This window comes from Pseudomonas silensiensis (genome assembly GCF_050434865.1).
Lineage (GTDB): Bacteria > Pseudomonadota > Gammaproteobacteria > Pseudomonadales > Pseudomonadaceae > Aquipseudomonas > Aquipseudomonas fluorescens_W.
The window spans coordinates 1-49,187 of sequence record NZ_JBNDJH010000002.1 but is presented as its reverse complement, the minus strand read 5'-3'; the positions used below and the strand labels follow the sequence as shown (position 1 = coordinate 49,187).

80 protein-coding genes (1 of these 80 running past the window's edge) are annotated in these 49,187 nt (G+C 55.6%); 25 read left to right on the top strand and 55 right to left on the bottom strand.

The window, feature by feature from the left end; translation table 11 throughout:
* The 18 genes from QF010_RS02425 to QF010_RS02340 form a co-directional block, all read right to left on the bottom strand.
* A protein-coding gene (locus QF010_RS02425) for a hypothetical protein (protein ID WP_429380743.1) crosses the window boundary here: on the bottom strand, positions 1–238 show its 5' portion. The gene continues 218 nt to the left of window position 1, outside the view; the window shows 238 of its 456 coding nt (coding positions 1–238); it begins with the start codon at positions 236–238; its stop codon lies beyond the left edge, outside the window.
* Between the two features lie 129 nt (positions 239–367).
* Entirely contained in the window at positions 368–721 is a 354-nt protein-coding gene (locus tag QF010_RS02420; protein ID WP_429380745.1) for a hypothetical protein, read from the bottom strand.
* 311 nt (positions 722–1,032) lie between these two features.
* Positions 1,033–1,353: a TM2 domain-containing protein gene (locus QF010_RS02415; protein WP_429380747.1), complete on the bottom strand. Its 321-nt coding sequence runs from the start codon at positions 1,351–1,353 to the stop codon at positions 1,033–1,035.
* 417 nt (positions 1,354–1,770) lie between these two features.
* Complete coding sequence (locus QF010_RS02410) at positions 1,771–2,079, bottom strand: hypothetical protein (protein ID WP_429532472.1); 309 nt, start codon at positions 2,077–2,079, stop codon at positions 1,771–1,773.
* Between the two features lie 137 nt (positions 2,080–2,216).
* Complete coding sequence (locus tag QF010_RS02405) at positions 2,217–2,528, bottom strand: hypothetical protein (protein ID WP_429380751.1); 312 nt, start codon at positions 2,526–2,528, stop codon at positions 2,217–2,219.
* Positions 2,529–2,610: 82 nt separating this feature from the next.
* Positions 2,611–3,381 (bottom strand): hypothetical protein, encoded by a 771-nt coding sequence (locus QF010_RS02400; protein WP_429380753.1) that lies wholly within the window; start codon positions 3,379–3,381, stop codon positions 2,611–2,613.
* 67 nt (positions 3,382–3,448) lie between these two features.
* Positions 3,449–4,225, bottom strand: a complete 777-nt coding sequence (locus QF010_RS02395; protein WP_429380755.1) for a hypothetical protein — start codon at positions 4,223–4,225, stop codon at positions 3,449–3,451.
* Between the two features lie 97 nt (positions 4,226–4,322).
* Positions 4,323–4,709, bottom strand: a complete 387-nt coding sequence (locus QF010_RS02390) for a hypothetical protein (protein ID WP_429380757.1) — start codon at positions 4,707–4,709, stop codon at positions 4,323–4,325.
* A 108-nt stretch (positions 4,710–4,817) separates the two neighbouring features.
* Positions 4,818–5,246: a hypothetical protein gene (locus QF010_RS02385; protein WP_429380759.1), complete on the bottom strand. Its 429-nt coding sequence runs from the start codon at positions 5,244–5,246 to the stop codon at positions 4,818–4,820.
* A gap of 331 nt (positions 5,247–5,577) precedes the next feature.
* Positions 5,578–5,859 carry a hypothetical protein gene (locus tag QF010_RS02380; protein ID WP_429380761.1) on the bottom strand — a complete coding sequence of 94 codons (282 nt, stop codon included), beginning with the start codon at positions 5,857–5,859 and terminating at the stop codon, positions 5,578–5,580.
* Positions 5,860–6,110: 251 nt separating this feature from the next.
* The gene (locus tag QF010_RS02375; protein ID WP_429380763.1) at positions 6,111–6,425 is read right to left on the bottom strand and encodes a hypothetical protein; all 315 of its coding nucleotides are present in this window, start codon (positions 6,423–6,425) and stop codon (positions 6,111–6,113) included.
* Between the two features lie 139 nt (positions 6,426–6,564).
* A complete protein-coding gene (locus QF010_RS02370; protein WP_429380765.1) occupies positions 6,565–7,038 on the bottom strand; it encodes a hypothetical protein in 474 nt (157 codons plus the stop codon).
* A 68-nt stretch (positions 7,039–7,106) separates the two neighbouring features.
* Positions 7,107–7,757: a hypothetical protein gene (locus QF010_RS02365; RefSeq protein WP_429380767.1), complete on the bottom strand. Its 651-nt coding sequence runs from the start codon at positions 7,755–7,757 to the stop codon at positions 7,107–7,109.
* 160 nt (positions 7,758–7,917) lie between these two features.
* Positions 7,918–8,397, bottom strand: a complete 480-nt coding sequence (locus tag QF010_RS02360) for a hypothetical protein (protein ID WP_429380769.1) — start codon at positions 8,395–8,397, stop codon at positions 7,918–7,920.
* 429 nt (positions 8,398–8,826) lie between these two features.
* Positions 8,827–9,141 carry a hypothetical protein gene (locus tag QF010_RS02355; protein ID WP_429380771.1) on the bottom strand — a complete coding sequence of 105 codons (315 nt, stop codon included), beginning with the start codon at positions 9,139–9,141 and terminating at the stop codon, positions 8,827–8,829.
* Positions 9,142–9,311: 170 nt separating this feature from the next.
* Positions 9,312–9,941, bottom strand: coding sequence for a hypothetical protein (locus tag QF010_RS02350; protein WP_429380773.1), 630 nt, complete (start codon positions 9,939–9,941; stop codon positions 9,312–9,314).
* Positions 9,942–10,010: 69 nt separating this feature from the next.
* Positions 10,011–10,313 (bottom strand): hypothetical protein, encoded by a 303-nt coding sequence (locus tag QF010_RS02345; RefSeq protein WP_429380775.1) that lies wholly within the window; start codon positions 10,311–10,313, stop codon positions 10,011–10,013.
* A 119-nt stretch (positions 10,314–10,432) separates the two neighbouring features.
* The gene (locus QF010_RS02340) at positions 10,433–10,702 is read right to left on the bottom strand and encodes a hypothetical protein (protein WP_429380777.1); all 270 of its coding nucleotides are present in this window, start codon (positions 10,700–10,702) and stop codon (positions 10,433–10,435) included.
* A 239-nt stretch (positions 10,703–10,941) separates the two neighbouring features.
* Between QF010_RS02340 and QF010_RS02335 the strand changes: the two genes are divergently transcribed.
* On the top strand, positions 10,942–11,223 hold the full coding sequence (locus tag QF010_RS02335) for a hypothetical protein (protein ID WP_429380779.1): 282 nt from the start codon (positions 10,942–10,944) through the stop codon (positions 11,221–11,223).
* A gap of 346 nt (positions 11,224–11,569) precedes the next feature.
* Entirely contained in the window at positions 11,570–12,067 is a 498-nt protein-coding gene (locus QF010_RS02330) for a hypothetical protein (protein ID WP_429380781.1), read from the top strand.
* 82 nt (positions 12,068–12,149) lie between these two features.
* On the opposite strand, the gene QF010_RS02325 is transcribed toward QF010_RS02330, so the two are convergent.
* The 3 genes from QF010_RS02325 to QF010_RS02315 form a co-directional block, all read right to left on the bottom strand.
* A complete protein-coding gene (locus QF010_RS02325; RefSeq protein ID WP_429380783.1) occupies positions 12,150–12,863 on the bottom strand; it encodes a hypothetical protein in 714 nt (237 codons plus the stop codon).
* Between the two features lie 89 nt (positions 12,864–12,952).
* On the bottom strand, positions 12,953–13,345 hold the full coding sequence (locus QF010_RS02320; RefSeq protein WP_429380785.1) for a hypothetical protein: 393 nt from the start codon (positions 13,343–13,345) through the stop codon (positions 12,953–12,955).
* A gap of 209 nt (positions 13,346–13,554) precedes the next feature.
* On the bottom strand, positions 13,555–13,851 hold the full coding sequence (locus QF010_RS02315) for a hypothetical protein (protein WP_429380787.1): 297 nt from the start codon (positions 13,849–13,851) through the stop codon (positions 13,555–13,557).
* Positions 13,852–14,080: 229 nt separating this feature from the next.
* On the opposite strand from QF010_RS02315, the gene QF010_RS02310 reads away from it, so the two are divergent.
* On the top strand, positions 14,081–16,066 hold the full coding sequence (locus QF010_RS02310) for an AAA family ATPase (protein ID WP_429380789.1): 1,986 nt from the start codon (positions 14,081–14,083) through the stop codon (positions 16,064–16,066).
* Between the two features lie 13 nt (positions 16,067–16,079).
* Positions 16,080–16,955 carry a hypothetical protein gene (locus tag QF010_RS02305; RefSeq protein WP_429380791.1) on the top strand — a complete coding sequence of 292 codons (876 nt, stop codon included), beginning with the start codon at positions 16,080–16,082 and terminating at the stop codon, positions 16,953–16,955.
* 278 nt (positions 16,956–17,233) lie between these two features.
* Here the strand turns inward: QF010_RS02305 and QF010_RS02300 are convergent, their stop codons facing one another.
* Complete coding sequence (locus QF010_RS02300; RefSeq protein WP_429380793.1) at positions 17,234–17,668, bottom strand: hypothetical protein; 435 nt, start codon at positions 17,666–17,668, stop codon at positions 17,234–17,236.
* A gap of 229 nt (positions 17,669–17,897) precedes the next feature.
* On the opposite strand from QF010_RS02300, the gene QF010_RS02295 reads away from it, so the two are divergent.
* Positions 17,898–18,386, top strand: a complete 489-nt coding sequence (locus QF010_RS02295) for a hypothetical protein (protein ID WP_429380795.1) — start codon at positions 17,898–17,900, stop codon at positions 18,384–18,386.
* A 104-nt stretch (positions 18,387–18,490) separates the two neighbouring features.
* On the opposite strand, the gene QF010_RS02290 is transcribed toward QF010_RS02295, so the two are convergent.
* From QF010_RS02290 to QF010_RS02255, 8 genes are all read right to left on the bottom strand, one after another.
* Positions 18,491–19,141 (bottom strand): hypothetical protein, encoded by a 651-nt coding sequence (locus QF010_RS02290; RefSeq protein ID WP_429380797.1) that lies wholly within the window; start codon positions 19,139–19,141, stop codon positions 18,491–18,493.
* A gap of 56 nt (positions 19,142–19,197) precedes the next feature.
* Positions 19,198–19,749, bottom strand: a complete 552-nt coding sequence (locus QF010_RS02285; RefSeq protein ID WP_429380799.1) for a hypothetical protein — start codon at positions 19,747–19,749, stop codon at positions 19,198–19,200.
* A complete protein-coding gene (locus QF010_RS02280) occupies positions 19,749–20,135 on the bottom strand; it encodes a hypothetical protein (protein ID WP_429380801.1) in 387 nt (128 codons plus the stop codon). Before QF010_RS02280 ends, QF010_RS02285 begins: the two co-directional genes overlap by 1 nt.
* Before the next feature lie 88 nt (positions 20,136–20,223).
* Entirely contained in the window at positions 20,224–20,676 is a 453-nt protein-coding gene (locus QF010_RS02275) for a hypothetical protein (protein WP_429380803.1), read from the bottom strand.
* On the bottom strand, positions 20,669–20,857 hold the full coding sequence (locus tag QF010_RS02270) for a hypothetical protein (protein WP_429380805.1): 189 nt from the start codon (positions 20,855–20,857) through the stop codon (positions 20,669–20,671). The genes QF010_RS02275 and QF010_RS02270 overlap by 8 nt, the downstream gene beginning before the upstream one ends.
* Positions 20,858–20,881: 24 nt before the next feature.
* Positions 20,882–21,385, bottom strand: a complete 504-nt coding sequence (locus QF010_RS02265) for a hypothetical protein (protein ID WP_429380807.1) — start codon at positions 21,383–21,385, stop codon at positions 20,882–20,884.
* A 61-nt stretch (positions 21,386–21,446) separates the two neighbouring features.
* Positions 21,447–21,809: a hypothetical protein gene (locus QF010_RS02260; protein ID WP_429380809.1), complete on the bottom strand. Its 363-nt coding sequence runs from the start codon at positions 21,807–21,809 to the stop codon at positions 21,447–21,449.
* A gap of 161 nt (positions 21,810–21,970) precedes the next feature.
* Complete coding sequence (locus QF010_RS02255; RefSeq protein ID WP_429380811.1) at positions 21,971–22,651, bottom strand: hypothetical protein; 681 nt, start codon at positions 22,649–22,651, stop codon at positions 21,971–21,973.
* A 340-nt stretch (positions 22,652–22,991) separates the two neighbouring features.
* Between QF010_RS02255 and QF010_RS02250 the strand changes: the two genes are divergently transcribed.
* Positions 22,992–23,195: a hypothetical protein gene (locus QF010_RS02250; protein ID WP_429380813.1), complete on the top strand. Its 204-nt coding sequence runs from the start codon at positions 22,992–22,994 to the stop codon at positions 23,193–23,195.
* A gap of 226 nt (positions 23,196–23,421) precedes the next feature.
* Positions 23,422–23,940 carry a hypothetical protein gene (locus tag QF010_RS02245; protein ID WP_429380815.1) on the top strand — a complete coding sequence of 173 codons (519 nt, stop codon included), beginning with the start codon at positions 23,422–23,424 and terminating at the stop codon, positions 23,938–23,940.
* On the opposite strand, the gene QF010_RS02240 is transcribed toward QF010_RS02245, so the two are convergent.
* The 5 genes from QF010_RS02240 to QF010_RS02220 all read right to left on the bottom strand — a co-directional run bounded on the left by QF010_RS02240 (position 23,930) and on the right by QF010_RS02220 (position 27,062).
* Entirely contained in the window at positions 23,930–24,496 is a 567-nt protein-coding gene (locus tag QF010_RS02240; RefSeq protein ID WP_429380817.1) for a hypothetical protein, read from the bottom strand. The two genes, QF010_RS02245 and QF010_RS02240, sit on opposite strands and share 11 nt — an antisense overlap.
* Positions 24,474–24,830, bottom strand: coding sequence for a hypothetical protein (locus tag QF010_RS02235; RefSeq protein ID WP_429380819.1), 357 nt, complete (start codon positions 24,828–24,830; stop codon positions 24,474–24,476). Before QF010_RS02235 ends, QF010_RS02240 begins: the two co-directional genes overlap by 23 nt.
* 558 nt (positions 24,831–25,388) lie before the next feature.
* The gene (locus tag QF010_RS02230) at positions 25,389–25,832 is read right to left on the bottom strand and encodes a hypothetical protein (protein ID WP_429380821.1); all 444 of its coding nucleotides are present in this window, start codon (positions 25,830–25,832) and stop codon (positions 25,389–25,391) included.
* A 109-nt stretch (positions 25,833–25,941) separates the two neighbouring features.
* The gene (locus tag QF010_RS02225; RefSeq protein WP_429380823.1) at positions 25,942–26,442 is read right to left on the bottom strand and encodes a hypothetical protein; all 501 of its coding nucleotides are present in this window, start codon (positions 26,440–26,442) and stop codon (positions 25,942–25,944) included.
* Between the two features lie 461 nt (positions 26,443–26,903).
* A complete protein-coding gene (locus QF010_RS02220) occupies positions 26,904–27,062 on the bottom strand; it encodes a hypothetical protein (protein ID WP_429380825.1) in 159 nt (52 codons plus the stop codon).
* A 272-nt stretch (positions 27,063–27,334) separates the two neighbouring features.
* Between QF010_RS02220 and QF010_RS02215 the strand changes: the two genes are divergently transcribed.
* Positions 27,335–27,949 carry an Arc family DNA-binding protein gene (locus QF010_RS02215; RefSeq protein WP_429380827.1) on the top strand — a complete coding sequence of 205 codons (615 nt, stop codon included), beginning with the start codon at positions 27,335–27,337 and terminating at the stop codon, positions 27,947–27,949.
* A 71-nt stretch (positions 27,950–28,020) separates the two neighbouring features.
* On the opposite strand, the gene QF010_RS02210 is transcribed toward QF010_RS02215, so the two are convergent.
* The 10 genes from QF010_RS02210 to QF010_RS02165 form a co-directional block, all read right to left on the bottom strand.
* Positions 28,021–28,404 carry a hypothetical protein gene (locus QF010_RS02210; RefSeq protein WP_429380829.1) on the bottom strand — a complete coding sequence of 128 codons (384 nt, stop codon included), beginning with the start codon at positions 28,402–28,404 and terminating at the stop codon, positions 28,021–28,023.
* Positions 28,405–28,434: 30 nt separating this feature from the next.
* Positions 28,435–28,698 (bottom strand): hypothetical protein, encoded by a 264-nt coding sequence (locus QF010_RS02205; RefSeq protein ID WP_429380831.1) that lies wholly within the window; start codon positions 28,696–28,698, stop codon positions 28,435–28,437.
* A 170-nt stretch (positions 28,699–28,868) separates the two neighbouring features.
* Positions 28,869–29,249 carry a hypothetical protein gene (locus QF010_RS02200; RefSeq protein ID WP_429380833.1) on the bottom strand — a complete coding sequence of 127 codons (381 nt, stop codon included), beginning with the start codon at positions 29,247–29,249 and terminating at the stop codon, positions 28,869–28,871.
* 49 nt (positions 29,250–29,298) lie between these two features.
* Positions 29,299–29,466: a hypothetical protein gene (locus QF010_RS02195; protein WP_429380835.1), complete on the bottom strand. Its 168-nt coding sequence runs from the start codon at positions 29,464–29,466 to the stop codon at positions 29,299–29,301.
* Positions 29,463–29,948, bottom strand: coding sequence for a hypothetical protein (locus QF010_RS02190; RefSeq protein WP_429380837.1), 486 nt, complete (start codon positions 29,946–29,948; stop codon positions 29,463–29,465). The genes QF010_RS02195 and QF010_RS02190 overlap by 4 nt, the downstream gene beginning before the upstream one ends.
* A 5-nt stretch (positions 29,949–29,953) precedes the next feature.
* On the bottom strand, positions 29,954–30,382 hold the full coding sequence (locus QF010_RS02185) for a hypothetical protein (protein WP_429380839.1): 429 nt from the start codon (positions 30,380–30,382) through the stop codon (positions 29,954–29,956).
* A gap of 671 nt (positions 30,383–31,053) precedes the next feature.
* Entirely contained in the window at positions 31,054–31,839 is a 786-nt protein-coding gene (locus tag QF010_RS02180) for an adenylosuccinate synthase (RefSeq protein ID WP_429380841.1), read from the bottom strand.
* Between the two features lie 82 nt (positions 31,840–31,921).
* The gene (locus tag QF010_RS02175; protein WP_429380843.1) at positions 31,922–32,503 is read right to left on the bottom strand and encodes a hypothetical protein; all 582 of its coding nucleotides are present in this window, start codon (positions 32,501–32,503) and stop codon (positions 31,922–31,924) included.
* Between the two features lie 171 nt (positions 32,504–32,674).
* Positions 32,675–32,890, bottom strand: coding sequence for a hypothetical protein (locus QF010_RS02170; RefSeq protein WP_429532471.1), 216 nt, complete (start codon positions 32,888–32,890; stop codon positions 32,675–32,677).
* Between the two features lie 20 nt (positions 32,891–32,910).
* A complete protein-coding gene (locus tag QF010_RS02165; protein WP_429380845.1) occupies positions 32,911–33,114 on the bottom strand; it encodes a hypothetical protein in 204 nt (67 codons plus the stop codon).
* A gap of 590 nt (positions 33,115–33,704) precedes the next feature.
* Between QF010_RS02165 and QF010_RS02160 the strand changes: the two genes are divergently transcribed.
* The 5 genes from QF010_RS02160 (at position 33,705) to QF010_RS02140 (ending at position 36,973) form a co-directional block, all read left to right on the top strand.
* Positions 33,705–33,998, top strand: coding sequence for a hypothetical protein (locus tag QF010_RS02160; RefSeq protein WP_429380847.1), 294 nt, complete (start codon positions 33,705–33,707; stop codon positions 33,996–33,998).
* A 158-nt stretch (positions 33,999–34,156) separates the two neighbouring features.
* A complete protein-coding gene (locus QF010_RS02155; protein ID WP_429380849.1) occupies positions 34,157–34,819 on the top strand; it encodes a Bax inhibitor-1 family protein in 663 nt (220 codons plus the stop codon).
* Between the two features lie 801 nt (positions 34,820–35,620).
* Complete coding sequence (locus QF010_RS02150; protein WP_429380851.1) at positions 35,621–36,142, top strand: hypothetical protein; 522 nt, start codon at positions 35,621–35,623, stop codon at positions 36,140–36,142.
* Positions 36,143–36,179: 37 nt separating this feature from the next.
* Complete coding sequence (locus QF010_RS02145) at positions 36,180–36,425, top strand: hypothetical protein (protein ID WP_429380853.1); 246 nt, start codon at positions 36,180–36,182, stop codon at positions 36,423–36,425.
* A gap of 62 nt (positions 36,426–36,487) precedes the next feature.
* Positions 36,488–36,973, top strand: a complete 486-nt coding sequence (locus tag QF010_RS02140) for a hypothetical protein (RefSeq protein WP_429380855.1) — start codon at positions 36,488–36,490, stop codon at positions 36,971–36,973.
* Between the two features lie 32 nt (positions 36,974–37,005).
* Here QF010_RS02140 and QF010_RS02135 read toward each other — a convergent pair whose 3' ends face one another.
* The 6 genes from QF010_RS02135 to QF010_RS02110 all read right to left on the bottom strand — a co-directional run bounded on the left by QF010_RS02135 (position 37,006) and on the right by QF010_RS02110 (position 41,043).
* A complete protein-coding gene (locus QF010_RS02135; protein WP_429380857.1) occupies positions 37,006–37,608 on the bottom strand; it encodes a hypothetical protein in 603 nt (200 codons plus the stop codon).
* Between the two features lie 264 nt (positions 37,609–37,872).
* Entirely contained in the window at positions 37,873–38,958 is a 1,086-nt protein-coding gene (locus QF010_RS02130) for a hypothetical protein (protein ID WP_429380859.1), read from the bottom strand.
* Positions 38,959–39,169: 211 nt separating this feature from the next.
* The gene (locus QF010_RS02125; RefSeq protein WP_429380861.1) at positions 39,170–39,352 is read right to left on the bottom strand and encodes a hypothetical protein; all 183 of its coding nucleotides are present in this window, start codon (positions 39,350–39,352) and stop codon (positions 39,170–39,172) included.
* A 97-nt stretch (positions 39,353–39,449) separates the two neighbouring features.
* Positions 39,450–39,818, bottom strand: coding sequence for a hypothetical protein (locus QF010_RS02120; RefSeq protein ID WP_429380863.1), 369 nt, complete (start codon positions 39,816–39,818; stop codon positions 39,450–39,452).
* A gap of 492 nt (positions 39,819–40,310) precedes the next feature.
* Positions 40,311–40,472, bottom strand: a complete 162-nt coding sequence (locus QF010_RS02115) for a hypothetical protein (RefSeq protein WP_429380865.1) — start codon at positions 40,470–40,472, stop codon at positions 40,311–40,313.
* A 37-nt stretch (positions 40,473–40,509) separates the two neighbouring features.
* Positions 40,510–41,043: an N-acetyltransferase gene (locus QF010_RS02110; RefSeq protein WP_429380867.1), complete on the bottom strand. Its 534-nt coding sequence runs from the start codon at positions 41,041–41,043 to the stop codon at positions 40,510–40,512.
* 252 nt (positions 41,044–41,295) lie between these two features.
* Between QF010_RS02110 and QF010_RS02105 the strand changes: the two genes are divergently transcribed.
* Both QF010_RS02105 and QF010_RS02100 read left to right on the top strand, forming a co-directional pair.
* Positions 41,296–41,844 (top strand): hypothetical protein, encoded by a 549-nt coding sequence (locus tag QF010_RS02105; RefSeq protein ID WP_429380869.1) that lies wholly within the window; start codon positions 41,296–41,298, stop codon positions 41,842–41,844.
* Between the two features lie 127 nt (positions 41,845–41,971).
* A complete protein-coding gene (locus tag QF010_RS02100) occupies positions 41,972–42,715 on the top strand; it encodes an ATP-grasp domain-containing protein (protein ID WP_429380871.1) in 744 nt (247 codons plus the stop codon).
* A 22-nt stretch (positions 42,716–42,737) separates the two neighbouring features.
* On the opposite strand, the gene QF010_RS02095 is transcribed toward QF010_RS02100, so the two are convergent.
* From QF010_RS02095 to QF010_RS02085, 3 genes are all read right to left on the bottom strand, one after another.
* The gene (locus QF010_RS02095) at positions 42,738–43,067 is read right to left on the bottom strand and encodes a hypothetical protein (protein WP_429380873.1); all 330 of its coding nucleotides are present in this window, start codon (positions 43,065–43,067) and stop codon (positions 42,738–42,740) included.
* Positions 43,068–43,273: 206 nt separating this feature from the next.
* The gene (locus QF010_RS02090; protein ID WP_429380875.1) at positions 43,274–43,531 is read right to left on the bottom strand and encodes a hypothetical protein; all 258 of its coding nucleotides are present in this window, start codon (positions 43,529–43,531) and stop codon (positions 43,274–43,276) included.
* Complete coding sequence (locus tag QF010_RS02085; RefSeq protein WP_429380877.1) at positions 43,528–44,004, bottom strand: hypothetical protein; 477 nt, start codon at positions 44,002–44,004, stop codon at positions 43,528–43,530. Before QF010_RS02085 ends, QF010_RS02090 begins: the two co-directional genes overlap by 4 nt.
* 278 nt (positions 44,005–44,282) lie before the next feature.
* Here QF010_RS02085 and QF010_RS02080 point away from each other — a divergent pair, with 278 nt between their 5' ends.
* The 6 genes from QF010_RS02080 to QF010_RS02055 all read left to right on the top strand — a co-directional run bounded on the left by QF010_RS02080 (position 44,283) and on the right by QF010_RS02055 (position 47,284).
* The gene (locus tag QF010_RS02080; protein WP_429380879.1) at positions 44,283–44,894 is read left to right on the top strand and encodes a hypothetical protein; all 612 of its coding nucleotides are present in this window, start codon (positions 44,283–44,285) and stop codon (positions 44,892–44,894) included.
* 259 nt (positions 44,895–45,153) lie between these two features.
* The gene (locus QF010_RS02075) at positions 45,154–45,321 is read left to right on the top strand and encodes a hypothetical protein (RefSeq protein WP_429532470.1); all 168 of its coding nucleotides are present in this window, start codon (positions 45,154–45,156) and stop codon (positions 45,319–45,321) included.
* Between the two features lie 13 nt (positions 45,322–45,334).
* A complete protein-coding gene (locus QF010_RS02070; RefSeq protein WP_277538616.1) occupies positions 45,335–45,529 on the top strand; it encodes a hypothetical protein in 195 nt (64 codons plus the stop codon).
* A gap of 202 nt (positions 45,530–45,731) precedes the next feature.
* Positions 45,732–46,259, top strand: a complete 528-nt coding sequence (locus QF010_RS02065) for a hypothetical protein (RefSeq protein WP_429380883.1) — start codon at positions 45,732–45,734, stop codon at positions 46,257–46,259.
* 381 nt (positions 46,260–46,640) lie between these two features.
* On the top strand, positions 46,641–47,048 hold the full coding sequence (locus QF010_RS02060; RefSeq protein WP_429380885.1) for a hypothetical protein: 408 nt from the start codon (positions 46,641–46,643) through the stop codon (positions 47,046–47,048).
* Between the two features lie 11 nt (positions 47,049–47,059).
* Positions 47,060–47,284, top strand: coding sequence for a hypothetical protein (locus QF010_RS02055; RefSeq protein WP_429380887.1), 225 nt, complete (start codon positions 47,060–47,062; stop codon positions 47,282–47,284).
* A 40-nt stretch (positions 47,285–47,324) separates the two neighbouring features.
* On the opposite strand, the gene QF010_RS02050 is transcribed toward QF010_RS02055, so the two are convergent.
* Entirely contained in the window at positions 47,325–47,492 is a 168-nt protein-coding gene (locus QF010_RS02050) for a hypothetical protein (protein ID WP_429380889.1), read from the bottom strand.
* 243 nt (positions 47,493–47,735) lie between these two features.
* Here QF010_RS02050 and QF010_RS02045 point away from each other — a divergent pair, with 243 nt between their 5' ends.
* The 4 genes from QF010_RS02045 to QF010_RS02030 form a co-directional block, all read left to right on the top strand.
* The gene (locus QF010_RS02045) at positions 47,736–48,179 is read left to right on the top strand and encodes a hypothetical protein (protein WP_429532469.1); all 444 of its coding nucleotides are present in this window, start codon (positions 47,736–47,738) and stop codon (positions 48,177–48,179) included.
* A gap of 24 nt (positions 48,180–48,203) precedes the next feature.
* Complete coding sequence (locus QF010_RS02040) at positions 48,204–48,512, top strand: hypothetical protein (RefSeq protein WP_429380893.1); 309 nt, start codon at positions 48,204–48,206, stop codon at positions 48,510–48,512.
* Between the two features lie 54 nt (positions 48,513–48,566).
* Positions 48,567–48,881, top strand: a complete 315-nt coding sequence (locus tag QF010_RS02035) for a hypothetical protein (protein ID WP_429380895.1) — start codon at positions 48,567–48,569, stop codon at positions 48,879–48,881.
* 37 nt (positions 48,882–48,918) lie between these two features.
* The coding region (locus QF010_RS02030; RefSeq protein WP_429532468.1) for a hypothetical protein at positions 48,919–49,187 on the top strand (269 nt) is incomplete at its 3' end.

The following is a 49,187-nucleotide window of genomic DNA, read 5'->3' as shown; positions in this document are numbered from 1 at the left end:
CCACACACGCCGGTTCGTTTCGCCAGGTGGGCCGGCCATCGCACATAGGGCAGCCGGCAAATGGCGATGCGTCGACCTGGGCGCGGAGTGTGCGTGCCAGCTTCCAATCATCGCTTCCTTCGGCTTTGACGCATGCCTCAAGCAAGACGCGGTATTCATCGGCGTCGGTGATAGGGTTGACTGTCGGTACAGAGCTGATCCCTGGATCAGGCTTGTCATTGATAGCGGGGGAAGACATGGGTATTGCTCCATCTTCAAAATTCGATGGAGCAATATTCACTCGAGGGGAAGCGTGCCAATAGCACGCAGAAGAAAAATTCTTCAGCAGCCATTGCAGCCGCTGAAAAAGAGAAAGCCAACTCTCAGGTCATTGCCCAGCGTAGTTGGAAGTTGCCGTCAATTCGTTCCCTACCCCATGTTTCGAGTACCACTCTTTCTGTTCATTGGCAGTTTTGGTACCGCAAGTCGAGCCGTATAAGCGCCATCCGGAACCGCTTTTATCACTGGGGTCCTGGACCATGTACAAGGTGCACTCTTGCCCCAAGACCATGGTTTTCACCATGGCCTGGTCTTCATTAATTTCGGGTTTGGCTACCGAGACAAACCGGTTGACCAGGTAAGGTACTGCGTACGCTTGAGCTGCTTCGGGACTGCCGGGGAGGGCGGCGGCCGTTACGTTCGCCGAGAAAAGAACGGCGAGAATTACGGGTGCGAATTTCATGTGTGTTCCTATCGCTTTGTCGGGGGCGGCTGAGCCCCCTGCTGTAAGGCAACCCCTGATAGGGGATGATTGAGTACTAACCACCTATTCGGTGGAATCTCGAGAAGCACTCCGCTTATTCAGCGGTTAGGAAAAGCTTCACCGGCTCTCTCATTACCTGGTAGCCCGGCTGGGTTGATTGGCGAACGCCTATGCCCGTAACGATCACTTAAGTGGTGGCCTCCGCTCCACCCCCGCTGTTCCGCATATTACCGATACCACACGACTCAGTTATAGGGGCCACCTCGTGACTCTATGCCTGATCGGCGTATTTATTTGTTATCGCCTTGGTCCAGCAGCGCAACTTCCCGGCGCGCCGCAAGGCGGAGGGTTTCGCTGTGCTCACGGATGAAGCCTGGGATCAGGAAGCCGTCGACCGTGCACCAGATGAGCGAAACGATCATCAGCTGCCAGAACATGCAACCGACCAATCCCAAGCCAAGCATCACAATCGCCGACTCTTTTTTGCCCAAGTAAAACCGGTGCGCGCCGAAGGCCCCCAGCACGAAGAACAACAGGTAGGTGAGACCGGTTGATTTTCGAGCATTGGCTACCTTCTGTTCTACGAGTAATTCGGACTGTACAGAGGCCACGTCGACATCCTGGGATAGGGGTTAAATTCAAGATGGATTGAAGCGTTGCCCCCTATTGGTTGCAAACCAAAAGGAGGGCTAAAAATTCCGACTCACTGGTTCGAGGCGTAAGACTGGATATTTAGTTCCGACCGCTTGAGTTGCACAGCGCTCGTCGAAATGCCGATTTGCTGGCTGACCTTGCTGTCAAAGTTGGTACCGAGCAGGGCAACGTGTTGAGCAGCCCAAGTGTGTCGAGGCTTGGGGTTCATTGCTTTGATGTTGCGCTGGTTGCGGCGAGCCGAAACGCAGCCAACACTGACGGCAAACTTACCGCCAGCGCCGCGTCGGTATCGGTGCCCAACAGCGCATCTTTCAGAGTTGCTGCACAAACTGCGGGTTGCAGGGCGGGACCAGCCCGCCTTGCGCATGCACCAATCAAAACAGACCATCATCCCCCTCAAAAATGATCGAGCTAAAGACCGCCGATTCGTCGTCGTCTTCGTTGACCTCGATCTCGCCATTGACGACGCGATAGGTACCGCTGAGGGCGCTGAAAGCATCCTCACTTTCCAGTTCCTGCAAGATGGACTCACGGCTTGGGAACTGCGCTTTGAAGGCTTCCCAAGTGGAAGCCACGCGATAGACCGATTCGGTGTCATTGTCGTTGGCGACGTAGCCGACCAGCACTTCATCGGAGCCACGGGTTTTGAATTCGGTAAAGGTGATGTACAGGGGGTTCGACATGGAAAGCGCCTCACTTCGTTGGTTGATGTGTCCATTGTTGTGGGGGCGAAGCTGTGCCAGAAGCACCAGAAAATAAAAATGCCCGTATTCAACGGGCATTGGTAAAACTCGTAATGACGCTGGTTTAACGAGCGCCCTCACTCGATTTCGATTGGCTCGTCCATCGTTACGAGTTCGAGTTCTTCTTCCAGATCTGGCTCGAATGCCTCTTGCAGATACTGCTCGAAATCGTCTGATCCGAAGTCTTTCTCGGCCGGTACCAGAAACAGATATTGGGATTGACCGTGCCTGTGGTGGTGCATGCCGAGCATGAGACGTTGCTTCATCGCTTTGAGGCGAGCCGCTTCCTCGCGCAGTTTGGTCAGCACCCCGGATTCCTTGTCCTGCTCAGACCCTTGAATGGCCTCGATCAGGGTGAGCAGTTGTGCGATTTGATTTTTGGAGTACATAGGGCATTCCTTCATGCTTGAGTTGATGGAGCCATGGTGGGCGGTACCGCCGTGTGGCAGAACCATCCCCGGGAGCTTTAACTCAAATGAACGTTGGGCCCTCGATATCGCCATCGAAAATCGCGATCATCAGCCAAGTACCAACCGGCGACATGCGCGCCGCATGAAGATCTGCAGTCGCGGTTTCCTGGTTGAGGATCTCAAACGAGGCACGGTTCGCCCAATGCTCGCCGTATTCGTTCTGGACCTGATACCCCACCAGCGCCGGCAGTGCATTAGGGGCTGCATGTGGCGAGGCCTGATGGATGCTAGCTGCGGCCACTTTGTCAAAGGCGGCAAGGACCCGAGCATAGAAGCCGCACTCTGGCGGGCTAAGTGCTTCCAGTTGATCCATTGCCATGATCGTCTGTGTACAGGCACCGGGCAGCTTGGCCTTCCAGGTGGCTTCTTGCGCCGCTGCCGGGCGAATACCCGTGGCGTCGAGGACCAACCCGGTTTCAGGGCAGTACAAGCCGCAATGGATTAGCCGGCCGGACTCATCGGCTATCACCGCCGCCGAACCGGTTTCGCCGATGATGTTCAGTGCCAGCGTAAGGAAACAGCATTTCTCATCGAGCAAGCCACTCGCCTGCGCGCTGGTAAACTCGATGGTGAGCGCCGCGCCGCCGGTGCGTAGCAGTTCAATGGCTTTCTCTAATGCAGACATGGGATTGCTCTCGTACAGGATTTGCGGAGAGTGTGTTGGCTGATGGGGCGTGCCGGAACCGGCGGAGAAGCGGATGTTCTTGATTGAAACCGTCACATCGGGAAGGAATGCGTCGGGGCTTTGCGGCGGGCGGCAGGTGCCACTCATGTTGAACGGCCACATCCCAATTGCGGACACAAATTCAGGCTTTGTGTCCGTATCGGGGGGCTATTGATTACTGATCCTGGGGCTCTTGCTCCGGCAGCAGTTGTTGCTTTTGCATTATTAATTCCATCTTTTTATTCGCCTCCTCCTGGGCCTCCTGGGCCTCCTGAGCAAACAGCTTTTCGTAATCCTGCTGAATGTCGTTTTTTATCACTTCGTCCGCCTGCATCTGCGCCAGCTTGAGCGAGCCCTGATACGCATCAAACTTCTGCTGTTGGAGTCTCTCAACATCAAGCATCTTCTTCATAGATGCCAGGCTGTCCGTGGGAATGATCCTGTGATAGGCCTCCTCAACGATCCGTGCCTGTTCCTGGTCACCTGACTGATGCGCGCCGGCCAGCGAGGTCGCCAGCGGGTCAGAGGTCTTCCATCCGAGATTGGCCGCGCCCGCGCCGAGGAAGCACACGAACACTGCTGTCACGCACGTGCCGACAAACGACTGGACCTTGGACTGGAAGGACTCTTGGTAGGGTGTAAGGGATACTTTTTGCTCTACCTTTTGCTCGGAACAGGCCACTTCGATGCGACGAATCAGGATGTCTGCCGCATCACGAGTCTTGAACCACAGCTGCTTACGGCAACTTTCAACGCTACCACTCTGCACGTAAGCCAAAGGGGCATCAAAACCCGGCCGTACACTGTCCTCTACACCGCTGGTTAGGCACAGCGCCCAGTCTTGCAACGCCCAATAGAACCCGGTGGCGGAAAGCACCGGCGTTGATTTCTCGATCTTGACCTGAATTTCGTCAGCCGATTCAAAGACGATCAGCCCGGAGGGTTTTGACATAGCGGAGGCTCAGTTGCTGGGGGTGGGGCCATTTTGAGCTTGAGAAAACCTCTCGCAACCCAAAATGCCCCTTGGAAATCCCAACCCCGATCCGGCCTCAGGCGTCGGCTGCCGACGGGGCTAATCCAGTCATGCCTTTGTCACGGCGCTTGGCGAAGTAACCGGCGATTCTCACCAGCAGGAAAAGGGCGTTAGTGATGAAAATTACTACAATGATCGATTCGACCAGGAACATAAGAGCCGGCGAAGACGAAAACATTAGCGTCGCCAACTCGCTCACCTTACTTGCATCGAGTTTGATGCCATTGCGTGCCGCGCTCACCAGTTCAACCTGAGCTACCCCAGTCGCTGCGACCTTTCCCGCGTACCACACTAGAGGCATGAACAGAACGGCGGGAAGGAAGCACACAATCGTGAAGATTGCATACATTGCACGGGGCATTGCCGCGTAGGCTTCGCCCAGTTCTCGCCAGTATTTTTTCATGGGACACACTCCATTGGGTTGGTTTCCTCGCAATGGAATCGAAGTTTCAAGGGGGCCGCAATCCAGAACTCCCCCTAGAAATTCCACTGCTTCGTCCTGAATGCGGGCCTATGCGACGGCGGTAGGTGGCTCGGTGACCAGTCCCAGGCGGATACCTGCTTCGCGTACCGCCAGCAGCGCCTCATCCTCATAGCCCCAGTAATTGTTTTTCGATTCACCAGGTTGTGTGGGGGTGAAATACTGTGCGCGCATCATGGAGCCGCTGACAATGAAGTCGCGGACCGATTGAATGAACGCCCGAAGTCCTCCGCCGTGATTGAATCCGGGCCAATCATTGTTTTTGTGCGTGTTAACGCGCTTGAGGGTGAATTCGTCGATGATCCAGACCTTACCTTCCGGGTCCGGGTCCAGGTCCAGACGGGCAATCACGCCGCTGTCTTCATGCAGGAAGTACTTGTGCCCGCAGCCGGCGATGACCTGGATGAATTCGTTCGCTGCTTTCAGCCGATCCTGTTTGCTTTGTTCTGTGGTGCTCATCGTAATCCTCACAATGGGGTGGCAAAGCGTCTGTCGTGGTGGTGGGTGTACGTGCGGTATGTAGGGCTTCGAGCAAGCAGACCGGTATTTCCTGAACTGCACCTTCCGATCCGCCGCGTGTGTCGCCGCCGCCGAGCATCGCGTACTCCTTGGCAACTTTGAGGTACAGCTCGCGGACGGCCGGCGGAAAGTCGGCCAGCTTGAGTAGTTCGTGCATTCGTTATTTCTTCAGACCGGTTTCGGCCCATTCTCTACCGGTACCGAACATTTGCAGAGCCAAAATGGGGCCTGAAATTTCGGCTCCAAGCCCCATTTGGATCGAGGTCAACGGTCAGGCCGCGGCCGCGTTTTCCGCATCGAAGTCGATTTTGTTCGTCGCTTTTTTGAAGCCCGGTGGGCAGCGCTCGTCGCGGTACTTCATGGCCAGTGTCGCCTGGTGGCTACGTGTCTCTGCCTTGCTAAGTGCTGCCAGTCGGGCCTTGGCGTCTGCATATGTGAGTTGAGCGGACTCTTCACGATAGAGGTCAGCGCTTTGGCCGTAGAAGACTGTGACCAGCCCTCGATTGAACTCGGCACGGCGCACGGTAAAGCGGAAATCGTATAGGGCAGCCATCGGTAACTCCTGGGTAGTGATGAAGTGGAGTTATTGTTGGCCGAGGCGGCGCGTGCCACGAGCCCCCGGTAATGGCTTTTGCAGGCGTCGGAGATCGAGCATGTTATGGGGCCGCTTGGTTTCTCGGGCTGGGAATCCAAGGCGGTTGGGCAGAGCGGGGGAGTGTGATGGTGAGCTGGCGTGGCTCACCACATGCGGGGTGGCGAGCCTGGCTGCGTGACTGCCGGTGTAGTGGGGCCGACGGTGAGGGCTTAGCGTTTCTTTGCGGGGGGCTTCTTCATGCCCTGGATGGCTTCACGCAGGCTGTCTACATGCAGCGGCGTGTCGTTGGCGTGCATGATTGTTGGCCGGCGAGCCAGATCTGCATCGGAGTCCACGTCAATCATCGGTTTAGGCTCGCGGAATCCGCGCGGGAGACGGTTGTTCGGCGAAATCCGGCGCAGGTGCTTCGTCCAGTACTCATGCCACAGGCCTTTTGGCCGGCTGAGCTCGTCTAGGACCAATTTGGTGCCGATGGTTTTACCGGAGGAGCCTTTGTGCAGCTTGAATGGGAGAGATGCGGTCATGGTGATTTAAAACGTTCCTTGCTAAGCGTGTGCGGCGTGAGTCGGCGCTCTATGAGTTGCGCCATGCTTTAGAGTCTACCGCGCTGCTGCTCGATTGTGGGAGCCAGGCCGCACCGACATGCGGCTGGCAGGGCCTGGGTTAGTGTGTGCCGCCGGAGCGTTTGTTGTTGGTCTCATACTCGGCAATCCACGCTTCAAGGTGTTTGGCGAGCTTTGGAAGGCGCTCAGGATCGGCGAGGGTGACGTAAACCGGGTTGGCGAGCCACGCGGTCAAGATTTCGGACATCTCGTCCAATTGCTCATCGCCCCCCCAGTCCGGATCTTGATAGATCTGCCGGGTAAAGCAGAACCAGTACACGTCGTCGATGGGGCTACTGTCCTGGTAGTCATGCAACAGGACTGTCTCAAGCTTGCCTCGATACTCGGTGACGCCGATGAGCTCGCCATTGCTCAGTTTGGCAACCGAACCCTGGGGTTGACTCATCATTACCTTGCCGACTTCAAAAGCCAGCTTCTGCATTTGATGCAGGTGTTTGTCGTACTCTGGGTAGTACTGGGGAGGTTCGCCGACACGATGGCTTACGGTGGTGGTCAGTGTCTGGTTCAGTTCCATGGGGCCACTCCATTGTTCGTGGTTTGGGGTTGTGGTAGCGCTGGTCCGGCCAGCGCCGCCGGCGTGCTTCATTTCAACGGTGGCAGGCCAATCGTGCTGTCGCCGTCGTACAGATATTTGCTGGTGCCGTCGTGGAAGATCGCCAGCACCCATGAATGGCCATCGCAGTTGAAGTCCTTGCACTCTTCGGCCCCCTTCATGCGATTCGCTTCCTGAAGGGCGTCTTGATAGGTGGTCGCGGGGGATGGCTCAAACTCGCAGGTGGATGCGGTTTTGGCGTTCTCCGGCGTTGGGACATTCGATTCGCCGTACGGCACGTTGAAAGGGGGCAGGAAGACGCGAGTCTTGAAATTGGGGCAGTCGTAGTGGTCTGGCACTTCCAGCCCATACACGCTCGCCACGATGGCCAATGCATATCCTTGCAAAAGGTCGCTGACGCGAAAGCCCTCTTGGCCCGGCAGCGAAACAAGCCATTTGTCCTCTTCCACGGCCACAGCCGAGATGCGCAAGCGTTTGACCTCCGGGTGCAAATGCTTCAGCACCCGCGAAACCTCGTGATCCTCATCGCCAAAAGGCGCAAAGCAATCGCCGTTGTAGTGAATTGAGCATTCCCAGCTATCCCAGGGAGCCCAAAAGCGGCCGTCGGCTTCTTTGTCAAAGCCCAGTGCAACGGCAACGTAGAAGCTGAGGAGATTGCCTTGGAGAGATTCGGTTTTCATGGCGACACCATCTGTTGAGATGACTACATATTCGGGGGAGTCAGTGCGTGCCAGAACCGGTGGATCAAGGAAAGTTGCAGGGGATTTGCTGATACGCAAAAACGAAAGAGCCGCCCGTAGGTCGGCGGCTCCTTGTTACTTCGCGGCTCGCGCCGTCAGGTCATCCGCGTGCAAAGGAAAACTGATGGATGAAGCCCTTTTTGCTCATGAAAGCGGATACACGCGGAGCGAGATAGAACGCGGCGACCACCATCAGGGCGTAGTGCGCAATGCCAACGCGCGAGAAGGCATAGTAGTAAGACGCCATGTCCGCAAACATGCTTGCGACGACAAGGACAAACACGACTGAGGCCGTTTGCAACAGCGTGGCTTTGCTAAACAGCTTGGCCTCTGGGAGCTTCAGGTCGGGAAAGAGAAAATATTGAAGGCCGGACATGACGGCGCTAATTACGATGAACACCGCCACGTACATTGCCTGATTCTGAGTACTGGTCAGCCAATACCCCGTCTTGGCCATCACGCCGTTGATGAGCGCGATTACCCCGTAGGAAATGGTGATGCTGCACAGGCTGTTGTAGATGCGGTTCGTGAAGATGCTGCTCAGGCTGCTGCAGATACGAGTAGCGAAACTCTTTTTCATGATTTTTTGCCTCTGTTGCGTTTAAGGAGTGTCCAGATTCGGTCTGGTGGATCTGTGCCAGAAGCCAATCCTCAAAATATTTCTCACTTTTATTGATCGCTGATTCGCCGCCAAAGCTGGTAAATCAAAGTTGCAATCAACACACACAGAGCGATGGCAAGTCGAAGACTGAACGGTTCGACGATCAGCGCGCAAAGAGCTGTCTCGATGGTGAATAGGGCACCGGTGAGCACGATCTTGAATGTCTGGGGTAACCGGGCGACCCGGCAAGTGAGGTCACACTTGTGAGAGCGGCGAGACTTGAAGCGGGACCAATGGCTTGGGTGGTTTGAGCAAAGCATTTGAGCTCCTGGGATGGGTGCTGATTGGTGAAAGCCCCCAGTGGGCCGAGAACAACGCCGGCAGGGTCAGCCCCGGCCGCCTGAACGGTCAGTAGGCCTCGTCGTCAATGGCGATCATGGTGAGCAGCCAATCCCAGTAGTCCGGTTTGGTGCCACTGACCGCAACCGCCGCTTCCCAATCCGCGCGGGAGTGGAAATCATGCTCGCCTGACTCGGTCTCGGCGTACTTGGCTTGGAGCTCAACAGCGTTCAGGCCGATGTCCTCCATGTCGTAGGGGAACCCCTTGAACGCATAGGCAGCGTCGCCGGTTGCGTCCTCACTTGTATGGTCGGTAATGGGCGATACGGCCACCACCGGGAGGGTGACGGTCGGCGCAGAATGCTGATGTGGGTGCGAGTTCATGAGCGTCTCGAAATCAGTGGGTGAGATAGAATTTTCTCCCCGCCATCGGTGTGCCACGAGCATCAGAAAACAAAAAAAAGGATGGGGCGGCGCTGCCTAGACAGCTCAGCGCCGAACGTCGGGGGGGAAGGCGAGCCCTTGGCGGTCTGGCGCGGGGCGGTCTAAGCCGATTACGATTCGTCGCCGGCCTGCTCAATCTGGGCCATCACCCAATCCCAGTAGCCGCGAATGGTCTCGTCATTGCCGACCTCGTCCTTCCATTCCTGCTTGGTGAAATGGGCATGCTCGCCAGCTTCGTAGTGCTTGGCTCGCAACTGATCGGTGGTGAGTTTGCTGTCAGGGACATCACGGAACATTCGTTGGTGCAGCCCGGAAATGAATTTCGACACCAGGCGATGAAAGGATGGATGCTTGGTGTAGTCGGAGATTACGACACGACCGTTTATGAGCAAGATCTCCACCAGAATGAGTTGAACGCCCTCTCGCTCGTGCTCGAAGTCGAGCCTGGTGATTTCTGACTTCAAAATGAATTTCACGGTGTCGGGCAGTTTTCTAGCCTCAAGCTCTGGTGGGAATGGTGCTACCCCAGACGCACCTATAAGGTTCCAGCCTTCGGCTTTCAGGTCGGCCAGTAGGTTATCAATCACGAAAGTTTGGTGGTCGGGCAGTATCGAATTCAGATCGTCGGTCATGCACGGGTCCAGTACCACGTTATTCAACGAAACCCAACCTGAGGCCTTAAGCGATTGTTGAGTGATATCTCGAAGATGCGTGTCGGTGTGGATGAGTTCTTCGGACATTTCAGGCTCCTATTAGGTAGTGGGTCCATGTTAGTGAATGCTGGCGCGTGCCAGAATCGCTCACCCCGCCTAAATGGTCGCCTGCCCAAGTGGCCTATCGTCAATGAGCAGGTCCAGGTTGTATGCGTCGACCGGGACGCTGACTCCCCACCATTCCAACGCTCGCTCGCGAAACAAGGCCCAGTCAGAGCGGGTGGGCTTGCCATGGGTGCACAGGCGGCACTGGGGGGCGCCTTGCAGCATTTCCGTCACAGTGTTGTGCAGATCGATCCCCATTCGGCCGAAGCGGCCCACGGTTGATCCGTCCTGACCGCTGTGAATCCATACGACATCGCGCAGTGCTGATGTCTGGATCTCGTACTCGTTCTCCACGGTGCAACCTCGAACCTGTTTCGTGAATGCTCACGGAATTAGGGCGAAAATGCCAGTCGGTTAATTCGATTCGCGGTGCTGGGCGGGGCGTTTATGCCATCGCCGCCCATCGCGGGTCCTCAAAGCGGAGCCGGCGCGCTACCGTTCTCAGAATCGATGAACGAGAAGAAGTTGAGCTTGTGATGATGGAGTTGATCCGCCAGCGGCTTGACCTGCGCCTTGATAGCGAGTTTCTCGGCCAGGGTCAGCGAGTCGCCTTTGGCTTGCGTGTTCAGCTTTTTGATCTTGCGCTCAAGCTGTTTGGTGATTTTGGTGTGCTCGACCTCGCGTTCATCGCGTTGAGGGTCACGAAGGGCGGTGAGGATGTTCAGGCTGATAGAGGTGGACATGGCTGGAATTTCCGGTAGTTGATGAGCCTATTGTCGATTGGCTCGGGCGTGACAGAAGCTCTGCAACGTAACTATTTCAATAGCGTATGCCGGACTGAGCCGGCTTTACATGAACTGTCCGCTGTTTGGGTATTCAACGCTTGAAGTCGGAATTTCTAGCCCCTGTTTTGGTTTGCAGGCCCAGGCTCGCCTCTCTATCGTCAGATTTTCAATGATTCAAATCTGATATGGAGTTTTCTATGACCTTGATCGAAAAGGCGGGGTACATCCTTCGATTCATGCTGCGTGTCCTGAACACCGCGTGTGTCATGTTTGCCACAACTTTCCTCAACGGGGCTGTAATTTTGGGCCTTCTCATGTTGTGTGTTGGTCTTCTGAGCATGAACCCCGAGACCGCAACGTTCAGCGACTTTCTCAGGTTCATTCACTCGCCTGCCATTCCAGTGGCGGCAGCTGCTGGTGGGGTTACTTCCATGTTGGTACGAATCGTCTTCTCCATCCGCCAGCGCCGCTATTGGTAGAGGATGACCACATGACGCCCGAGGAAGTTGAGTGGGCCCGGAACCAGTTTTGGTTTGGCGGTTCCGGTGAGGATACAGAAGGGGTGTTTGTTATTGGGTGGGATAGTTGGGGGAGCCGTAACGCGCTTGAGTTCCGAGACTTTGTCGAGCTTCAGAAGTGGGCCGCGTTGCAGCGTGACCTCTCGATTAGTTAAATAATTATTCGCTGGTGCGTTCCCGAAGATCTGGCCGCCTTTGATTAACCTAGCCATTGCAAATTTACCTTTGGCCGTTATCGTCTTCGGGGCAACGCGTGTACAGGTTCCTCAACGAGAACCCCAAATTAGACATTTGAGACTAAGGCAAAATGGCAGATATCTTTGAAGTGACAGGGCCGGCACCTTCGGTGGCACAAATTGAAGAGTTTAGAATCTCAAATACCTACAGCCAATCGGTTGACTGGGTCACTATCATTGCTGCTGGTCTGGGGTGTCTCTTAACCGCCTATTGCATTGTTAAGTCATTGTTTGATCCGAGTATGCTTTTTTTGATCGGGCTATTGCTGGGCCTAGCTACTTTTGCCGGCGCAAATGTTTTTATCATTTATTGGAAAAGTCCACGGGACCTAAGGATTGCGAAATTGCGTCCGCTTGATCCCTTAAAGTGCTCTGAATTGGCCGATATCATGACGCAGTGCGCGTCGCCTGAGGTTACTCGCTATCGGGATGAAGTCCTGGCTCAAGAGCGTGAATTTTGCTATGGCGATTTCGAGGCAATTAATGAGTATTTTTTAAGGTACATGGCACAGCAGTCAATCGAAAATATGCGCTCGAAGCTCTATAAATCCATTCCAGTCTCGAAATAAATCTTGATTCCAACCTTGGACTTAAGCCAAGCCGAGGTCATAAGATCGCTCAAGGTTGGAGATTCGATTTCGGGGTTCTACTTTAACGAATGGCTTCCTCGGCTAGAACCTCATCAATCAAGCGGTCTGCGAGTTGATTACGGTGGGCTTCGGCAGCTTTTGTACCGGTGACGCCGTCCAGATGGTCAAGGTATTGCGTCAACAGCCTATGAATGTGCAGAAGACGCTTGTCAGCCAATTCCGGGTTGAAGCGCCAAGACGACATACCCAGAGAAACTGAAATGCCATGCCGCGCGGCGGTGAGTACTTCCTCTGCGGCCAACGCCCAGTCTTTGTCCATGGAAAGATACGGGGCGTTGTGAAGCTGGTTCTCGCCAATGCGGAAGTCATCGACCAGATTGGCATTCATAGGGGCGTCTTCACCCTGGGTATGCTCGACAGCCAGGATGTCGATGTAGGTCGAGACCAATTCGCGGTCGGCATATTGACGCTTGAGCGCGACGGCGCGGCCGGCGGCGAGCAACGCCATCGAGTCACAACTTTCTCCGGCCATCGCTGCCTCAACATCTTGACATTGCTGGTCAAGGTCGCCGAAATCCATCTCGGAACGCAGCCCCCCAAAATAGTAGAGGTCTGGGCAACCAGCTGCGTCCCAACCAAAGCTGGCACCGTCCAGGAAGATCCGCTTCAGAACGGCCATGCGGGATTTGTAGCTGACCGGGTAGGTCAGCATGACGGCCTTGATGAGTTGGTCGACCTTGTTGAGCGAAGGTTTGGCGGTGATGGTCAGGGACACAGGGAGGGCTCCATTAGTTGATGGCCTCATTCTCCCAATAGGCCGGCGTGCCAGAACCGACCACGTTCAGAAAAACTCCGTGCTTCGCATTACGCGATTCCGCCGCTTTTGTCTGAATTTGGATGGCGCTCCTGTCGGATGTGATATTTGACATCTGAACTGCGGGTTCCTGCCAGTACCCCGAAAGCCTCACCAAATGTCAGTTTGAACTCCTTCACTATCCTGACGAATTCGGCGCCGATTTCGGCCGTAGCTTCCGGACACAGAAACGCCGACTTGTCCTGATCTGCCCAGGCGGCGCATGCGGCTTTGCGTGACAAACCTTGGCGTGCTGCATCAATCCAGAAACGATCGATTTGACTCCATATCACGTAGAGGTCCTCGTAGGAGTTAATCCCAAGGCGCGGCAAAATGGTCGACCACGCCACTCCGAAGCTACCTTCGGCCATTTGGACAGGCATAACGCGTGCGTGTAGCTTCATTTTTTCCCCTCAGTCTGTGGTAATCGTGACGACAAGTTTTTTCGCCGGCATTGCCCAGCGCGCTGCGATCTGAATTGCTTCACGCCTGGAGTGCGGCCCGGAACAATCCCCCCAACCGCCGCGGCCAGTTCCCACAAACCAGCCATCGCTAAGTTTACACACGCCTACCTGGCCACGGGCGGCACGCTGTTTAAGACGCTGCAATCTGCTCATTGCTCATTCTCCGCTACTTTCAAGTGGGCGCTACGCGTGCCGGCCAACACTTTGTAGTGGTCGATCAAATCCCCCAGCGCGGCGATCAATTCCGGCCCTGTAAGCGTAAGGTTCGGGTTCACTACGCCAGCACTCGTAAGCGAATCACCGATTGCGCTGGCCAGCGCGTCTCGTTCGTGCACGACCTTTTGAAGGTCATCCTCCAGAACCAGGCGGCGGCTTGGAGCGCATTCACCCCACTCAGCACCGCTCATGCACTGAATACCGTCCTTTCGATCCCGATCGCGATTCATGCTTTGTTCTCCTGATAGTCGTGTTCCAGCACGACCCTGATGTTTTATTGAACGAATCTTACCGGGGGTTGGTTTGTGCCAAGAGCCAGGGCGCCGTGATTTAATTCGCCGGCCCTGGCGCGGCCGTTATCATGTGCGTACCCAGTAGAGCCAAAGGAATACGGTGTAAACCGCCTGAGGGGTTAAACTCCCGGCTTGAACTGCCTTCACCTGTTGAGAAAGACTGCGAATGATTCGCCCCGGCACCTTTGCTCCCCCACCAACGCTTTTTCTGCCATTGGCAGAAGAGGTTGCGGGCGCTTTGAGCCAAAATCATGACGTCAGTGTGTTCTTTTCTGCCGCGTCCCACGCTGAATTGGCATGCGTACTACTGCTCCAGAACCTGCCTGCCTTAGTGCGCCAGAAGGTAAGCCTCTCGAAGATCGAAGTGATGTTCGAAGGCGCAGTACGGGCCGGGCTAGCGAAGGTTGCACCGGGCAATCCCACGTTCGCTTCCCAAGTTCAGGCACGATTCGATGCGAGAGCCCTTGCAGCCGGCCTGGCTGAACTTCAGATGCAGGGCATCAGCCTCCTTGACGCCGAGACCGTCGCCGCCCGTGAGTACCTGGTCGGTGATGGTGGCTGGGACTTCACGTTTTCTCAGCGCCACCGGCAGCGGCTTCAGCCGCCGGGGCGCGAAGTGGTGCTCCCCTCCGGCGCCGTGTTCAAAGTGCGGGCCCAGCAGGGGCGAATCCTGGATGAACTCCGATCCGGTCTGGATGAATCTCTCCACCTGCAGGGTTATGCCGGTGTGGGCAAGACCTTCCTGATTTCGAAGATCTTCGAGTTTTTGAACCCGGTCACTACGATGTTGATGGCCTACCTGCCCAGTCAGCTGGTGGCGCTTAGAGCGCGGGTGAAACTACCCACCAATGATGCTGAGTTGAATTCATACACCTTTGGTCACATGGCCAACCTGATCCTCAATAGCGACCGAACTGAGCATGCGTGGAAACTTACTGACACGCAGCGGGCGCTGACTAATTACATGGTGACCGATCAGCAGATGGCGAAGTGGCTGAAGATCCAGGCGGTGGGCCGCTTGAGCCCTAAGGACGTGGCCAACCTGTGTCGGCGGACGATGTATAGCTTTTGCTTGTCAGCCAGCCGGGATATCGAAGCGAAGCACTTGCCCGCCACCGGGTACCGGCTCAAAGAGGTCGATATCGCCGTGCTGTTGGAATACAGCCGGTTAATGTGGCAAGAGACTGTGTGGCCATCCTCGCCTGAAATCCGATTCCCGGTACGCAACGCCCATCGCATTAAGTACCTGGCCCTGGGAATCGGCACTTTTCCGGAGAAATTCACCCATATTATCGTGGACGAAAGCCATGAGCTTTCAGCCCCAATGCTCCAGATCCTCGATAGAAGTCCGCAGGCAGTGCTCACGCTGGGTGACGACTACCAGCACCTGCACGGAATGGCGTCGCAGCACAGCCAGCTCGTGCGCCAGCGCTACGTTACGCAATCGATCCGATCGGGCAGGCAAATGGGCGATGTCCTCAACCCTTTTATCCAGCTTCACCCTGGAGCGGTAAAAGAGGAGTTTGAGGGTAGGGCCGGGTACCCGACCGTCATCATCCCCTACGATGAAAATAGCCCGATTCCTGAAAAGCCGACCACGATCATCGTGGCTAACGAATGGGGTTTGTTCACCTGGTTCAAGAAGCTGCTCGATGCCGACGGGGACTTTCATATCCCACAGCGGGCTTTGGTTGAGCTCAAGGCGTTTGTTGCCGGCCTGGTGCAGCTCCATGGGCTCGGCGTACGCGCCAACCACCGCATGCTCTTCAAGTATGGGACCTGGGATGAACTGGCGGCCGCGATGGGGGGCAACCATGGTTTCCTCGCCGCTTACGAGATGCTCGAACGGGGACTCACGCTTGAGGCGTTTGAGCAATTCACCAATGACCACTGCACAGATCCTGGCTCGATGATCAAGCTGGCGCGGGTCGACGACGTGAAGAACCAGGAATTCAACACCGTCCTGATTTCCCGAGACCTGATGCGCCCGCCGAAGCAAGGTGCTGCTCACTCTATGGCAAGTGTCTGCTCGATGATCTACACGGCAGCGTCCAGGGCCAAGCACGAGCTTATTGTTCCGGGCAACCTGGTTGATTGGACTCAGGATCTTGCGCGACCAGGCCCCGCACGGGGCTCTGTGTCTGGTTACTGAATAGGGGGAAACCATGTTTTACGATTGCGTTAAAACTGCCTTGCAGGCAGGCCAAGTCCGAGTTGGCCTTCCACCCTTTGGTCACGAGGACATTGGTGATTCTCTGGCCCGCATCGAGGCTGGCGGTCTAGTCGGGTTGAAGGCCAAGTTTTTGAGTCGCCGTGAGCGCCGAAACTTGGTGAACCTGGTCATTTGCGAATCGGGTCAACGGGAACGAGAACTCCCGATCGCGATGATTCAACAGTGGATGGGGGATCGTAGGGCTGTGCTGGTCACCGGTCGCTGTGGTGTAGGTAAAACGTGGCTGCTCTCGGTTGCGTTACCAGACGCGGTTTTTGTAAGTGGTCGGACCTCGGATGTGACCAAACCACATTGGTTCTGGCATCAAATCACGCAGGACCCATCTCGCCCGTTGGTGATAGATGAGCCTTGGTCTTTCCCTCCACTCGTTTTTGAAGAATTGCTGAAAGTCATCAAGGCGCAAGGGCGCGGCTACGTGGTGATCGACCAGGCCGAGGAGGGCTCACGCTTTGAATCTCTGGTGCAGGAAATGACCCCCGCACCCTTTGACTCTGCCCCCGGCGCCGAAAACAAATTTACCTGGGTAAGGCTGAGATCGTTCAAGGGGGTGGTGGCGCTTGCCAAATGGACTGGAAAGTATGACGGCGCTCAATTGATCGCAATCCAGAACCCATACGACTCTGCTCAAGTAATAGCGCTGGACACCCTTCTGGACCTGATCGAAGAAAACCTGAAGGCGATAGAGTCGTGTGCCGAACCGGATATGTCTCGCACGGAGGTCTTGAATTTGTTACTGGACCGGATGACGGACGCGACGGAGAGAAAAATGCTGTTCAACGCGATCTGTAACCGATTCGTCGGGGAGTGAGCAATGATGAGTCGTCGCAGGTGCTGCGATGATCTTGTGGGTTTACTTCAAAGCGAATCGCCGTAAAAACCTGTCCACCTCTCGCCTCACTCGCTCACGGAGTTTGCACAATGAATTTTTACGACTGCCTGATGGAGTGTGCACGTACACCGGATCTGGTGGCCGAGTTCATGCCTGTGTTCTGGTAGAACATCAGACGTTCCACTGCATGGGCAAGCGTGGGGCGTTGTGCGGGCCCCACCGTGCGTGTCTCTACTGCTAACCATCTCAGTACACTTTTAGTCGCGAATCTCCGCCGTGCCCGGCAGTGCCTCCTTGATCGTCGCGATGAGTACTCCTAAGCGTCCCTGAACACCTGCCATGTCAATCGCCGGCGGTGACTGTCGTTTCGCCACCAAATCATCGATCTCAGCCAGCTCGGTTTCTGTCAGCGTGACACTTAGGCCGCGGGCCGAGTATTTCGACAATGCTGTAAACAATGCATCGGCATAGGCCGCCTGCTCCAGCGCGGCGCGCACTACAAGCGTTTCGGCTTGCTGGTATTCGTCGTCCGCTTCACCGGAAGTCTCCCTGCATAGCTCAGCGAGATTGTGGAACAGGCAGCCTTCGGGGAGGGTGGTTTGCTTGCGCCAGGCCAGCAGATCTGTAGAAAGGGTGGCTATGTTTGATTCGGCGAAGCGCCGGGCAGTGCTTAAAGGGGATTCTGTGCTCATCCGATATTCTGCTGTGTGTGGGTTGAGCGTGTATTTTCGTTACCGGAGGTTGTGCCAGAAGCATTCGGAATACGCTCCCCGCCTGGCCGGCGGGTATTCGTGATTACCACCAACAGTTGCGATAGTCCGCAGGGAACAAGGTTAGAAATCACAGGGCATTTTGGTTCGCATGAACGATCGCTCCTGATTAATATCGGGCCACGTTGATCTACTTACTTGAGGACCATCTATGAGCGCCCCCAGCGACGCGCCAAAAAGGCCAAAAACGAAATTCTATATCGCGCAAGGTATTGGAATTACATCTTGTATGGTGTCCGGATTCTTGAATTGGACTGAATGGGTTCATGCCCCGCTCATAGCACTTGCACTCGGCGCATTCATCTACGCGGGTTTACTTGCAGTAAAAAGCGACAAGGCGCAAAAGGAATGGTTGGAAAAGCAGGCTGACTACGTCGACCCATACAAGGGTAGCCCTGAGTATCCGCACCAGGCGGAGGGCGCGGCAATTATGATCGGGTTCTGCAGTTTCTTGGCGTTTGGGTATTTCGCGCTCCCTATGAAGGACAGGGCTTTGTCGAGCACTGACTGGTGGGTGCTGCTGCCACTCATCCTCATGATCGCCGGATTCGGCTATGCACGGCGAGTTCATAAGAAGCATGCCGTTGCCTTCACTGCATGGCGGGAAGCGCAGCAACTCACCGACAATCCCCTGAAATAGTTGCACCTGGACTTGCGGGCCTGGTCGACAAGAATCGTCTGTTGATCCGATCTACCGGCTACCACCTTACTTGCGGTGGTAGCCGGATGTGTTGGCTTCCCGGCTTAACCGTTTACTGTTGCTTTCGCTGTTTCCGTGCGCTCGCACACCATCGCCAGTTTTGACGCCAGGGCTTGCAGCAGCAATCGGTATTGAGTGCTCTTCCAGACCTCGCACTCTTCGTCGTACCAAAACAGTAGGAACGCATTCAGCCATTCGACGGCGTTTGCATGCTCTACCGAGTCCGCGGCTGAGAGCGTCGCCACCATGGATCGCAGATGGTTGAGATCGGACAACGCCCGAACGATGGCTTCAATTTGGATCTCGGAGTTGCCTTCGTGCATTTTCAAAGCCATTGCCGCGGCCACCAGGGCGTACCGCTGAACATCGATCCATAGCTGATGTTTGGAAATGGCTTCAAGTTTCGGGATGGCTGTTATCGAAACGCATTCGACGCCGGTGCTTTGCGTGATGTAGCGAACCGACATGCCTTGAAAGTCAAAGTCAGTAATTAGCCGGAGCCGGGCCAGGTCTATGTCCTGATCATGGCCTTGTGGAAGCGTCACTGCTTGTCGTGGGGTTTCAATTGTCACACTGAAGCCTGGAAGGGAAGGCGTGCCGGTATCCAGCCGCTCAACAATCAAGGCGCGAAGCTGGGCAGAGCTCAGCCCTGATTCGGCCAGTTCGGCGGCGGTCAGCGTTACGTAGATCTTCATCGTGGGCTAATCCTTTCTATCGGCAACCTGTAGTCCGGTTGTGTGAGGCGTGTGGGTCAAATGAACTGGATGTGCTTGAACTGCTGCATATAGGTGGCGAGCTTCTTCGCGGCCTTCGTAACCTGCTCCAGATTCGAGCCCACAATCTGCAGGCCCTCCCACTGGCAGCAGTAGCTGGTGTCGTCCACCACATCAAAGGTTTTGCAGAGCCGGGCCAATTCCGCCCTCGATCCGTCATTCACGGATATGCGGTAATCCGTGTCGTGCAGATGGCTCTCCTTCCACCACCACTGAATTTGGGCTTCGTGGATCGTCCGAAGGTCAATGTTCGGTTTGTTGGGTGTTTCAACCCCGGCAGGCACTGGCAGTTGAGGCATTGGACGCCAGCAAGTCGGTACGATGGCGCTGATCGCCATTCCTGATTCAGAACACGTCGGAATGTCCCCGGCTGTGCAGCACAGGTACCAGCCGCCTCTGACGGGGCTCCCCCAGTGCCGAGGATCAACAAAGCGGGACGTGCCTTTGTCGGTGAGTATCACCTTGTTCTTCGGGGCTGAGCTCATCGAGCGCCAGTCATCTTGGTCGTAGCGAATGTTTACGTTTTTCATTAGCGCCCGACCTGTTTGTTGAATTGGCCCAGCACGGCTTTGGCACCAGCGCCATTGTCATGCAGGAAACTGGTCAGGGCAGAGCTGGCCACCATGCCGCTAGCCACACTATCGATCGCCTCGAATGTCGACTGCGCGATCTGCAAGATGGCCGGTGGGTTGATGCGGTTGGCCGCATTGGTTCGCTGGATCAGCCAGTAGTTGGCGTTGCGCTGCTCGTCGTGCATTGCGATCAGGCAGACGGCCGAAAGCAGGTTGTCGCGGTGAGCTTCCAGTCGGGCAATTGTTTGCTCCAGGTAAGCCGCAACATTTGCCAGCGACGGATCAGTGCCGCTGGCGGTGGGTGCCGACCGGTGTTTGGTGTGAGCTGGGCTGGCCTGCTGCATGGGCTGCATCTCCTAAATAAGTGTTGCCATATTCAGGCGTGATGCGACGTGCCAGAACCCTCGGCTAAAAATTGTTTAAATGGTGACGCTACTGTTGCCGGTGCTGCATCAAAAGGTCCTTACCCTTGGACTGCGTGGGAATGCCCATGATTCGACGGTAAATCACATGATTTAGCGACTCCTTGGGGTCGCCGAGGTCCGGTCCCGGGCTTAGCTCCACGCTAGGCAAGTCATTGAGCATGGCGCTGTAGATCGGCGTGGTGTCGCGCACCGCCAGATAGCCTTTGTTCAAGTAGAAGTCGATTACCTGCTTGGTTTTTTCTGACAGGGCCGGATAGTCCTTGGCGATTACCGCGTACCCTTCGGCGGTGAGTTCACTCCCACTGAACCACTCATCAAGATAAGAATTCCCGACTTGCCAGGTCCCGTACAGAATGATCCCCATGAACAAAATGCTGCCGAATGAAAGTCCCTTGGCCGGTTTCTTCGGGACGCTACCTAGTGAGGCTTGATGCGGGATTTCATTTCCAGCGTTAGGCATTCGTGGATTCCTTGGGTTTGCGTGGCCTTGATGCCCGGGATTGTGCCATGAAGGCGTCGAATTCCTCTGTAGCGACCTCGCGAAAGCCATCTTTAATCGCCTGGTCGTAGTATTCCTGTCCGGTCACCGCCCTGGTCACCTGTTTCTTGTCGTGCACAAAGAACTTCGTCTGGATTGGCATATTTGTCCTTCTCGTCGTCGGTGTTCAGTGTGAATTATGGGGATCGAAACGGGCGATCTGAAAATGTTCCATGAAGGCTGTCATCTGTTGGCGATGCGCCGCATAGTCTTCGCTCAGTGCCGGGTCTTCCTCGACCTCGATCAAGTAGTCGTTTCCGAACTCAGCTGTTAAAGCCCGATCCAGCATCCAGTCCATGAACAATGGGCGGATTACCAGGCGCGCGAGACCCAAGGTATGGTTCGGCCAGTAGAAGCGCTCAGTCGGCGTGGTCACGAACACGTTGCCGTCCTCCCAGACCACGTAGTTCACCGGCCAGCTGACCTGATCTGCATCCAAGCGGATGCTGAACCACTTTGGCCCGCTTGGGGCTGTGCTCGCGCGCGCAAGGCTGCGATTCGTGAAGGAGTTGCCAACCAGGCCTTCGAAGGAGTTTCCCGGATAAAACCTCATCCGGTCCTGGCCAACCTGCAGAATGGGTACTGCCTGGTCAATGTAGTGGCGCAGGATGCTGAACAGTCGGTAGCCCATGCGCTCCAGCTTGAATGGAGTGGCGTATACCTTCCCAGTTGGCTCCATCGATAAACCTCGGTTAAAGAGTGACTTCTAAGGGGGTGCCCGCGGGGATCTTCCGTGGGCATTGCTGAGTAGGGTCGCAGGAAAGGTCGACCGGCAGCTCGCCAATCCGGGTACTGGCATCGATCGTTTTACTCACGATCTCGCGGCCGCCGGCGGAACAGTTCTTCACTTCGTACAAGACCACATAGCTCTTCCGATCATCTTTGTCATGGATCAGCTCGCCAACGTACGTGCATTTGCCCTGGGCGGAGATTCCTTGCACCAGCGTCGTGGCCGGCGTGATGTCGCCCATCGTGGTTACCTGAACTGTCTCAGCGGACGAAAAGCCGCTGGCGGAGAAAAGCATGGCGCAGAGCGCGGTCGAACGGAGTTTCACCTGGATTCCTCGGGGGGGAGCTTGTTGTGCCTGGGCGAGTATATCGACCGGGCACTACACGCTCACTCCAAAACCAAGGTCGGAAATTCAGGGGGTAGTGAACGTGCGGACGATTCTTGCAGTACGGAAAGCAGGGGAAGGCAGGCTCCCCCTGACCGCGATCAGAGCGACAAGCTGTGTTGGCCGCCGGGGATCTTTGCCGGCGATTGGAAGGCCAGGCCGCTCGACACCATGTCATCGGTTGACGTGTCCTCGCGCAGGACCTCGGTGCGGGCATTAACGATCGTCGAAAGGGCGTTGTGGCTTGCTGGGATGGTGATGGTGTACCGCTGTTTGTCGCCCCGGCGAGATGCGCTCAGTTTCACAACGCCATATTCACTGTTGATCTCTTGCACGACGCCATTCCACTTACTTGTCTTCCCGTTGGCGTGGATCTCGGCCTGTTTGATCTCATCGCCGACCCTGAGCTTTGAAACGGCGGCCATTTGCACGGCATGCTCGCGCTTGGCCTTTACAGCCAAACGCGCGTAATAGACTTCCATGCCCAGCACGCCACCTTCGACACTGGTGCCACGACTCTTGTAGTCAGGTGGCAGCTGGTTGGTAAGTCGCCGCTCGATGAACTCGAGCATGCAGCTGGTGTAAAAGATTCCGCTGTCGAGGCCATCCGCAACCATGTCCATCATCCACTGATGGTCAGCGTCAGGTTTAAAGCAGACGGGGTTCTTACACATGATCCACCGCGTGTGGGCTTCATTCAGGGTCGCCATGAGTGGGTAGAGGCGTGAGGTGTTTGCTGATGCGCTGGTGATGTTGTTGACGGGCGAAGTGGTGTGCTGCATGGGTTAGACCCTCCTGATATGTTGAACACAGGATCAGGGGGCAGGGAGTGTGGCAGAAGCACCAGCGGATACCTTCTAGCTCAGCAGGCGGGTGTGCTTCGGCGATATGATGCTCGCGTAGTGCGTTGATTTTTTAGCCCCGGTTTTGGCTCGCGGGCCTCAGATCCTCTCTCTAAGATCTTTTTAAGTCCAAGATTGCATTAGCTGCGGGACCACTCAACATGGCAGCTTGCCGGGCATCAAAACAATCGAATGTCAGTGATGCGTTGGCGCGCATATTTCAAATGGTTTCACCATTCCAACGGGCTGCCAGCAGGGCAGCGACCGCCGAGGACGCGAAATGAATTCAGTTGATCTGCTTAAATTCACCGATGAATTCCCGGGTGACCTGGATACAGCGGTCTTGTTAGCTGCAGACCTAACCGATGAACAATTGCAGGCTGCATTTCAAGCTGCGCAGCGCTTCGTTTCTGCAGTGTTGTGCGAGCAGGAGCATCGAGCTGAATACGGTAAACCTTCGAACCAATCTTGGTCATGTCCCTGAACAGCAACCAGGAGCAGCATGCCCTATTAAGATGAGCTGAACGCATTGCCGGGGCATTACGACACCGTCAACGATCGTGTTGTTGCTGCGACCTATGGAAACGCTCGGAGCGATTCCACAGTTGCCGAATTTCGCGTGTTGTTGAGTCAGTACTCCGACCTTACTCGAAAGGTCCACCGGTAAGGTGTAGTGGCTGGGCGCACTTAAGAACAAAGGAGATAGGTTGATGAAAAACCCCATACCCGCTTGTATTGTTGCACCATTTTTTTTCATGGCCTGGTGCGGTCTCGCCTACTGGAGATTAGGAACCGTCGACAACAGCACGCTCTACAAAGTGGCAGGTATCACCGTAGTCCTATGGAGTCTTGCCGCATATGCCATCTTTTGGAAACGAAAGACCATCAGTGAGCGTGTGCACATCGATGTGAAGCCAAATGTCATTGAAGTGGCTGACGGTGAACGCTTCACAGCGCAGTTCTCCACTGGGGGCCGTTTCTTGTCTAGTCCAGAGCAATTCAGCTCTGCGCTCCGTGACGCTGCTAACCGCAAGTCACATATGGCTAATCGTTCTGTGGCGCACCGCGAATCGGCTCACGTTCGCTTGTGGCCAGGAGAATTGGGTATTTCAGAATTAGAGCTCGATGCTTTTACCCAGCTCCTGGAAATCGAGTTCGTTGATCCGACAATCGAGGTTATTGATCCGGCGATTGCGGAATGCGATCGCCAAACCGCGATTAGGGTTTGAATCGAAACACGGCAATCTCAGATTCACATCCCGCCTCTCCTACTTGGTAACGCTCCAGAAAGGCCGCGTAGTTTTCGACGTACTCGCCATACTCATTGAGCAAGATCGGGTCCCCAGCGATGCCATGGAGTGTGTCGGGGCCAAATTCAGTAGTAAGCGCCAGCTCCAACAACCAATTGACATACAGCGGCCTGAGCACCAAGTTTGCCAGGCCGGAAGTCTCGTGTGGCCAGTAGAATCGATTCGGGCCTGCGGTCACGAAAGCACAATTCTGCGCCCAGGCCACGTAGTCCACCGTCCACCAGATGCCGATCGCGTCTAGAAAAATGCTGAACCATTCCGAGCCGCTTTCCCCCTTGAGGAAATGAGCGCGCCAGATCTGCCGCCGAGCATTCATCGCCAACCCATCAAATGCAGAACCTGGATACCATTCGGCGCGGTCGCGCCTGATTTTAAGTACTGGTACCGACTGATCAATGTAGTTCGCCAGCAGGTTTTGCAGGTGCCCCCCCGGCAGCGGCATGGTGAGCGGGTTAGGGGGTCGCTTGGGTTTCATCTGGACTCCGATTGGCAAGGCGAACAAGCGCATCAATCACGAACTGTCCGCGCTCCTGGGCTACTGCGATACGGTGGCCCCCGTCGATCAATTCTACGGTACCGGCGCTATCAACAAAGAGGATTGGTAGCCAAAGTTCGGAGGCCGGCACGGCTCTGATGACGGAAAGCCGTATTTTACGGTCCTCAGGTGTTTCTCGGCAGACAGGTACCGGGATATCGGCAATGGGCACCGCTGCGATAACCCACGTCGGCGCGCCAGCAAGATCTTCATCTTCAAGCACGTAGTGGGCATCACCGCTGGCGGCTTCCAGCGCCAGCATGTTGTTCGCCACGGGCGATCCCTCTCTGGCCCATGCTGGGAGACCGGTTGAGGCTCCGCAAGGTGCCAGCGGCGGTATCACTGCAAGACACCGCTCGAATTTACGGGGTATGCCGTTGGGTCCGTCAGTTCGCTCGGGGCAGGCAGACCGAGCTTCCTACAGAGCTTCAGCAGTTGATTCGCACCGCCATCCTCGAAGTCAGAAAAGACGTAAACGGACCCTGTACGGCTCTCGCAAATAGTGTGGTCTGCCACGCGGTAGACCTTTGTGATTGGGCTCGTACGGATCTGGCCGGCGTCAGTGAGGGGGCTGTGACCGAAGATCGTACCAATCGCATGATTGCAGTCCCGGGAGAATTTGACCTGGGACAAAACTCCCGTAATCGGCAAAATCTCGCGCAAGCCGAGGGCGGCGGCGATATGGGGCGATTGGTGGTTGTATGCGGAAGACATCGACGGACACCTCATGATTAATTGAGGAGTTCATGGTCTTCGTGGTGAGGTTGTGCCAGAAGCAGGGGGGATCGCAGAGCCACTTATGAGCCCTGCGATCACGGTTACGCCGGATGCATCATTTCAAACCGGCTGGCCCATCAAAAAAGGAGGGACCAGGTGATTCTTTGACCCATTCGAAATGGTAGCCAAAGTCGTCGTCGTGCTCATAGCCTTTTGTAACGCCGGCGGCCAATCGTTTAGACACAATTCCCAAAAGGGCGACAATGCTTTCAGGGCTGGAGTGTCGAGTGCCCTGCAGCTTGATGGTCAGCTGATTAAGAGGGTAGGCATGGTTGATCCAAGACTGGCTCGGTGCGTACGGTGTTGCGCTGGCGGGTTGAGCTTCGTTGCTGGGTTTTTCGTCGAGCTGGCTAGCCTCTGGATCTTCAACTACCGCCGGGCGCTCGCGGAGACAGCAGTTGCAGGTGCCATGATAGGCGCTGAGTTGGCCTACCTTTCGAATCAAATACAAGCACAGCAGTGATACCAGAACGAATGCGATACCCAAAAGCGTCTGCATGGTGAACTTCCCTGGAAAATCCTTACTTTCAGGCGGTCGGTCCACCTGGATCAGCCAGTATTGTTTGTCGCTCTCGTGGCACTCACAACCCAAAATGGGAGCCGAAAATTCAGCACGGATCGTCGCTCGATGCTGTGTCAGTCGATAGGGCACTGCCGTCGTTGGAGATGACATCAAACCGACTCAGCCTGATCAGCCGTGAGTAACGCTCGGGGCTGATCGGTTTCCCGTCGGCGATATCGCGCAGTGCCTCAGTTCGGAGGCGCGCCGGCATGCCGCTCCGATCTTTGGTGAGGGAATGCTGCACCTCACTCAACAATCTCGCCAGTGCACTCAACCTGGTGGCCTCGCCACGCACAAAGTCCACTGAGGCGACGAATGAAGGTGGGTTACGCAACGTGTGATGGGCGGCCTGGAACAACTGGCTTTGCGTATGGATCGCCTCGACGTTGACCCCAAACCCCGAAAAGGCGATCGCCATCGTCTGCTTCAACGCAGGTGTCACTTCTAGGCGCTTACCGCACAGGTCGGGAAACACCGTTGCGGCGATTTCCTTTGAACTGCCCCTTTGTGCTGGGAAAGGCACGACTACACACGTTGAATTTTTCATAAGCCTTGGCCTTTGCGGTCTTCATGGAGATGTAACGGCCGATGCAGCCCTGACTAGAGGACTGACCGGCGATTTATCTGAAGACTTTGCGTGGTCGCGCCGCGACAGTTGAGTAGTGGCATGGATGCAAAATGGCGAACTAAGCGACGGTTTCCGTGTGGCGATAGGGGGCGGTTGACGATGGCAGGGTGAGACCTTTCGTCACCAGACGGCGGCGAACTGCCTGTGCCTTTTTCTTGGCATCTGCCTCGCCGTTGCAGGGAACAACATAAACCTCGCATTGCTCATAGTCGGGGTCAGAAGGCCGCCCCCCTGTAGACCACGAGCCATTTGGGAACCGAACTACCGTCATTGACTTCATCTACCACGCTTCCTTTTGCAACTGTTGGACGGGATATCAGCAAGCCGCGTAATCCCAACTGATCAATCAATTGTCCTACACCCACTGAGGATCGGCGGGATTAAGTTTCCGTTAGCGCTTCTTCCAAAGCATCGACAACGTCGTTGATGCTGTCGGGGGAGTTCTGAAAGTCGTTGAGCACGTCCAGAGATCCGTTTTCGTTCGCCACACGAAAGGCCGCTTGAAGCGTTTCAAGCGCTTGTCGTTGGGATTGAGTCATGTCTCTACCTTACTGAAGTGAAAGTAGGTATATCGTCCGAGCAAAATGCCGGTGCCACCACCGGGTAGCAAAAGAATTAGGATGCATCTTCAACCCTCATTCGAGAGGACCAAGCAATGCAACGGCATGGAATTGCAAAATTGCCGATGGGTAACTTCGACCTGGAGACCTGGTCATGGAATAATGCGAGCACTTCGCCAGCCTGATCGGACTAGCGCCGCATCAACCATCCAGACCGAACTGCACTGCTTTGACCTTTGAAGGCTCCCTGAATGAAACCCATTGAAAACCCCATTGCTCTTCGTGCTTATGAGCGGGCGTATAACGCGTCTCGGGTACCGCCGACACCGCGTAAGAAAACCGATAGCCGTACTGCAGATAAATTCGTGGTCAGGGGTTATAACGAGCTATTCGAGGAGATGGCGGGCATCGGCCTCCATCAAGGGCGAAGCATTAACTCTGAGGTGGTCGCAGCGATCCTTGAGGCGCTTTCAGGCTTTGAGCGCTCAAGCGCAATGCAGCGCATCCTGACCGCCAGCCTCGGAGACTCGCTTTCGGCGCGGGTTCTTGCTTCCGTGCCTAATTTTGACCTCGATGTATGCACAGAGCCGCGGGATTTTGTCGTTCGGTTCCCCGAATCGGTGCGCGATTCGGTGCGCCAGGATGTGAAACGAATCATCGACATGCCCCAGAACCAGAAAACCCTTACCACTCAGTTCGCCGGGCCCGATGGCGTGAAGCGTAAAGAGCGGTCGATGAATACCTGGGTGCTAAAAGCGCTGGTGGCCTGGATCAAGATCCAACGTCAACAGTTCGCCCTGTTAAGTGCGGCGATTGAGCTGGAGAAGGAACCCGCCGGCACGGAGGCGGAAGCAGCCGCTGTCTGAGCCACCGCTGGCCTGGGCTGCGCGGGTATCAATCCTTCAGGTTGAATTTGAAAGCCCGCGCTGCCGGGCTTTCATCCTCGATGTAGGGCGTCTCCAACCACGTTTTCGAGGTTGATGTTCGACAAGGGCCGCGATTTATCGACGGCTTGCTGGCAAGCCTTCATTACGGCGCTGGCTATACGCATATGCGCCTCACCGATCATAGTCCGGCCCGAATCGTCGTGGGGGGCGCCCTGATTTGTGTTTCCCAGAGCCATCGCCAGGGAGCCAGCGCAGATGGCTTTTGCAGCCCACTCATTGGCCTTAAAGCTCTCCTCGATCTGTGTCAGGCTCAATTCCGCCGAGACGCCAAGCATCAGGACGAATAACTCGTCCTCACTCTCAACGCGCTCCTTGAAGACATAACCCCATTCGACTGTTGAGCCCTTGGGGATGATCTCTCTGTCATAAATCATGAGTTTCAGGTCCTGATGATGAAGGCGGCTTCAAGCAGCTTTGAGGTCTGGCAACCATTCCAGGTTGTAAGGGCAGCAGTTGTGGATGACGCGCTTTTTGTCCCGGGTCGGTCGTGTGCAGGTCCACATGTAACGGGACGCCGGCTTGGTGCAGGCCTTGTCCTCGTAAAGGACCAGATCCTTTTTGCCCTTCACGCCGATCGCCTGAACAAATGCGTCGGTGGTCGGCTCACGTCGTGCGTAGAGGGTGTGCAGGGTGACTGGTGATGCTTTGGCGGCGGCAGCGATACGCATGGGATTCCCCTCAAAGTTGATGAGTCCATGATCGAACTTGCCCTTCGGTGCCAGAAGCAGCTACTTCCGAAATTTCGCCCTTATTTGGTTTGCCAAGGTCGGTAACAAAGCGGGGGTAAGGCAGGACTGGCAGAGGCCAGGTCAAATGCAGCCCTTCGGTCTGAAACGGACTATTTTGAAGCCGAAGTGTAAAAGGGGATGTCCTTGGTCATCTCATTGCCACCTGGAGCACCTGGATTGAATTCGATGGTGACCACACGGGTACGGCGCAGTAAGAAAGCTTGGGCCTGATCTCTTGAAATGCCGGTGGCAAGTTCAACCTTCTCGGCCTCGTCTACGTCGAACGTAATGAGCAGACCGCGCACGCTCAGCTCGCGCCGGGCGACTTCGAGAAGCTGCAAATCGCACGAAGTTAGCGTGGTATTGGGTCGTCCGTTGAGCCGTAGCACTTCACTGATCAAGGCCATTCCTGAATCGGGCACGGTGCCAATCAGGGCAATAATCTCTGGTGTCAGTTGCTTGGCGAGGGGTTTATTGATAGGCCGGGACATTCAAGTATTCCATTGCGTACGTTCAATGCCCGGCGGGCCGGGCGTGAGATCATTTATTTCCGGAAAACGGATCTGGTTTCCCATGCCTTGCAAGATAGGTCTTGGCCTGCTTTACCAAGCGGTTGTACTCGGCCTCGCCCATGCGCTTCTTCCCGCGTAGTTCGGTTAGGGTTCCGCTGACATAAAAACCTGCAATCGAACGGTCACTGACTTTCATTCGCCCACCTTTGGTTTGAGTTTCAATCGTTGGGACTGAGCCCACTGCACCAAAGCGGGCTCTAACCATTCCGGACGGATAAAGTTGGTTGCCAGCGCTCGCCATTCGGCGTGGGTGGCACGGCTGAGGAATGGCTGACCAGCGAAGCGATCCGGAACGCCTTCGGGGGAAAAGCTCAGGTGGTTGCAGTGCTCGCCAATGAAGGATTCAAACTTCGCGTGAGAGGTCGGTATTTCAACGGTTTTCACCAATAGCTTGGCCAGCGTCACCGCAACAGACTTTGCAGCCCGCTGGAGTGCGAATTCACTGATTTCGGCCTTCTCGGCTAACTCTGATTCCTGCGCCAGCCACCCAAGAATTGAGACTGTCAAAAATGGGCTGATAGCATATGCGCGTTGTGACTCATCCAGTCGTGCCTTGGCATCAAGCTCTTGGATGCACGTAGCAGATGGTGATTGAGACTTCCACGGCCAAAAAAACATGTATCTCACTCTTCCGTAGTCATCAGTTTCAGGCCCTGAGACTTCGCCCACTCAAGAATGCTTTGCTCCAACCATGTCGGGATCATCAGCGCCGTCCCTATTGCCGCCCATTCGGCGTGCGATACCCGTTGGAGAAATGGCGCGCCGATGAATTCAGCTGGCATATGTGGGAAGTGGAACGGGTGGTCGCAGTGCTGGGCCACGAAGGAAGGCGTCGCTGTTGTCACGATGCGATTGGCTACGATCTTGGCGATTGCCACGGCGACGGACATGTAAGCCCCATGCAGGTCCTCCGTGCTAATGCCGGTGTACGTGCAAAGGTGCGGCTCGAAAATGTTCCAGCCGTTAAAGGAGTTAGCTATTGCGGCGGAGATGTTTCGGACCCGCTTGCGATATTCAAGATCAGAAATGCCCATGGGGTGATTGTTACTCATCGCGAATGCCCTATGAAAATCATGGACGCATCGTCACCCTGGAGCCGCCGTGCCAGAACCCTAAAACACGAAAATTTCAGTGCTGAAAACTGTAGGAACATCATCCCGCCCATTGCGATTGGTTCCCGAACAGCCGATTTCGATTCACACGCACGCATCTAACTCGTCACTTCCTATGTTTGGCTCGGAAAGCCGACCCACAGATGAACAACCAGCTTTACCGGTAAAAAACCGGAATGCCTGTTACGAGACAATCCTGAGTTTTGGGGGCGAAGTACCTGCAGGACTACCTGGCCCACTCAGTCCAGGATTCGGCAGGAAGGTTGTCGAAATTGGCCTGCAAGAGAAACTCACTCCACGGAATCTGCCCTCTGAGGAAGCGCTGGGCGCTCTCAAGCGTCTGTTCGTCGACGCAATATCCGGATTGCAGGAGGTCAGCGCGTACCAGCTCCAGCGGAGCCCGGTTGGCGCGAAGGAATGTTTTGGCGGTGGGCCTGGTTGGGTTGGATTGCATTTGCACGAGAGCTGGACTCAATAGCCGTTTGATGTCCCATTTTCAGACCAGGTTGAGGAGGGTGCCACCCAAAACGCACCTTAGAAATTCAGCGCATGCGAGTTCGTTGGTTGATTCCAGCTTTCCATGAATAGCCAGTTTTTCGAGGCGCCTGGTATCACAAGCTTTCAGCCGTGGGCTCTCGCACTTTACGGGGGATTGCCTTCGGTAACTCGCCTGCAACGCTGGCTCCAGACCCGGCCTGAGACCTGGCCATTCTCAAAGATCGGATCTCTTCAGCTTGCTGGTTGCAAATGTTGGCCAGCCGCGATTGCTCACGCAGAGCGGCGTTGATCGAGTTCTTCACCTTGTCCGGATCAACGATTCTGGCCATCACCCGAACCAGTAGCCACGTTTCACGATTGCGATCGCGAGTGTGTTGCCAGGGTGCTGCGACAGCCTCGAAAGTTCCGCAGTTGCGCGAAAGGGCGACCGGGCCGCGCTTGGCGATCACCTTACCGCGGGCCGTGACCCAAAGCAGTCCCCAGCGCTCCGGGACCTCGTCGGGCTGAATCAGCCCCTCGGGGCACATGTAGTACCGATAGAGCCCCATGCCTTCGCCGTCGGCCCGGTGCGGCTTCTTGGCGTCGGCGAGGAAGTCGTTGCGCGAGACCTTCACCTCCACCACGACTGTATCTGTTTCGCGAGTGGCGGCACGAAAGCCGATGCTGTCCGGTATTTCGCCGCCCCAGCCGGACCGGCACTCTGAAAGGGCGACGTGACAACCGTGTCCGCCCTGACTATTGGGGCGTAGCAGCCATTTCTTGGAAATTTCGCAAAGTTCAGAATGAGTCATGATGCCCTTGAGATTGCCGTTGGTTGGGGCGGGCCAAGGCTGCGGTGCGCAAGCAGTCAAAGCCCTCAGCATTTGCAATCCAATTTTCGGGCTTGGGCGAGTGTGCATGCCAGTCAAAATCGTGCCGGAAATTCCACGAGAGGAGGGCCAACGCCATCATGCGGTGACGGCGCCGGCCGGGGGACGAAACTTACGCTGCGTCAGTTGCTGAGACCTTTACCCACTTGCCGTTGACGGTGTCGTAGCCGTGCTTGATGAGCATGGTACGACCTATGCGGGTGACCAACAGGTAACCGTCGTCCTCGATCCCTTGCAGCTCGGCAGTCAGCCCGGCGCTGTAGAACGCCTGCAGGGCCATGTCAGAAGTTGGCAACTGCTTAGCCAGGGCTACGAATTGCTCGAAGTACACGCCGTGCTTGTCCAGCGTCACGGTCGCGGTGTGGATGTCGAGTTCATCGACAATGCGCTGTTCGAGGTCCTTTTGTGCCATGTAACCAAGCCCTTCGATTCCCAGCATACGCTCGGTATGTTCAGAGGTGCTGTGCATGAACCAGGTGCCCTCAGGCGTGGTGTGGGCTGTCACGAAGAACACGCCGTGCCGGTTGGTGATCAGGCAGGCAAAGAGCTCTCCATCCAGCCCATAGAAGCGAATGCCGGCATTCAGGCGCTTGTAGAAGCCGCTGACGCTGGAGTCAGCTTTGGTATCGGTTTCAGCGATGACTTTTGCTGCTGGAATCCACTTCTTGCCGGGGGTGATGATGACGTGGGACATGCTGTGCTCCTGATTGGTTGATGAGTCCATTAGAAGACCGGTCAACCTGTGCCAGAAGCAGCGGGAAGGTTTTTTTCGATATCGCCGTGGGCTGGCGCTTGGATCTACCGGGGGTGTTCAGCGGCAGCCCGGGGGGGCGAAAGGCTGGCGCGGCGCGATGCAACACTCCGATCAGTACTGCGTTGTTGCCTTTTCAATCCCGGGCAACGGCCCGTTACAGCCCATGCACAGGCCCTGGTTGTGTTCGTTCAGTGCCGCCACGCTCTCGGCACCGTAGCAGCACTGACACTTCGTGCACCGGACAAACTCGCCAGCCAGCGGGCCGCCAGTAAACGCATCAAGGACTGACTCGTTTGCTGGCTTGAACGCGATTGATTTTGTGGTCATTGATTTCCAATCCTCGATGGTCAGTGTGCAGCCTGGTTGGTGCTGTCATAGGGAGTTTTGGCGTTCGGACTGAGTCCGCGTGCGCGGCGGTATTGGTCCGCCATGTTGGACCTGCGCATATCGGAAAGCTTCGAGTGCGCTTTTTCGTAGGCAGGATTAACGCTGCCAGTTGTGGCATAGGCTTCGCGGACTTTCTTGGCCTGGGCTGCTTCGGCGTGGATCATCGAGTGTCCCTTTGAGTTTGGATATTGCCGCAGCGTTGGCGGCAAGTTAGGGGATCGTGAGCCCGAAAGGATTGTGCCACCAGCGGTGGGGGAAATTTCGGGCTCCTTCTCGCTTTAGAGTCGATCAGTCCTGTTCATCGAACACACTTTCATCAACGTCATCGTCCAGTTCGTTGTAATCGATCTTGTTGATCATGCTGAGATCCTTAAGTTTGGTTGCGTTGACAGATGGGTCTATTGTAAATGCGGAATGGTGTACAAAGTACAAGATTCACTCAATCCAACCGACTTTCGTATTTCCAAAGATTGGATTCCAAATTCGCACTGACTTCCATTGAGCTGCCGACACGGTCCAGATAACCCTAGGGCTAACATGCCGCAACTTGTTCCACCCGGGTCTCTAATCGCGCGCTTTGGCCGATCCTCAATCCCGCGCCCGGAACACCTTGAATGGCCTCGCTTTTTCCCCGTGAATTTCTAGACCTCATTTTGGCTACGCGACACCTAAAGTTTGCGATAGCGTTCTGCTCTGAGCGAACGCCTTTGAGGCTCATTGGTGGGCGCTTAAACCAATATTGGATGAGCAATCAATGAACAGACCTAGCACTGATTATTTGGCATCGCCGGAATCGGAACCTGCGTTCTTCGTCGTCACGAGTCGTGATCCGGTGTACACCGCTGGCGCTATTCCAACGTCTGATTTGATTCGCATGGGTTATGGAGTCGATGAACCCTTGCGCCACGGTGATCAAGGTCTCTACCTCGGCGGTAATTTGTGCGGGCACCTGTTCCTTGATCGGGACCAACTGCTGGAGTACGTGGCGGCGTATACCCCAAGTGCAACTCAGATCCCATGTGAGTTTCTCGCGTGGGGGATCTTGTGATCGTATGTAAAAGCAGGGTTTGAAGTTGGTGAAAAATCGAGATCGTGCGGTGGTGGCACGTTTAAGGCGGCTCAATGATGGATTCCGCTTCAACGCCATGGCCTGGGCTCAACGATGAAGCCTACGACTACATCAATCATTAGGGATACAGGATTCAAATGATCAACAACGACACGTTCCAACGGATCGGTAGTAATCACCAACTGACCTCTTCCACGTTCAACCTCCTGCTTGGCGCTACATTGTTATGGGGGTTCGCGCTCAACTGGTGGATGGTCGCCACCATCCCCGCCGAGGTCGTGAAAGCGATCAACCCGATCGCCTTCATCATCGGGTACCTCGTTTCCGCGTTCGCCGGTTGCTGGTTGATGTTCGCTTCGAATAAACCTGCTTTGAGCTTCCTGGGTTACAACTTGATCGTTGTCCCGATCGGCCTCGTGCTGGTGATGGCCCTGCCAGGCTTTGCACACGAGCATATCGTCGCCGCCGTGCGGACTACGGTTCTGCTCACCGTGGCCATGATGGTGCTGGGAACAATCTTTCCGCGCTTCTTCCAGCGTATTGAAGGCGCACTCTTCTGGGCGCTCCTTATCTCCATCGTGGTGGAACTGGTTCAGACCCTGGTATTCAAGGTGAAGCTCGGTGTCATGGACTGGATCGTGGCGGCCATTTTCTGCGGTTACATCGGTGTGGATTGGGGGCGGGCAAACAACATCGAGCGCACCGTTGATAATGCAATCGACAGCGCTGGCGCTTTGTACCTCGACATCATCAACTTGTTCATCCGCGTGTTGCAGATCATCTCGCGCGCCAAGGACTAAATCTTACTCGCTACGTACTCAGCCTCGCATTTTGCGGGGCTGAGTACGTAGAAGGAATCGAAGAGACTTAGAGCGTTGCGATAATGCAAATATTCGAGACAGATGAGGCGTTACTCCAGTCCCTAGCACAGGAAACCGCGTTCGGGGTGTCCAAGCTGCAGCGTCTCGCTTTTTGGGGCTACAACCGCGCGGCGAGAAAAATTGACGAGTGGCTTAAAGACGGCAAGATCCGACAAGTAGAGAGTTTGCCGTACCGATTTGTGGTTTGCGCAGATCCTAGGCCAGAAGCGATAGCGGATTGTCAGAGGACATCAAAGGCCCCCATAAAAGCAGGCGGAGGAGCATTTCCATGAACGGCGAGTTTTCCCTACCTTCATGCTCGTCTTGCGAATCTACTGCTATGGAACATCGTTGTTTTTCTCACGCTCCCGGTACAAAGATTTTCAATCGAAACGGATGGTATTGCGGTGCCTGCGGGGCTGGCCCCCAGCACCTGGTACCAGCTGGATCGGGTGGCACTGAACGCGGTGCTGCAGTTGATTCAAAGGCAATCTAATTTCACGAATATCTGACGATTAATACAGGGCAGCGATGACGATCGATGACGAAATACAAGAGGTGCTTGCCTCACCTGGAACGAGCAACTGGCTTCGCCAGGCCCTGGAGCAGGCGTTAGATCTCGATTGTGTCGACGCAGCCAATGACGCCGAGTATCTGAGCGATCTTCTGGACCGCCGATGCCAGCCTGTAGGGCCTCCAATCACCACGTCTCTCCGCATCCAAGACAGAAGGTAACAATCGATGGAACACAATTTTGCCAGCAGGACACTTGTCTCCGTCGTCCTGGTGCTGCTGACTGGCTGCACGTCGCCGGCGGGAACGCAGACTACGCAACAACAAATCAATGACGCACTCAAGCGCGCCCCGCATGGGTCTGTTGAGTTGACCGTAGATTACTGCACCCCTCACAAAGCGGCTGATCAGCGAAAGCAGGTCGTTGAAATGGGGCAAAGGGCGGTTTTTATCCCTACAGCTTCGGCACCTTACGAAATGAAGGTTATACCTGTTCAGTCCTCAACAGGCGATCTGGTCCTTTCCCTGAGTTCTAAATGGATCGAACGAGTCCAATCCTCCAACGGGGGGTTTAACACTGATGTGATCTACAGCTCAACGGTGCTGGTGAAGAACGGTGTAGCGAGTCAGCCAATCACCTTCAAGGTCAGTGATGCTGAGGCGTGCCTAACACTTACTGCCAACACACGCCTTGCCGTGAGTTCCGCAAATTCAGTTGAATCAGTTCATCAGGCGGCAAACGGTCAATAGGGCCGCACCGCGATATTCTGTGACAGAGGGGAAGGGAATGTCTGAATGGCGGGGTAAAGTGGAAACAGCGTTGCGCAAACTCAAGTACTCGAGGCAGCGCAAGCGTCAACTGGCTCTATTCTGGTCTTCGGGGGCCTATGGCTGGATCTGGAGCAATCTCTTAGGCCGCCGATCTGCCCTGGACATCTTTGAGGAACAGGCAATTGCTATCGAGTGGCGTATCATGCGCATCGAAGACCGTTACTGGCGCTACTGGAGTTCTCTCAACGTTCTTCAAGCCTGATTCAACGTCTTGCCCAATAAACGTAACGAAAACCGGGTGAGTCCCGGCGCGGGTTTTATTCCATGTCCGGTACGACAGTTCTCAACCTCAATGACCTCTGTGAACTTCTGAGGCGCGCTCTGGAGGCCGACGGGCAAACCACGACGGCAGAGGCATTGCTGGCGCTATTGAAGGCCTGCTTGGTCCAGAAGCAGCTCGCCAACAAGGTGAACGTGCTGGATGCCGGGATAGAGGTTTGCGATCTCTGTGTCTTGTACCCGGTTTATGCCAACTGGGTGACCAACGTCGGTGATCAATTGGGGTACCAGTGTCAGGACGAAAAGCAGGCGGGAGAGTGGTGTCGCGAGATGCCAAACACGCTGCAGGTGTTCAGCACACTCCGTCGCCTGGTCATGGCCAGGCTCGAAGCAATGGAGCGTGAGGATGCGGCCAAAACCGGTTTTGACATGGTCGATGTCGTTGAGCGGTCAGTGCTGACCGGCGAGCCGTTTGAGCAATCAAAGGCTCGCCTTCATGCGAAAGGGGTAGGCCTGAAACCTGTGGACTGAAGCTGCCAGGCTGCCGATAGACCTCTTGGGTGTCAGGACACGCTTTCGTCGCGGTCAAGCGAGTTACCCGCCAGCGGGACGGGGCGCAGCGTTTGAAGCATGACATGGCCGTCAGTGATTCGGCGGATGATGTCGCGCAGCTGCTCGATCGAAGCGTCAGCGTGGAACTCGACATCTACATCTGGAAGGCCGGTACCGTCCTTGTTCACGGTGCTGTTGAGACGAACACCGGCGTCCTGCACTGCTTTGAAAAATCCCTCGGCATCCTCTGCACATTCAGCGCGCATTGAGAAGACTTGACCAGCCCGTTGATTCATCGGGTTCGCCGTCAGTTCGCCGACAGGCATGAAGACGACTTGGCCGGCCCGTTGATTCGCAGGGTTCACCGTTAGATCGGCGACTGGTATGGCTGCATGGTTTTCGAGCTTGCGCACGATGACAAACCCCGTGTCTATCTGGGTTGGCGCATCAATGGTGGTGACCGTTACCCCTCCTTCGGATGCGTCGATACGGAAGAAGGAGCCCTCGCCGTCATAGGCCACCAGGTTACCACCGGCGGTAAGAATCGCTTCAGCGCGACGGTGACCGCTAACCACTTCCAGGCCTGCTGCTTTGAGATTTTCTTGAACGTTCATAGGGTCCTTCCGGATTGTTCGGATGCGTGAACCACATCCGTTGATTTGGGACGGGCTCATTTTCTGCCGCGGGCGTGCGTGCCACTACCCCCATGAATAAGGCGGCAGGGCGGGCAGGCGGGATTCTATCCCTGAGAGTGCATGGTTCAAAGGAACGTTCGCGCTGGCGCTGGCGGTGGAGTCAAACCAATGATCCCCCCCCCCCAGCTTCGCAACTGAACTGCCCTGCAGCAGTGATGGGTCGCTCAATATCCAGTAACGGGCCTACTCCTCGGCATCAGCAGGTTCGAATTCAGGAATAAACAGTAAGCCCCACCCGGAGTCATCCACCTCATCGCGCTGAACGTTCCAGGCAGTTTGCGGATCGTCCGGGTCTATGTTGCCTGAGAGAATAACGGCGAACGTGCAAGCCAGGATTTTTTCCCCGTCGGCAAGCTCCTCACGGCTTTTACTCAGCCCGATTTCGGCAAGCGCCTCGACGTTGTCGTTCAACTCAAGCATCCGGCCGGGACTATCACACGCCTCGCTGACCAGGATGTCTTTCCAGGACTCATCCTCCAGCGAATACCGGACACCGATGCAGCAATAGTCATTGCCGCTGATTGCCTTGTGTTGCGGGTATTGCCAGAGGATGAAAAAGAACTGGCACTCCTCATCCCAGGCGGATTCCTGAATAAAATCCCCAAGGCAGGCTTTCATCATGAGCTGAACAGAAGGATCGTCGTCGGTTTCAGGAGTCCGAGTCATAGAGCCAAGGTAAACCGGTATTCGGCCCACTATCTCGTCGATCAGGTCAAAAGATGGCTCCCCTATATTTGCATCCTTGTCAAAGCTCGGGATGTCAACGTCCCAGCCAATGTAGGTGAGGCAGTTAACCCATCCTCTCAGATTGGCATCACCGCACATGCGGGCGGTGGTGAGCATTCGTATAGGGCTGGGAAGGGTGTCATGAGTGGTGTCCAGTGCTTCTTCGAGGCGTTCATTTTCGGCCTCGGCTTCCATAGCCAGGGCGTCGTCCATCGTAAAAGCCTTGAAGGGGTAGTTCGCCGACGGCGAGAGTCGCGAGATGATGAACATCGCTATGGCCGGCCGAATGTTTTGTAGGCACACCAATACGTGCAGATAGCCCACAAAACGTTCATCGGAACCCTCTTTTCCTATCGACTCGTCACAGGGTGTCGGCGGCATGGATTCGATTGCAAATACCATGATATCCCAGGAACCGAAGCCACAAAGGAGTGCCAGGACGCTGGACGATTCCTCCTTTTCGATCTTCATGGACAGCGAGTAGGCGTCGACCCACTCGCGGGCGCGGTCCACCGACTTCAAAACGAAGGGTTCATTTCCCATGTCGCACCCCGGAATGATCAGTCCAGAAATGGTTCGGTTTACTCCACGATGCCCGCGGCGGCAACAAAAATAGTGAGTAATCATCAGGCCAGTCGCGGCTATAGGCGCACTCACTTGGCTGGCTTCTTGGAAGGTTGGTTTGTTGGGAGATTAGCGTGAAACGGACATTGCACCCCAAGGTATGCTGTCCGGAAATTGCCGGGCAGGGGAATCAGTACTCAACAATGAACTGCCCGTGAACTGAAAGGAACACTGCCTTGTAGTCGCGACCGGCCTTGTTCTTCCACTGGCAGCGGCCGGTGCGCTTCATTTCCGCGACGATTCTTTCAGGATCACCCTGGATGCAATTCGCGTCCCTGGATTTCAGCCACCGAAGAAACTGCTCTTCTTCCATCTTCGATGTTGCTCCAATGGGTGGCTGGGCTGGGCTGGGCTGGGCTGGTTGCGAGCGGGGCGGGCACGAGCCCGGGCTGCAGGCCTAGGGCAGTGACTTATCGCGTTGGTGCTTTACGGGGGGCTTTTACACGGCGGATCAGCAGTGGCGCTTCGACAGCCAAGAGCCAGGCGGCCAACGTGTAGACCCCAACAGGTGCCGGGGCAAACAGCGTCACGGCCAAAAGTAGGGTAAAGAGCAGGCCAAAACAACCAAACACCAGGTTCGGGTTCAGAATCCGGTTGGCCCCTGGCATTTCCGATCGCGCTTTGAGCGAGCCGTACATCAGCAGGAATTCAGGGATACCAAGAACCCCGAAAGTCAGCAGGAAGAGGCCCGGGAAGTAAGGTGTTTCCCTGAAGTAAAGCAGCGCGGCAAAGCAGAAAAGCGACGCAGAGAAAAGCGTCAATCGAAAAAGGCTGCCCATCTGACTACTCCATGATTGATCAATGGGCGGCAGTTTATGTGCTGCCGCGCGGTGCTGCTATCGCAATTGGGGTGGGGAATTCTGGCGCAGGCTCGAATGCGTACGCCTCATTTTTGACCGTACGCTGCCTCCCACTGCTCCCAGGCCTCAGGCTGTGTCTTCATAGGGTGAGCTTCAATTCGAGCAAGCAAATGCTCAGTAGGGCATTTGGCTTTCCAATATTGAGTTCCAACCCGTACCAGAACGGGCTCTTTGGCGCACTTTGGGCAGGGTGTCCGTTGAACGGCCATCGTCATCTTCCTTCGTCTGTTTGATCGCCGGGGATTCCAGTTGGAATCCCACGTCTGATCGATGCCTGGCATTATATGAGTCGCCCGGGGGTGCCACTATCCAAAGTGGGGCGGGGAAGATCGCGCGACATAACTCGTCGCCAAACTCGGGGCACAAAAAAAGCCGCCGGTGAGGGCAGCTCTTTGGACGATCAGCAGCGCGTTAGCCGGCCAGGCGACCAACAGGCTCAAACTCGCGGCCTTTGGACAGTGCTACGTCCAGAAAACGGCTGCGTTTGTCAGAGCGCTTGGCCAGTGCGGCGCGGGCTTCAGTTTGGAAGCGGGCGGCCATCATTGGCTTTGGTTCGTGCTTAGGCTTGTGCATAGACACCTCACGGGTCTCGAAATTTGGTTGGATAGTATTACTGCTCAACAGCAATGACAAGCCGGCCCGTCGGGTCGAAGGCGAAACCGAGGCTCTCATAAACCGGTATGGCACCTACTGCCGGCTCCTGGACCTCAATTTCTGTGCACCCGATCATGACAGCGTAGTTTTCAATCGCGGTTAACGCCAGCGCAGCCACGGCACCACGCAATGGGTGGGTCCTGTCTGGTTTTCCTTCAAGAATTACGATCTTGATGCAAAGTTTGCTCTTGCGAGGGGACGCGTAGCACAAGCCGCACAGCTCCTGCCCAAACCAAAGGGCGATATCGAAGCCCCGACTATCGTCCTGCTTCCATTCATGCACGTCATGCCAGGGATACAGCGTTTCTGCATCCCCCCACAAATCTGAAGCGTCCACAGCATTGTGCGTGATCGGCTCGTAACGAATTTGAGCAGTGTCAATGCCGCGATCGATGAGGTTCTGGTTCTCAAGTGCAAGTGCCTGTGCGGCGTTGCGTGCTTCAGATCGGAGGATCTGATAGCGGAACTCGTTTCCGCGTTTTTTGGACATGGCCGACCATTGATGCAATTTCGAAGGTGCGCAGGATAACGGGATTCCGGACGTTTACTAGGGGGGCATTGCCATACGTTCCTGAAGCTCGGGTTTCGTATCCTCAAGATGGCGTTGTGGTCCGTGTCTGCGAGTCACGCTTACGGTGTGGCAGAATTGGCCTATGAGTTGGGATTTCGCAAGGCGCCGTTATCCTTGAGCTTTAACACCTGACAAAACTGGCAATCGCGATAATCACGTAGCGGAGCAGCAATGAATAAGGCAGTAGCAGCATTGATTTTGTTGACCCTGGCATCCCCGTCATTTGCAGAAAATGACGTGATTTATGTCCCCGGTATGACAGCTATTCCGTTCGTCCTGAGCAGCACGGGTGACAGGCCCGCTGGCCACATCAAAAACTGGGGCTCTTTGAACAAGGAGAATGGCAACGTCAACGCCGCGGGCGATCGAGCTGTAAACATGCTTCAAGAGAAATGTGGCATTAACTTTGGTGTTGTGAAAAATTCGGCTGGCCGTATCGATCCCGAGGAAGGGACCGCAGCCATTGCCTGTATGCGGCGTGACGGTGAAACTCTGATCGAAACGATTGTGCCAGGAACTCTTGTCGATAGCACAGGGGCCCTGGGCCTCAAAAACGTTGATATTGGCACTCAAGCATTCTTTTTGGTCCAAACGTCTGCACGTATTCCATTGGTCGATGAAGAGTGCGAACCAGGAAAAATGAAGACGACTGCCGATGGCCGTCAAGCGGTGTGCGCCTACGGCAATATTTGGAAAAGCACCGAAGGGTCGTCTGAGTAATCGATCATTACTCGTTGTTCAACGGCGACGTAGACTCCGGCGCTCTCGTTCTCAAAAAACAGGCCACGTGAGACGGTAGCCTTCGTGGTCGCGATAACCGTGAAGGGTGAATTCGATAAAGGAAAAAATGGAAATCATCCTGGAACACAAGTCAGGCTACCGACTGGCCACCGAAGAGAAGCTCGTTATTGATGAGCTCGAAGCGACCAGTGCGTCATATCAAATCGCTGCCTTGTCTCAGATCTACCGGGACAGGGTCGATACCCGCCGAGCTGGTCTTGTAGTGGGCAGCATGGACTTCATCAGGGCTGCATTGCGCCAGCGCGGTATCGTCATGCCTACGCTCGAGTCGTATCCCGATGTTTTGGCTGGCCACCTGCACCGTCGGGTCTGGCGGGCCAGGCTTCGAGATGCGTTAACCGCTGCAAGGGGCGGTACCCGAGTCTTTGTAAAGCCATCAAAGCGGCCAAAGCTTTTCACTGGGTTTGTCCTCGATTACTCCAACGATCGCCGCGCGGCCGGCGCGCCGCCAAGCGAGCCTGTGTGGTGTGGTGATGTCGTCAGCTGGGCGAGTGAGTGGCGGGCGTATGTGGTGGATGGATCTGTGGGGTACATTGGTTTCTACGACGGCGACCGCGCTTGCATCCCAGATTGGGAAACGGTTACCTCGGCAGTGCGGGCGATGTCCAATGACCCGGGCGCGCCGGGGAGCTACGCGATTGATTTTGGCGTGCTCACCACGGGTGAAACGGCCCTGATTGAGGTCAATGATGCCTTCGCGGTAGGAGCCTACGACAACGTGCCAGGTGAGGTTTACCTCGCTATGCTGCAATCCCGATGGAATCAGCTAACCGCAACCGAACGTGCGTAACGGTACCTCGACAGCGGAGTGATCAATCTTGAATGGCCGGCTTTTGGGATGCGTTATCAGGCGCGCCGGTGAGCGCTGGGGTTCGCCGGAAGCACTCTGTGGGAAACCCGTACTCCGCACATGCGCAAGCACCTTCACAGCGATCTGAGCGCACCTCAGGCTTCAGCAGTCCATGGTTCACGCCATACTCCTGGATCTGCCCGCCGTCGGCGTTGCCACCCTCAAAGCAGATATCAATCATGCTGTTGGCGAACCCCCGTAAGTTATTGAGGTGGGCCAGTTGTTCCACAGCGGCGGCCAGCTCTAATTGCAGACTGTCCCGTTCATCCCGGTAGCGCTTTACTTCACTCATGCAATCACCTCGATCGGTTGTCCTCGGCCCGGGCACCTCACGTGGGGAACCTGGGTCGGTCATTTATGCCGATTGTGCCAACGACATGAACGGTAAGGCAGCCAAAATGGGGGCCAGAAAATCGCGTGAGGAAAGCGCGGCTGGCGAGGGAGCTGCTGGCGCGGGGCAGGGTGCGCCTTCTATGGGGCCTGGCGGCGATAGCGGAGTTATCGCGCCCGTCCGCATGGGGCAATGTTGATCCGCTCGCCACAGGCGAGCAGGACTTGTTCCAACTCATCGCCATTCAGTGCCAGCGGAATTGGGGTGCCCGGATAATCACCGCCAAGGGCGTACTTGCGCGTGAAAGTCACCTCCGCGCCGCCAGGTCCGAAGTAGGTGTAGATGTCACACACTGGGCCTGACCCGTGGTAGGTGCCCGGTGGGACGCTGTACAAAGGATTCTTCTGTGCCTGTTGCTCAGTCATGGATTGTTGTTCCGTGCCAGATGCCCGGATTTAGCCGGGCATTTATCAGTGGTAGGTGTGTTCCCTGGGGTAACTAGGCTTGTCAGGTGATATTTGCCTTGGCGCTCTGCCAGATATTGGTTACCGCGCTCAGTCAGGTGCTCTTCAAACTCGCTGGCGCAGACGTTCAGCAGCTCTTCAGGCGAAAACATGATGACCGCATAGCCTAAGCCGCGGAGTTGACGGGCCTTTTGACGCAGGACCACGGCTGCGTTTGCGCCGGTGGCGTCATCGTGCGCATGCTCGACTGATGCCTTAGCCCAATCCCAATAGCCCAGCGATGTGTCACCGGTGGCCACGCTCGCGCGCCAGGCGCTGCGGGTATAGAGCGGGTGTTCGTCGGTTCCGCTATAAACAGATTGCAGGCCTTGGGCAGTCAGTAGGTGATCCTGGGCGCTGTGAGTGATGGATGCAGCTGGTTGAGCAGAAGTCATTTCAGGTCGTCCTGTGGTTTGGATGCTGAAATTCTGCTTCCCAGGCCGGCGTGCCAGAACCGATACCGGCGATTGTTTTTACGGGGCTGAAATGAGATCCCAAAAGAAGGGTTGAAGGGCTTGGCCGTGGAGTGTGGCAATTAACCCTGGAAGCGGGACGTGGAACGGAAGCAAAAAAATCAGCCGTGGGCTACTGGCACAGCGCGAGCGGTCGGATGATTGCCTGACTTTAGGAGTGCCCACCGGGCTGACCTACTCCACCACACAGGACGCCGACGATGTACAAGATTGAAGACTGCATTAGCCTCACCGAACTTTCAGAGTCACTGGCTTTCATGACGCCTACGGCCAAGGGCGAAGTTGTCCCGCAGATCGATTTCGTTGAAATCCCACACATTTCCAATGATGATTTTGCAAAGCTGCACGCCTACGTCCTGAACACGATTGCCGATCTCGGCGGCGTTTCATTTCTTTCTTTGTTCAACAGCTTTGAGGGGTTTTACGACTGGCTCGACACCGTTGAGCACCACGAGCAGGAGGACACGGAAACGTCGCTTGCCGATCATCTGCCGTGGTTAGCGTTCATCTTTATTGACTTGAAGCGCGGTTACCAATATCTGGACGCCAAGCAGGTAAAGCACGGTCCTATGATTTGCGCGTCTTGTGGTGATCAAATTCTGACTGGGCAATACCGCGTGTCTGAACAGCCTGAAGCCTATGTCGTTGAGCACCGAAAATGCTGTGATCACGACCCATCATGGATGCTCGTGGATAAAGAACAGCGGGACAAAAAGGCTTACGCCGCCGAGTACGTTCAAGCGTGCAAGGCCTTCCAACTCAAATGGAACACCACCGCCCTCGATGACGAAATCGCCCGGTTCTCGTTCTGATATATCTGGGCAATTCCCAATCTTGGGACTCGACGCGTGGCTGGCGCGGCGGGTTCCGATCCTAACCGCCCCAGTTCGGAAAATATTTCAAAAACCGCTTCCGGCACGCTGTCATCGACCTGAAGATTGACTCTCGAAAGCAAATTGCAGTGCTCCATCACCAAGCACTCAACTTAAGGGCGATCAGATGGCAACGTTGATGTTTTGTGACTTCGAGGAAGCTTTGGAGGCAATCGAGATAGCGCCTTCGGAAGTAGCAATGTCCACCATCGTTGATTTGATCGACTTGCAGTTCGCTACCGGCACCTTGGACGTTACTCCGAGCAACTGGGCACACCTCGCTTCGGCATTCTCAGTGCGCCTCAACGTGCTTCGCGATCTGACGCATACCAGTGAGCTGCTTGATCACGCCAACACCACCGTGTAAGAGGGATTGAAATATGGCATTTGAAGTCGATGTGTTCCGCCGTGAGCTTCGCGAGTTGCTGGAGCGGCATGAGGTGGCGGTTGGCGTGCACCTGGAAGGCGACACCCACGGACTTGATCAGACCTTCGTGGTCATTGAAAAGAACGGGAACGGCAAAGAGCACGAGCTGGGCCCCGGTAGCTACGTGGATCAGTTCGATCTGAAGTAACTGGCTGTACCAACCACATGAGCCCCGACACTGTTCGGGGCTTTGTCTTTACGCCATTTCCTATCGCCGGATGTCAACGCCCGCCGATGGCTATAGCCCGGCTGCCGGGTACCTGGATCGTTGAAATAATCATCCAGATTGCTTCTGGCACGCCTTACCTCACCTAATTATGGCCCCAGTCTTAAATCACTGGAGCGCAATCATGGGTACTTTCACCGGCAACGTAATCAAGACCATCCGCGCTGCGAGCCGCGGCGGGGACCAGTTGGGGCCATGCGAAGAGTGCGGCAAACCGATGTCGGAAGCCTTCATTGCTCAAGCAATGCGGGTTTACAAGCGCGACAACGGCGAGGCTTATACTGGTCCTCTCACCGGTGGCACCTATGGCCATGCTTCGTGTTTGGAGCTTTTCGGTCCGTTCACCACCCTTGCGGAATGGGTAAAAAAACCGATCCTGACATCACCCGAAGAGTATGCCGATCTGATTCGCAAGATTGATGCAGCTCTGGCCAACAGCGAAACCGCCGACGCTACCCCTTCAATTCCCAAGCCGGTCATTGACGTCGAGCAGCTGCAAGATTTTGTTTGCACCCACGGATACGGCGAGGCCACGCCCGAAGGTATTCAGTTGGGCGAATCGCTGATCGGTACCGGCGACGACATAGCGACCGCTGCCGCTGAAATCGTGGCCCGTGGCTTGACCGTCGGTACAGAAGAAGAGGTTGAGTGAACATGGCTTTAAAACCGATCACGGACCACCAATACATCAATCACCCCAATGGCTTTGCCTGCCCATGGTGTGGGAGCCAAAACGTTACGTTCTCTGGCACTGACCTGACCTTTCACGGCGACTCCATCGGCCAGGCTAGCTCGTGCGATGAGTGCGACAAAAAGTGGGAAAGCATTTTCACACTAAGTGGCTACGACGGGTAATCAGATCGGCAGCCCCCTGAGCCAAGATACGGTGAAGGGCTCAGGTTCAGAAATTTCTCTAGGCAGGGGTTATGGCACACGCAGAACGGCCTGATTGTAGACATGCGTTTCCAGTTACCCGTGAGACGTTGGGCCATTACCGAAACAGAGGAAAGCACGCATGCACGGAATAGGCGATATGTTCAACACTCGCAGCATTGCCGAGTTGAAAACTGCGATCGGTGACCATTGGAAGAATATGCCGGCCGCGGCTACGGCATTGAAAATCATCGATGCCATTGAGGCAGAAGAAACGCCAGAAAAAAAGTGGCGCATGGCGGACATTTTGGGCTTGCTGGGTGCCCAGACAATTACCCCAGACGCAGTTGCCGCTCTTGCGATTTTGACTCAATCCGAATTTGCGGTTTTACGCGCCTGCGGTGAATTCATTGACGAAGAGAATCAACGGTACCCGCTTTCCAGCGAAGATCTCCAAAGGGTCATGACCACGGATACCGTTTTGCATCCTGTGACGCGTATCGAGGTCACTCGGGCGTCGGAGCGTGTGGTTCCGTTCTTTGAACTTGAAACCCATGTCATTTGGTAGGGAGCCAGAAAATGGAAGGAGGGATTGACGTGGCAGGGGCCAGGGAACCCGAATTAATCACCCTGTCGCGCGAGCTTATCGAGCTTGGCTACCAGCACCTGGCCCGGGCGGCGACGGCCTTCAAGGCCACCAAACCGGTTCGTGATCAATTTCGCCGTGCTTTGGCCGCGCCAGCCGGTCCGGCACTTGAGCATGAGGAATCCCTCAAGGCGGAACTTGCCTGGCGAGAGTGTTAGCCGTGAACAGTCGGCTCAGGTTGCGGCCCTGCAAAAGCAGCTAACCGAGCTCGTAACCTTGGGTTTCAACCTGGTGGGTTCTTCCGGTGCCAAGCGCAAGCAGCACACCGAGACATTTACCAATCGTCTTCATGAGTTGCAGGCCGAGCTTACGAATTCGAAGCCAGTCGACACCCACGATTAGCCCATCAACGTCCTGATAACGCATTGAGCCCACCGTCGGCGTCAATCCCAAGAGGCGGAAGCGAGGGGAAGGGGATGACGGGTAAGAAAGTGGCCCTCTCGCTTTGGGCGGTGCCGGGGACTTTGAACAGAAAAATATTTTTCTGTTTTGGGTTCTGGCACGCGTTGACCCTGACGATGATGACATCACTAAAGCAATTCACTGGGGAAGCATCAGATGAGCCACTTCAACACAGCCGAAGTCCGAACCCGTACTGGTGTGGTCGTTATGGCGACCCATCCCGCAGTAGGGCCGCTCTACTGGTTCTTCGTCAGTGAAGCGAGTGTTAACGGGCCAGACTATTACAGCCTCACCGACTGCATCGATAGTGCATATCTGCTTGATGCCGGCTGGCGCGAGGGCAAACGCAGCAGTCCATATGGTGACCACATTGCAGTTGTGCTCCGTGACTGGGAACAGGTCCGCCAGATTGGTGGCTACGACGACGATGGGCATGAATGGTCGCAGGTTGAGCTTGAGGGGCCGCTGGCCACTTTCCAGAAACGTTCCGGGCAGACGGCTGAAGAGTTCGTCGAGTGGTTGCGCTCCGCTGAATGGGTAGATATCCCTGGCCCGGCCCGCGTTGAGCGTCTGGTTGATCATGGGTACTTCTACGAATGGGAGCAGGTAGAGGGCACCGCCGAAGACTCGGTGGCCTCGGCCGCGAACTGAAAACAAGACTCAAGGAATGCGAAAATGACCACAAGAATTCAGGAGCAATTCCCTAAGACCAGCATCGGTGAAATGGTTGAAGCCATCGTCAGCGTGCGTGGGAACGGCCGTTATGGTGACTACCTGGGCTGCGACGCTCAGGGCGTTGAAACCGCTCGGGTGGATGGCATGACCTTCAAGGTGGGGCCTCAGGATGCAGAAGGTTGCATCCCAGTTCTTCACGTAGAATCCGGCGCCGCTGATCTGGCGGAGGCAGGCGAAGATTTGTGTTACGCCATAGATCGTGCCCTGAAGCGAATGGCCTGCGTGCCGATATCTACCCAACATCACTGATTTATCGACCTAAGAATCGATCAATCCCGAAGTGCAGCTTTAAAGGAATCGACAATGGCCTCGCCAAGAAAACCAGCATTAGATCAACAGTTCATCGATGACATGAGCCGCACTCGCGGAATTGAATTTGCTCGCCTGGGCATGCAGGTCGAGGTTGACGGTGAGATGGGCACGATTGTGGGGATGAATGCCAATGCGAATTTGAACGTTCAGATGGCAAACCATCTGAAATACGGCAAGACGGCCCGCGCGTATCACCCAACGTGGAAGGTGAAGTACTTCGACGAGGATGGGAAGGTAATCGCCCACTTCGACGACAGTAATTGCATCTTCCGCCCGGGGCAGCCCGTGTCGCAACTGGCGACTTGAATACCTGCCTCATCTAAACCTACGACTCAGGATCACTATGAACGGCCAACAGCGGAAGCGGAGTTTCATACAGTTATCTCAGGCTTGGTACGCAGAGGCCGCCAAGCTTCCAGGTGTTGATGAGACGTTCAACATCAATGTCGCGGTAGGGGATACCTATCAGGGGGAATTCGAGGTTACCTGGTACACAAATTCTCCTACTGGCAGTGCGGAACTGCGTGTCCTTGAGGATGGATGGCGTGCACTTTCGTTGTGCCAGGACCTCGTCGTTTTGGTCGCAAACGCGGAAAGCAGACCGTTAACCCC

What these genes read in the sequence shown, in the direction of transcription:
- QF010_RS02225 (WP_429380823.1), bottom strand. Translation starts at nt 26,442, where the DNA reads ATGAAAAATTCAACGTGTGTAGTCGTGCCTTTCCCAGCACAAAGGGGC.
- QF010_RS02120 (WP_429380863.1), bottom strand. Translation starts at nt 39,818, where the DNA reads ATGGGCAGCCTTTTTCGATTGACGCTTTTCTCTGCGTCGCTTTTCTGC.
- QF010_RS02075 (WP_429532470.1), top strand. Translation starts at nt 45,154, where the DNA reads ATGTCCACCATCGTTGATTTGATCGACTTGCAGTTCGCTACCGGCACC.
- QF010_RS02140 (WP_429380855.1), top strand. Translation starts at nt 36,488, where the DNA reads ATGTCCGGTACGACAGTTCTCAACCTCAATGACCTCTGTGAACTTCTG.
- QF010_RS02170 (WP_429532471.1), bottom strand. Translation starts at nt 32,890, where the DNA reads ATGACCACAAAATCAATCGCGTTCAAGCCAGCAAACGAGTCAGTCCTT.
- QF010_RS02125 (WP_429380861.1), bottom strand. Translation starts at nt 39,352, where the DNA reads ATGGAAGAAGAGCAGTTTCTTCGGTGGCTGAAATCCAGGGACGCGAAT.
- QF010_RS02045 (WP_429532469.1), top strand. Translation starts at nt 47,736, where the DNA reads ATGGCGACCCATCCCGCAGTAGGGCCGCTCTACTGGTTCTTCGTCAGT.
- QF010_RS02305 (WP_429380791.1), top strand. Translation starts at nt 16,080, where the DNA reads ATGTTTTACGATTGCGTTAAAACTGCCTTGCAGGCAGGCCAAGTCCGA.
- QF010_RS02070 (WP_277538616.1), top strand. Translation starts at nt 45,335, where the DNA reads ATGGCATTTGAAGTCGATGTGTTCCGCCGTGAGCTTCGCGAGTTGCTG.
- QF010_RS02240 (WP_429380817.1), bottom strand. Translation starts at nt 24,496, where the DNA reads ATGAAACCCAAGCGACCCCCTAACCCGCTCACCATGCCGCTGCCGGGG.
- QF010_RS02215 (WP_429380827.1), top strand. Translation starts at nt 27,335, where the DNA reads ATGAAACCCATTGAAAACCCCATTGCTCTTCGTGCTTATGAGCGGGCG.
- QF010_RS02210 (WP_429380829.1), bottom strand. Translation starts at nt 28,404, where the DNA reads ATGATTTATGACAGAGAGATCATCCCCAAGGGCTCAACAGTCGAATGG.
- QF010_RS02250 (WP_429380813.1), top strand. Translation starts at nt 22,992, where the DNA reads ATGAATTCAGTTGATCTGCTTAAATTCACCGATGAATTCCCGGGTGAC.
- QF010_RS02230 (WP_429380821.1), bottom strand. Translation starts at nt 25,832, where the DNA reads ATGCAGACGCTTTTGGGTATCGCATTCGTTCTGGTATCACTGCTGTGC.
- QF010_RS02105 (WP_429380869.1), top strand. Translation starts at nt 41,296, where the DNA reads ATGAATAAGGCAGTAGCAGCATTGATTTTGTTGACCCTGGCATCCCCG.
- QF010_RS02290 (WP_429380797.1), bottom strand. Translation starts at nt 19,141, where the DNA reads ATGAAGATCTACGTAACGCTGACCGCCGCCGAACTGGCCGAATCAGGG.
- QF010_RS02185 (WP_429380839.1), bottom strand. Translation starts at nt 30,382, where the DNA reads ATGAGTAACAATCACCCCATGGGCATTTCTGATCTTGAATATCGCAAG.
- QF010_RS02150 (WP_429380851.1), top strand. Translation starts at nt 35,621, where the DNA reads ATGGAACACAATTTTGCCAGCAGGACACTTGTCTCCGTCGTCCTGGTG.
- QF010_RS02245 (WP_429380815.1), top strand. Translation starts at nt 23,422, where the DNA reads ATGAAAAACCCCATACCCGCTTGTATTGTTGCACCATTTTTTTTCATG.
- QF010_RS02300 (WP_429380793.1), bottom strand. Translation starts at nt 17,668, where the DNA reads ATGAGCACAGAATCCCCTTTAAGCACTGCCCGGCGCTTCGCCGAATCA.
- QF010_RS02275 (WP_429380803.1), bottom strand. Translation starts at nt 20,676, where the DNA reads ATGCCTAACGCTGGAAATGAAATCCCGCATCAAGCCTCACTAGGTAGC.
- QF010_RS02265 (WP_429380807.1), bottom strand. Translation starts at nt 21,385, where the DNA reads ATGGGCTACCGACTGTTCAGCATCCTGCGCCACTACATTGACCAGGCA.
- QF010_RS02055 (WP_429380887.1), top strand. Translation starts at nt 47,060, where the DNA reads ATGGAAGGAGGGATTGACGTGGCAGGGGCCAGGGAACCCGAATTAATC.
- QF010_RS02130 (WP_429380859.1), bottom strand. Translation starts at nt 38,958, where the DNA reads ATGGGAAATGAACCCTTCGTTTTGAAGTCGGTGGACCGCGCCCGCGAG.
- QF010_RS02285 (WP_429380799.1), bottom strand. Translation starts at nt 19,749, where the DNA reads ATGAAAAACGTAAACATTCGCTACGACCAAGATGACTGGCGCTCGATG.
- QF010_RS02160 (WP_429380847.1), top strand. Translation starts at nt 33,705, where the DNA reads ATGAACAGACCTAGCACTGATTATTTGGCATCGCCGGAATCGGAACCT.
- QF010_RS02360 (WP_429380769.1), bottom strand. Translation starts at nt 8,397, where the DNA reads ATGAAAAAGAGTTTCGCTACTCGTATCTGCAGCAGCCTGAGCAGCATC.
- QF010_RS02365 (WP_429380767.1), bottom strand. Translation starts at nt 7,757, where the DNA reads ATGAAAACCGAATCTCTCCAAGGCAATCTCCTCAGCTTCTACGTTGCC.
- QF010_RS02255 (WP_429380811.1), bottom strand. Translation starts at nt 22,651, where the DNA reads ATGCAGCACACCACTTCGCCCGTCAACAACATCACCAGCGCATCAGCA.
- QF010_RS02400 (WP_429380753.1), bottom strand. Translation starts at nt 3,381, where the DNA reads ATGAGTGGCACCTGCCGCCCGCCGCAAAGCCCCGACGCATTCCTTCCC.
- QF010_RS02200 (WP_429380833.1), bottom strand. Translation starts at nt 29,249, where the DNA reads ATGTCCCGGCCTATCAATAAACCCCTCGCCAAGCAACTGACACCAGAG.
- QF010_RS02095 (WP_429380873.1), bottom strand. Translation starts at nt 43,067, where the DNA reads ATGAGTGAAGTAAAGCGCTACCGGGATGAACGGGACAGTCTGCAATTA.
- QF010_RS02420 (WP_429380745.1), bottom strand. Translation starts at nt 721, where the DNA reads ATGAAATTCGCACCCGTAATTCTCGCCGTTCTTTTCTCGGCGAACGTA.
- QF010_RS02350 (WP_429380773.1), bottom strand. Translation starts at nt 9,941, where the DNA reads ATGTCCGAAGAACTCATCCACACCGACACGCATCTTCGAGATATCACT.
- QF010_RS02270 (WP_429380805.1), bottom strand. Translation starts at nt 20,857, where the DNA reads ATGCCAATCCAGACGAAGTTCTTTGTGCACGACAAGAAACAGGTGACC.
- QF010_RS02310 (WP_429380789.1), top strand. Translation starts at nt 14,081, where the DNA reads ATGATTCGCCCCGGCACCTTTGCTCCCCCACCAACGCTTTTTCTGCCA.
- QF010_RS02390 (WP_429380757.1), bottom strand. Translation starts at nt 4,709, where the DNA reads ATGAAAAAATACTGGCGAGAACTGGGCGAAGCCTACGCGGCAATGCCC.
- QF010_RS02385 (WP_429380759.1), bottom strand. Translation starts at nt 5,246, where the DNA reads ATGAGCACCACAGAACAAAGCAAACAGGATCGGCTGAAAGCAGCGAAC.
- QF010_RS02100 (WP_429380871.1), top strand. Translation starts at nt 41,972, where the DNA reads ATGGAAATCATCCTGGAACACAAGTCAGGCTACCGACTGGCCACCGAA.
- QF010_RS02175 (WP_429380843.1), bottom strand. Translation starts at nt 32,503, where the DNA reads ATGTCCCACGTCATCATCACCCCCGGCAAGAAGTGGATTCCAGCAGCA.
- QF010_RS02205 (WP_429380831.1), bottom strand. Translation starts at nt 28,698, where the DNA reads ATGCGTATCGCTGCCGCCGCCAAAGCATCACCAGTCACCCTGCACACC.
- QF010_RS02280 (WP_429380801.1), bottom strand. Translation starts at nt 20,135, where the DNA reads ATGCAGCAGGCCAGCCCAGCTCACACCAAACACCGGTCGGCACCCACC.
- QF010_RS02295 (WP_429380795.1), top strand. Translation starts at nt 17,898, where the DNA reads ATGAGCGCCCCCAGCGACGCGCCAAAAAGGCCAAAAACGAAATTCTAT.
- QF010_RS02355 (WP_429380771.1), bottom strand. Translation starts at nt 9,141, where the DNA reads ATGAACTCGCACCCACATCAGCATTCTGCGCCGACCGTCACCCTCCCG.
- QF010_RS02335 (WP_429380779.1), top strand. Translation starts at nt 10,942, where the DNA reads ATGACCTTGATCGAAAAGGCGGGGTACATCCTTCGATTCATGCTGCGT.
- QF010_RS02380 (WP_429380761.1), bottom strand. Translation starts at nt 5,859, where the DNA reads ATGGCTGCCCTATACGATTTCCGCTTTACCGTGCGCCGTGCCGAGTTC.
- QF010_RS02035 (WP_429380895.1), top strand. Translation starts at nt 48,567, where the DNA reads ATGGCCTCGCCAAGAAAACCAGCATTAGATCAACAGTTCATCGATGAC.
- QF010_RS02155 (WP_429380849.1), top strand. Translation starts at nt 34,157, where the DNA reads ATGATCAACAACGACACGTTCCAACGGATCGGTAGTAATCACCAACTG.
- QF010_RS02340 (WP_429380777.1), bottom strand. Translation starts at nt 10,702, where the DNA reads ATGTCCACCTCTATCAGCCTGAACATCCTCACCGCCCTTCGTGACCCT.
- QF010_RS02115 (WP_429380865.1), bottom strand. Translation starts at nt 40,472, where the DNA reads ATGCACAAGCCTAAGCACGAACCAAAGCCAATGATGGCCGCCCGCTTC.
- QF010_RS02050 (WP_429380889.1), bottom strand. Translation starts at nt 47,492, where the DNA reads ATGCGTTATCAGGACGTTGATGGGCTAATCGTGGGTGTCGACTGGCTT.
- QF010_RS02195 (WP_429380835.1), bottom strand. Translation starts at nt 29,466, where the DNA reads ATGAAAGTCAGTGACCGTTCGATTGCAGGTTTTTATGTCAGCGGAACC.
- QF010_RS02065 (WP_429380883.1), top strand. Translation starts at nt 45,732, where the DNA reads ATGGGTACTTTCACCGGCAACGTAATCAAGACCATCCGCGCTGCGAGC.
- QF010_RS02330 (WP_429380781.1), top strand. Translation starts at nt 11,570, where the DNA reads ATGGCAGATATCTTTGAAGTGACAGGGCCGGCACCTTCGGTGGCACAA.
- QF010_RS02410 (WP_429532472.1), bottom strand. Translation starts at nt 2,079, where the DNA reads ATGTCGAACCCCCTGTACATCACCTTTACCGAATTCAAAACCCGTGGC.
- QF010_RS02110 (WP_429380867.1), bottom strand. Translation starts at nt 41,043, where the DNA reads ATGTCCAAAAAACGCGGAAACGAGTTCCGCTATCAGATCCTCCGATCT.
- QF010_RS02370 (WP_429380765.1), bottom strand. Translation starts at nt 7,038, where the DNA reads ATGGAACTGAACCAGACACTGACCACCACCGTAAGCCATCGTGTCGGC.
- QF010_RS02145 (WP_429380853.1), top strand. Translation starts at nt 36,180, where the DNA reads ATGTCTGAATGGCGGGGTAAAGTGGAAACAGCGTTGCGCAAACTCAAG.
- QF010_RS02080 (WP_429380879.1), top strand. Translation starts at nt 44,283, where the DNA reads ATGTACAAGATTGAAGACTGCATTAGCCTCACCGAACTTTCAGAGTCA.
- QF010_RS02090 (WP_429380875.1), bottom strand. Translation starts at nt 43,531, where the DNA reads ATGACTGAGCAACAGGCACAGAAGAATCCTTTGTACAGCGTCCCACCG.
- QF010_RS02040 (WP_429380893.1), top strand. Translation starts at nt 48,204, where the DNA reads ATGACCACAAGAATTCAGGAGCAATTCCCTAAGACCAGCATCGGTGAA.
- QF010_RS02405 (WP_429380751.1), bottom strand. Translation starts at nt 2,528, where the DNA reads ATGTACTCCAAAAATCAAATCGCACAACTGCTCACCCTGATCGAGGCC.
- QF010_RS02315 (WP_429380787.1), bottom strand. Translation starts at nt 13,851, where the DNA reads ATGAATCGCGATCGGGATCGAAAGGACGGTATTCAGTGCATGAGCGGT.
- QF010_RS02060 (WP_429380885.1), top strand. Translation starts at nt 46,641, where the DNA reads ATGTTCAACACTCGCAGCATTGCCGAGTTGAAAACTGCGATCGGTGAC.
- QF010_RS02165 (WP_429380845.1), bottom strand. Translation starts at nt 33,114, where the DNA reads ATGATCCACGCCGAAGCAGCCCAGGCCAAGAAAGTCCGCGAAGCCTAT.
- QF010_RS02085 (WP_429380877.1), bottom strand. Translation starts at nt 44,004, where the DNA reads ATGACTTCTGCTCAACCAGCTGCATCCATCACTCACAGCGCCCAGGAT.
- QF010_RS02135 (WP_429380857.1), bottom strand. Translation starts at nt 37,608, where the DNA reads ATGAACGTTCAAGAAAATCTCAAAGCAGCAGGCCTGGAAGTGGTTAGC.
- QF010_RS02320 (WP_429380785.1), bottom strand. Translation starts at nt 13,345, where the DNA reads ATGAAGCTACACGCACGCGTTATGCCTGTCCAAATGGCCGAAGGTAGC.
- QF010_RS02180 (WP_429380841.1), bottom strand. Translation starts at nt 31,839, where the DNA reads ATGCACACTCGCCCAAGCCCGAAAATTGGATTGCAAATGCTGAGGGCT.
- QF010_RS02220 (WP_429380825.1), bottom strand. Translation starts at nt 27,062, where the DNA reads ATGACTCAATCCCAACGACAAGCGCTTGAAACGCTTCAAGCGGCCTTT.
- QF010_RS02395 (WP_429380755.1), bottom strand. Translation starts at nt 4,225, where the DNA reads ATGTCAAAACCCTCCGGGCTGATCGTCTTTGAATCGGCTGACGAAATT.
- QF010_RS02190 (WP_429380837.1), bottom strand. Translation starts at nt 29,948, where the DNA reads ATGTTTTTTTGGCCGTGGAAGTCTCAATCACCATCTGCTACGTGCATC.
- QF010_RS02375 (WP_429380763.1), bottom strand. Translation starts at nt 6,425, where the DNA reads ATGACCGCATCTCTCCCATTCAAGCTGCACAAAGGCTCCTCCGGTAAA.